Origin of the sequence: Streptomyces sp. NPDC047061 (assembly GCF_040643955.1) — a bacterium.
Taxonomy (GTDB): Bacteria; Actinomycetota; Actinomycetes; order Streptomycetales; family Streptomycetaceae; genus Streptomyces.
The window spans coordinates 226800-267894 of record NZ_JBEYVI010000007.1; the positions used below are offsets into that span (position 1 = coordinate 226800).

A 41095-nucleotide genomic window follows, 5' to 3' on the forward strand; every position below is an offset into this window, starting at 1 on the left:
ACATCTCGCTGGACTTCAACGCCCAGCCGGCCGCGGACACCACCTACACCTGGGACGACCCCGACTCCGCGCTGCAGTACACCGGTTCGTGGTCGCACGTGGCCAACACCAGCTACACCGGCGGCGACTACAAGCACACCGAGTCGTTCTCGAACAAGGCCGGTGACTCGCTCACCGTCCCCTTCGACGGGACCGCGATCCGCTGGATCGGCTCGAAGACGGGCAACCACGGCTACGCCGACGTCTACCTCGACGGCACCAAGGAAGCCACGGTCGACGACTCGGGGAGTGAGAACCAGGCGGTGCTCTTCCAGAAGACCGGCCTGGCGCCCGGGTCGCACACCCTGAAGATCGTCGTCGACGGGAGCCACGGCTCGGGGTCCACGGACAACTACGTGGCCGTCGACGCCATCGACGTACCGACGGGCGACTCCGCCACGCAGCCGACCTACCCGGTCGTGCCCCAGCAACCCGGCACCGCGATCACGCTCGACGGCCGCGACTCGCACGTGATCGTCGCCAACTACCGGCTCGGGGACGCACAGTTGCAGTACTCCACGTCGGAGATCATGACCAGCGCGACGGTCGGCGACCGGGACGTCGCGGTGCTCTACGGCGACAAGGACAGCGACGGCGAGACCGTACTCCGCTACGCCACCGAGCCCACCGTGACCGCCACCGGCGGCTCGGTCACGACCACCTGGGACGCGGCCACCGGAGACCTCCGGCTGAACTACAGCCACCAGGGCCTGATCCGCATCAGCATCAGCGGCGACGGGAAGCGCCCGCTCCTGCTGCTCGTCGGCGACAAGGCCACGGCGGAGACCTTCTGGCGCCAGGACACGGCCACCGGCCCGGTCCTCGTCCGCGGTACCCACCTGCTGCGCACGGCGACCAGCCTGGACGACGGCCACACCGTGGCACTCACCGGCGACAACGCCGACGACAAGAACATCGAGGTGTTCACCGCCGCCGACCGCGTCACCTGGAACGGCAGGACGGTGCACACCCAGGCCACCGACACGGCGAGCCGCACCGGGACGATCCCGGTGGCCGCCCCGGTCGAGCTGCCGACGCTCACCGACTGGAAGCACACCGAGGAATCCCCCGAGTCGGCCACCGGCTTCGACGACTCCAGCTGGCAGGTGGCCGACAGGACCACCACCAACAGCGTCTCCGGCGACGACGCGCAGCCCGTGCTCTACGCCGACGACTACGGCTTCCACACCGGCAACACCTGGTACCGCGGCCGCTTCCGCGCCACCGGCAAGGAGACCGGCGTCCACCTCGTCTCGGACTCCGGCGGCGACGCGCAGGCGTTCTCCGCCTGGCTCAACGGCACCTTCCTCGGCAGCTCCACCACCGGCAGCGCCGACTTCACCTTCCCCGCCGGATCGGTGAACGCCACCGGCGACAACGTCATCTCCGTGCTCACCGTGAACATGGGCCACGAGGAGGACTACAACTCGACCAACGGCAACAAGACCGCGCGCGGCCTCACCAGCGCCTCCCTCGTCGGAGCGCCGCTGACCTCCGTCACCTGGCGGGTGCAGGGCGTACGCGGCGGCGAGGACCTCCAGGACACCGTGCGCGGCCCGCTCTCCACGGGCGGCCTGTACGGCGAGCGGGCCGGCTGGTCCCTGCCGGGCTACCCGGACAGGAGCTGGAACCAGGTGTCCCTGCCGGCCACCGACACCCGCCCCGGGGTCTCCTGGTACCGCACCGACGCCGAGCTGGACCTGCCGCACGGCCAGGACACCTCGATCGGGCTGACGTTCACCGACGACCCGTCCCGCAAGTACCGTGCCACGATCTTCGTGAACGGCTGGCAGGTCGGCAACTACGTCAACTACCTCGGCCCGCAGCACACGTTCCCCATACCGAACGGCATCCTCAACCCCAACGGCCACAACAGCATCGCCATCGCCGTGTGGAACCTGGACGGCAGCACCGGCGGACTCGGCAAGGTCTCCCTCACCGACTACGGCAGCTACGCCTCGTCCCTGCGCGTCGCGCAGAACGACAGCCCCCGCTACGACGCCGTGAAGTACGCGATGCCGAAGCGTCCGGGAGCGGACGTCACGCTCGACGTGCCGGACACCGCGCAGTCCGCGCAGGCCTTCAGGGCCGAGACGACGGTACGGGTGCCGGAGGACCGGCCGTCCGCCTCCGGCCTGACGGCCTCGCTCTCCGCACCCGACGGGTGGAGCGTGACCGCCACGAGCCCGGCCGCGGTCCAGCGCGTACGGCCGGGTGAGTCGGCCACCTTCACCTGGAACGTCCAGCCGCCGGACGGGACCCTGCCGTCCGCCTCCGCACTCACCACCACAGTGGACTACGTACAGAGCGGACGGCAGGCCGGCGGCGGTGACGAGCGCATCGTCCGAGGGATCCCGCCGGCTCCGCCGGCCGGCACGAGCGCGGTGAGCGACCTGTCGTTCCTGTCCTCCACCAACGGGTGGGGTCCGGTGGAGCGCGACACCAGCGTCGGCGAACAGGCGGCCGGGGACGGCCGTCCGATCACCATCGCCGGCGTCGGCTACGCCAAGGGCCTGGGCACCAACTCGGTCAGCGACGTCCAGCTCTACCTCGCCGGAAAGTGCTCACGGCTGACGGCGCAGGTCGGCGTCGACGACGAGACCGGCGGCGCGGGAACGGTGACGTTCTCCGTGATCGCCGACGGCCGGACGCTGGTGACGACACCGACGATCCGTGGCAAGCAGGCCGCGGTGTCCGTCGACGTCGACGTCAGCGGCGCCCAGGTGGTCGACCTCAAGGTCGGCGACGCGGGCGACGGCAACGGCAACGACCACGGCGACTGGGCGGTACCGACACTGACGTGCGGCTAGCCGGCTGAGGTCTTCGAGCGTGCGGCCGGCCGGATGACGGCTTCGAGTGCAGTGTTCGCGGGCCCGAGGGGCACTTGGGCATGCCCGCTCTCCTGGCCGGGACGACCGTTTCGGAACGGAGCGGGTGGCCGGACGGTGGTGCAGGACGAAGGCGCGACCTCGACCGGGTGGTGGAGAGCGGGGCGGGCGGTGGCGCGGTGGCGGCTTCCGCACGCGCCCGTCCTGCTCCCTGAACCTCAGTGAGGACCGCTGTGACCAGCCGTTCTTTCCTGCGCGTTGCGCCCCGGGGCCGGTCAACCCCGGGGCGGCGCGGCGCGGATGGTCTCTTTCCCCCGGCCGGCCGTGACCGGCCGCGGCAGCGGTGGACGGGTTGCTCGGGGGGAGGCTGACGCGTCCGGGGACAGAAGGGGCGGGTCGTTCACGGGAGGTACTGTGATCGAGTGAATGTGTCGACTCGCGGCAGACGGCTGCGGAGCCGAGCCGCCACAGCAGCCTTCGTCTGCGCGATCACCCTGTTACCCGGCCCGAGTTACGCGACCCCGGGCGAACCCGATCCGCGGAACGACCAGTCGATCGAGGACATCCACGACGAGCTGAACGGCCTCTACCGCCAGGCGGAGGTGGCAACCGAGGCGTACGACACCGCCGATGTGAAGGCGGCCGAGCAGGAGAAGCGGCTGGCGTCGCTGCACAAGGACCTGACCCGCACCGAGGACAGGCTCGACGATCTGCGCGACCTCGCGGGTGCCGCCGCCCGCACCCAGTACCGCGGGGGCAACCTCGACTCCACAGGCATCCAGTTGCTGCTCGGCGACCACCCCGACCACGCCCTGGACGACGCGTCCCAGGCCCGCCAGGCCCTGCGCAACCTGGTCACGGTGTCCACGATCCAGAAGAACACCCGCGCGGAGCTGAGCCGGCAGACCGACGCGGCCGCCGAGAAGCTCCGGGAACTGAAGAACACCCGCGCGGACAAGGCCGAGGCGAAACGGAAGATCGAGAACAAGATCTCCGAGGCCGAGCGGATCGAGGCGGGACTCAAGAAGGAACAGACCCGCAAGCTGGCCCAGTTGGAGAAGGAGGAGGCGCAGGAGGCCAAGTCCAGGTGGACGGGCCCCGGTTCCGGTGACGGCACCTCGACCGGCAGCGGTTCGGGCGGCGGCCGGGTGAAGGCGAGCGGAGCAGCCGCCAAGGCCGTCGCCTTCGCGCTGGCCCAGATCGGCAAACCGTACGTATGGGGTGCCGTGGGCCCCTCGTCGTACGACTGCTCGGGACTGACCTCCACGGCATGGGCGGCGGCCGGGCACCCCATACCCCGCACCTCGCAGGCACAGTGGCAGGGGCTGACCCGGGTCAGCCTGGCCTCCGTGCGGCCCGGAGACCTGATCATCTACTACGACGCCACGCACGTGGGCATGTACATAGGGGACGGGGAGATCGTCCACGCCCCGCGGCCCGGACGCACGGTCACGACCGCACCGGCCGCCTCCATGCCCGTCCTCGGTGTCGTCCGACCCGGAGTCTGAGCGGATGACCTACTCACTGACCCCCCGCAACCAGGGAAACCTGCCCGCGGTGAGCGCACCGCCGCTGATCCGCCTCGACGCCTATGTCGCCGAGGACGGGTCGACGGTGGTCAACGGCCATCTGCTGGAGATGGGCGGCACGCGACCGCCCAACGAGGCGATCCTCGACGCGATCGCCATGTTCGCCCGCACCCTGCGGGCCCCGGTGGCGGCCACCGTCATCGACCGCACCGTGCTGCAGGTGGCACGCCTGCGGGTGTACCCCGACGGCTCCAGCCGGACCATCGCCGACGAGGAGGACCTGCCGCCCGGGCGCGAGCGGACCGCCGCGGAGGAGGAGGCGTTCCCTCCGCTCGCCCGCGTGGAACGCATCACCCAGCACGCGCAGCGCGGGGAACTGCACGCCGCCTCCGTCCTCGCCAGTGCGCTGCGGGAGCACCTGACCCTGCGCAGGGGCGCGGAGGACGAACTGTCCCTGGAGGCACGGGCGATCGAGGCGTACCTCGCCTATCTGCGCGGCGACTACATGCACTCCACCGTCCTCGCGCTGACCGTCGCGCGCATCCGCTGCCGCACCGACCTGAGCCGGGCGGCGCCCGAGGTGGCCCGCGCCACCGCGGCGTGGCAGCGGCTGCTGGACGACGGCCAGGTGGCCACCCGGGGACAGGAACTGCTGCACATGTGGGAGCACCTGGCCGCGGAGGGCTATCTGCGGGAACCGGACCACCAGGCGATGGCCCAGGCCGTGCGGACCCGGCTCGCACGGGGCGACCGCTCGGTTCCGGCCCCGGCCGCGGTACCCGCGCTGACGGCGGGCCAGGGGCCGGTCGCCCCCGAGGACGAGCCCCTCAGGCCGACGCGGCGGGGGCTGCGCCGTTTCACCCGGCGGCCGGGCCGGCCCGCCGGGTGATCGGATCCCCTGGGCGGGATCGGCGGCGGGTCCGGTCCCCGTCGCCTCGCTGCGGCCCTAGGACCAGCTCGGCGACGGCCCCCCGGGCTGTCCGTAGGGCACGGGCCGGCCGGTGACGGCGTCCAGGAGGACGCGGTCCCCGAGCGGCTCGTGCAGCTCCACCTTCATGTCCTGCATGAGCATCTGGGCGGTGCAGGGGCCGCTCTTGGCTCCCGTGACGGAGGCGTACAGCACGACGCTCTCGTCCGTCTCCAACGCCCTGACGACGGGGCCGTCGTCGCAGGCTCCGTGCGCGGCCTCCACGGTGACGGACCGGCCGTCCGCAGCGGTCCCGGCCAACTTCGGGATGCTCCAGAGGCCGCCGGCAGACCCCTGCGCCGTCGATCCGATCGGTGACCGGGGGAGCTTCGACGGGGTGACGGCCACCCGTTTGAGCGGCGTGTCGTAACCGTCCAGCGTGAACAGCCAGGCGGGAACGGTGGCGGTGCCCCGGCTGGTGGCGATGGTCGTCGTGCCGAGCTTCGCTCCCGTCACGGTCAGGCGGGCGCCCGTGCTGTCGTCGAGGGCGAACGACTGGTAGGCCTGTTCCGCTCCCCACAGCGGCCGGGTCAGTGTGTCCCCGCTCGGCCAGCCGACCTTCCCCTTCGCGGCGGTGGCGGCGGGCAGCTCGCCCCGCAGCGTGAAGTTCCGGTTCTCGGAGGCGCGTTCGTCCGCCTTGCTGTGCCAGCCGGACTCCGGTGCCTGTACCGCGTCGGCCATGGGGTAGTACCCCTTGCTCCATGCGGTGGCCGCGGCGGATCCCCGCCAGGCGTCGGCCACTTGACGGGCCCGCTCCCGCTGCCGCGGCGACTGGGACGTGTCGTTGTCGTCGCCTCCCGGGCCGCTGTCGCAGCCGGCGAGGAGGCAGGCGCCCAGCAAGGGCGCGAGAAGAAGGCCGACGAGGTGCTTCGCTCGTATGGTCATGACATTCCCCCGGAAGGTGTCCGACGAGGGATCTCCGCGATCCCCACCGGGGGCACGACGCGCAGAGGCTGTTCGATCCCCGGCGCCGGCCCCGTGTCCACACCTACGACGCACGGGGGCGCGCCGGCGTTCGCCCGCTGCGGTCCTCGCCCGGAGCGGGCCGGACCCGCCGCGTCAGGGCCGCTCAGTACGCGTGGTGGACCTGCCAGAACGCCCAGGCCTGGCAGGGGCTGCCATAGGTGGTGTTCATGTAGTTGAGGCCCCACTTGATCTGGGTGGCCGGGTTGGTCTGCCAGTCGGAGGCGACGGAGGCCATCTTGTTGCCGGGCAGAGCCTGGACGAGGCCGTAGGCGCCGGAGGAGGGGTTGACCGCGAGGTAGTTCCAGGTGGACTCGTGGTCCACGATGTTGCTGAAGCACTGGAACTGACTGCTGCCCACGATCTGCGCGGCCATCGCCTTGATCTGCGCCACGGTGTAGGAGCTCTGCACGGGGAAGCCGGCCGTCGGGTCGCCGGCCGCGGCCTTGGCCGCCGCGCGCTCCTTGGCCTCGGCCTGCTTCGCCTGCGCGGCCTTGGCCGCCGCCGCCCGCGCGGCCTGCTCGGCGTCCTTCCGGGCGCTCACGTCCGCCTGTACCGCCATGGCGTCGGCCTGCTGCGTCAGCGACGCGGTCTGGACCTGTGCCTGCTCGCCCGCCGGCAGGTCCGCGAGGAGGGTGGCATCGGTCGCGGTCGACTCCGCGTCGTTGTTCTGCGCGCTGCTGCCCGAGGCGACACCGACGACACTTCCGACAGCGGTGACCGCGGTGGCCGACGCCACCGCGATTCCCCGGACCGATATGCGGCTCACGCGCTTCTCTTCCTCTTCGCCCGGGCCACCGTGTGCGGCGGTCGACGGAAGCATCTCGCTCGTTGGGTACGGCGGTTGGAACACTCTTGCGTGCCGGTCCGCCCGACGCAATGCCGTAGCGCGTGCGGATCCTCACACCCGCCCGCGCCGCGCCGCCCACTCTGTGAATGAATGATCCGGGAATTCGTTGACTTTTGGTTGGGTGAGCCAGAGGATTCCCGGCGTGACCCACCATGCGTACGGCCCCGGTGACCTGTCCGAGACCCTGGACGAGGCCGCACACCGCTGTCTGGTCGCGGGATTCGACGGTACGACGGCCGTCCCCGACACCCTGAAACGGCTCGTCGACCGCGGCCTGGGCGGCGTCATCCTCTTCACCCGCAACATCCGGGACGCCGACCAGGTCCGTGAACTCACCGGCACACTCAGGGAGTTACGGCCCGATCTGCTGGTGGCCATCGACAACGAGGGCGGCGGCATCGGCCATCTGGTCGCCGCCGGCGCCCCCGAGGCGCCCGGCTCCTGGGCCCTCGGCGTCGCCGACGATCCCGCCCTCACGGCCGCCTGCGCCGACGCCCTCGCCGGCCACCTGGCCACCCTCGGCATCACCGTCTCCTACGCACCGGTCGCCGACCTCCAGCACCGCCCCGAGAACCCGATCGTCCGCACCCGCGCCTTCGGCACCGACCCCGACCTGGTCTCCCGCCATCTGCGCGCCTGGATCGCTGCCACCGAGGCGCGCTCGATCGCCTCCTGCGCCAAGCACTTCCCCGGCCACGGCGGCACGGTCACCGACAGCCACCACGAGACCGCGATCGACCCGCGACCGTACGCCGAACTCGACCTCGCCCCCTTCCGGGCCGCCATCGACGCCGGTGTGCCGATGCTCATGAGCGCCCATGTCGTCTTCGCGGCCCTCGACCCCGACCGCCCCGCCACCCTCAGCCCCCGCATCCTCGGCGACCTGCTGCGCGGCGAACTCGGCTTCGACGGCGTGCTGGTGAGCGACGCGCTGGAGATGCAGGCAATCGCCGGCCGCTACGGCGAGGCCGCCGCCGCCCGGATCGCGCTGGCCGCCGGAGCCGACCAGGTCATCGTGGCCGTACCGGACCTGGAGACCACCCTCGCCTGCCGCGACGCCGTCCTGGACGCGCTGCGCGCCGGGGAACTGGCCCCGGAGCGGGTCGAGGAGGCGGCGGCCCGGGTACGACGGCTCGCCCGCCGGTACGCCACCCCGCCCGCCCCCGCCGCGGTGACCCCATGGGACGAGGGCGCCGGGTCGACGGCCGCACGGCGGGCCGTCCACAGCCGGGGTGTGCTGCCCCCGCCCGTGCCGGGCGCGTACGTCGTCGACCTGTTCCCGCCGCCGCATCCCGCCCTGAACTGGGGCGGGGAGGACCTGCTCACCGAGGTGCGGTCCCTGGACCCGGCGGCCGTCGGGACGGCGCTGACGAGCGAACCCGGCGAGGCCGATGTGGCCGAGATGCTGCGGGCGGCACAGGGGCGGCCGCTGGTGGTGGCCGTCTGCGACGCCGGGCTCCATCCCTGGCAGCGGCGGCTGCGCGAGGCCCTGCTGGCCGCCCGCCCGGACGCGGTCGTGGTCTCGACCGGGCTGCCGGAGGGCGAGGCGCTGTGCGCGTACGGGCGGGGCCGGGCCAACCTCCGTGCTATGGCGGAGGTGCTGTCGGGCGCGGGTCCTACGGCCGGATCAGCTCCTTGATGCCCCGGGCCGCCAGACAGTGATCGTCCGCGGCCTGCTCCGCCAGGACCACCGCCGGCCTGGCGCCGTCCGCGCGCAGGCTCGTCCACGCCTCGAAGAAGGCGCCGCCCGGACCCGAGACCGCGCGGCCGGCGGGCGTGCAGTCCAGGACGAGGGCGCTCTCCCGAGGCGTCACAGGCTGCCGGACGCGCAGCTCCGCCACGGTCTCCGCGAGCGCGTGGGCGATCGGCTTCGGGCGGCCCGCCGAGTCGAACAGGCCCAGGGTGTACTCGAGTTCGGGGAAGTCGGCGAGGGCCCGGTCCACGTCGTGGGAGCACCACCAGGTGACGCCCCACAGCTGCGCGCAGTCCGCCGCGTTCAGCAGGGTCGCGCGGGCGAAGTCCGGCGCGTCGGCGGCCGGGATGTGCGGCTCGGGCGCGCCGGTCTCCTGGACCCAGACCCGGCGGGCGGGGTCGGTGGCATAGGCCTTGGCGAGTTCGGTGCCGTACTCGGCGAGGTGCCGCACCTGGGGGGAGCGCGGGCCGTAGCGGCGGGCGCAGTCGCCGGAGAACACCCAGGGGTGCACCGTGGTCAGGTCCCCCCTGCGGGCCGACGCCTCCGGGGTGAACGGGTGGTCGTCGCCGTACCAGGCCGCGTCGTACGCGGAGTGGGTGACCAGCCCGACGCCGTCGCCCAGCCCCTCCCGTGCCGCCGCGAGCAGCGTGTCCAGGTAGTGGTCGACCTCGGCGACCGCCACCGGGTTGTGCTCGACCAGGTTGTTGAGCTCGTTGCCGAGCTGCAGGCCGATGAGGTTCGGGCGGCCGGTCAGGGCGCGGCCCAGGGTGCGGAGCAGGGCGGCCTGGGCCTCGACGGCCGCCGGGTCGGTGAAGACGTTGCGGTGGTGCCAGCTGCGGGTCCACTCCGGGTAGAAGTCGAAGCTCGACAGGTGGCCCTGGATGCCGTCCACGAGGACATCGAGGCCGAACTCGGCGGCCAAGTCGACCAGTTGGACGAGCTGGTCCACGGCGGCGGGGCGGACGAGGGTGCGGTTGGGCTGGAGCAGCGGCCACAGGTGGAAGACCCGGACGTGGTCGAGACCCAGTCCGGCGATCTGTGCGAGGTCCTCGCGGGCCTGGCCCGGATCGAAGTCGTGCCATGCATGGAACCAGCCACGACGTGGGGTGTAGTTGACACCGAAGCGGAGTGCGGGGGCGTGCGGGGGCGTGCTGATGGCGTCCTCCTCGGGGCCTCGGACCCTGGCTGCTCGGATCTTGTGTGCGGCGAATGTATCAACCACCATGGACGACAATGAATAGTGATTTGAACCAAGACTCGCCCTGGGTCCTCGGAATCGACGCCGGTGGTACCCGCACCCGGGCGGTCCTCGCCGACGCGCGGGACGGACGGGTCGTGGGGGAGGGCGTGGCCGGGCCGGGCAACGCGCTGACCGTCCCGGAGCCGGAGCTCGCCGATCACCTGGCCGAGGCGGTCGCGTCGGCCGTGCCGGAGGCGGGACGCGCGCGGGTGGCCGCGGTGGTCGGCGGCTTCGCGGGGGCCGCCCGCGCTCCCGAGGAGGAGCCGGGCCGGGTGCGGGCGCGGGCCGCCCTCACCGCCGCGCTGACCCGGCTGGGCATCGGCACCGGGGCGGTCGAGGTCTACAGCGACATCGAGGCGGCCTTCGCCGGGGCGCCCGGGCAGCCGGCCGACGGACTCGCCCTGGTGGCCGGCACCGGTGCGGTCGCCGCCCGGATCGAGGGACGGGTGCTGGTGGCCACCTCCGGCGGGGACGGCTGGCTGCTGGGGGACGACGGCGGCGGGTTCTGGATCGGGCGCGAGGCGGCACGGGCCGCCCTGCGCGCCGCGGACGGCAGGGGCGGACCGACGGCACTGACGGCGGCCGTCGGGCGGACCCTGGGGATCCCGGCGAGCGCACTCCCCCCGGCCGAAGACGCGCTCTGGAGGCCGGAGTCGCGCGCGGCCTACCGGGCATGTCTCCTGCCGGCCGTGCTGGACCGCCCACCGGTACGGCTGGCCGATCTCGCGCCCCTGGTGCCGCGTGCGGCGGCCGAGAAGGACACGGTCGCCGCGGCCGTTCTCCGGGACGCGGCCGCTCATCTGGCCGCAACCGTCGCCGCGTTGGGGCCGCGTCCGGGTGAAGCCCTGGTCGTCACGGGCGGACTGGTGGCTCCGGACGGCCCGTTGCTCGCCCCCGTCACCGAACGGCTCTCCTCCCTCGACCTCACCGTCACCCCGGTGCCGGACGGCTGTGCGGGCGCCGTGGCGCTGGCGCGGCTCCTCGCCACCGGCCGCCGACCCGCGGAGGCTCCGTGACCGTCCCCACCTACCGCATCCCCACCGCCCCCCTCGACGACCGCGTCGCCGACCTCCTCGCCCGGATGACCCTGCGGGAGAAGGCCGGCCAGCTCAATCAGCGCATGTACGGCTGGCATGCCTACCGCCGCACCCCCGACGGCCGCTTCGAACTCACCGACGCCCTGCGCGCCGAGACCGACCGCCGCGCCGGACTCGGTGCCCTCTACGGCCTGATGCGCGCCGACGCCTGGTCCGGCGTCGACCACCGCACCGGACCGGGCGCCGACGACAGCGCCGAACTCGCCGACCTGGTCCAGCGGCACGTCCTGGACAGCAGCCGCCTCGGCATCCCCGCCCTGTTCGTCGAGGAGGTCCCGCACGGACACATGGCCCTCGACGGCACGGTCCTGCCGGTCAACCTCGCCGTCGGCGCCACCTGGGACCCCGGCCTGTACGAGCGGGCCGCCGCCCATGCCGCCGCCGAACTACGGGCCCGCGGCGGCCATCTGGCCCTCGTCCCGGCCCTGGACATCGCGCGCGACCCGCGCTGGGGCCGCACCGAGGAGTGCTTCGCCGAGGACCCGTACCTCGCCGCACGGCTCACGGAAGCCCTCGTCCGCGGCATGCAGGGCGACCGTGCCGAGTTCTTCGCCGCCGACAAGGCGCCCGTGGTCCTCAAGCACTTCGCCGGGCAGGGCGCCACCGTCGGCGGCCGGAACTCCGCCGAGTCCGAACTGGGTCTGCGTGAACTCCACGAGATCCACCTCCCCGCCGTCCGCGCCGGCGTGCGTGCCGGGGCCGCCGCCGTCATGGCCGCGTACAACGAGGTCGACGGGATGCCGTGTTCGGGCAACCGTGCGCTGCTCACCGGGATCCTGCGGGAGAGCTGGGGATTCGACGGGCTGGTGATGGCCGACGGCCTCGCCGTGGACCGGCTGGCCCGGATCACCGGCGACACGGTCTCCGCGGGAGCCCTCGCCCTCCACGCCGGTGTCGACCTGAGCCTCTGGGACGAGGGGTTCACGCATCTGGAGGAGGCGGTCGAGCGGGGGCTGGTCGAGGAGTGCGTCCTCGACGCCGCCGTCGCCCGGGTGCTGCGGCTGAAGTTCCGCCTCGGCCTCTTCGAGCAGCCGTACACCCGGCGCGTCCCGCTGCCGGACGGCGGCCGGGAGCTGAGCACCGACCTCGCGCGGCGCTGCGTCACCCTCCTCCACAACGACGGGGGCGTCCTGCCGGCCGGACCCGAGGTCCGCCGTATCGCCGTGCTCGGCGCCCACGCCTCGACCACCGCCCACCAGCTCGGCGACTACACCGCGCCGCAACACCCGGGCGCGGGCAGCACGGTGCTCGACGCGCTGCGCAGGCTCGCCCCGCCCGGCGTCGAGATCCACCAGGGGGAGGGCCCGGCCGACCTCGCCGTCCTGGTGCTCGGCGGCAGCAGTGCCCGTGCGCCCGGCACCGAGTTCGACGCCAACGGAGCGGCACGCGCCGCCGGTCCGCAGACGACCTGCGGTGAGGGCGTCGACCTCGCGGGACTTCGGCTTCCGGCCGACCAGCGCGCCCTGTTCGAGAAGGTCACCGCGACCGGCACACCCACCGTCGTCGTCCTGGTGCAGGGCCGCCCGCACGCCGTCCCCGAGGCGGCCGAGCGGGCCGGGGCACTGCTCACCGCCTGGTACCCGGGCCCCTGGGGCGGCGACGCGATCGCCGAGGTCCTGCTCGGCCGCACCGAACCCGCCGGCCGCCTCCCGGTCTCCGTCCCCCGCTCGGCGGCCCAACTCCCCGTCTACTACAATCACAAGGACACCGAGTACGGCGGCTACGTCGACGAGAGCACCGAGCCGCTCTACCCCTTCGGGCACGGCCTGTCGTACACGCGTTTCGCGTTCGCCGAACCCCGCCTGACCGGGCGGACCGTCGAGGTCGACGTCACCAACACCGGGCAGCGGCACGGGCGTACCGTCGTCCAGCTGTACGTCCGCAGGCTGCGCCCCGCCACCTGGCCGCGCACCCTCGAACTGCGCGCGTTCGAGGCCGTCGAGCTGGCCCCGGGGGAGTGCCGTACGGTCCTGCTGCACCCGGCGGTCGACGAAGCCGTCGAGATCAGGGTCGGCGCCTGCGCGCGCGAGGCGCTCGGCGCGACCCCGCTCGTCGTGGATCAGAGCTTCACGGCCCCGGCCGAGACCCCCTTGTAGAACCACCGCTGCGTGATCACGAACAGCACCAGCACGGGGACGACGGAGATCACCGACCCGGCCATCACCACCCGCTGGTCGTAGCCGAAGGACGAGCTCTGCAGCCGCGACAGGCCCAGCGTCAGCGTCATGTGGTTCTCGGAGCGCAGCACGATCAGCGGCCACAGGAAGTCGTCCCACGCGCTGATGAACGTGTTGACGACGACCACCATGATCGCGCCCCAGGCCGAGGGGAGATACAGGTACCGGAAGCGCTGCCACTCGTTCGCGCCGTCGAGCATCGCCGAGTCCTCGATCTCCCGCGGGACGGCGAGGAACGCGCCGCGCATCAGCAGGACGTTGATGGCGCCCACGAACCCGGGCAGCCACACGCCCGCCAGGTTGTCGACCAGGCCCAGGTCACGGATGCTCAGGAACAGCGACACCATGATCGACTCGAAGGGGAACATCATCGAGGCGACCAGCACCACCCAGACCGCCTTGCGGCCCTTCCAGCCCGGCTTGGAGAGCATGTAGCCCGCGGTGGTGGAGAACAGCAGCTGGCTGGTGACGGAGAGGGCGACCACGATCAGGCTGTTCCTGATGTAGGTGGCCACCGGTACCTGCTCGAACACCTCCCGGTAGGCGCGCAGCGTCGGGTGGTGCGGGAGCAGGCTCGCGTCCGCGCCGAAGACGTCCTCGCCCGTGCCCTTGAGGGAGGCCAGGAACTGCCAGAGCAGGGGGCCCACGGTGAGCCCGAGGACGAGCAGCAACAGCAGGTAGCGGACGGCCAGTTCGCGCGGGCGGCCGTACTCCCGCCAGCGGGGCAGCAGGCGCCGGGGCCGGTCGACGGCGGACGTCATGCCTCGTCCTCCTTGGTCAGGCGCTGCGCCAGCAGGGTCAGGCCGAGTGTCAGCGCGAACAGGGCGACGCTGACCGCCGAGCCGTACCCGGCGTTGCCGGTGAGCGGGTCCAGGCCGACGTCCCGGATGTAGAAGGGCAGGGTGCGGTCGGCGCCGCCCGGGCCGCCGGTGGAGCTGCCCAGCATGTAGATCTCGGTGAAGACCCGCAGCGAGCCGATGCCGGTGAGGGTGCCGACCAGCATCATGGCCTGCCGTACACCCGGTACGGTGATGTGCCAGAAGCGGCGGACCGCGCCGGCGCCGTCCATCGCGGCGGCCTCGTGCAGCTCTTTCGGCACGTTCCCGAGGGCGGCCAGGTAGAAGACCATGTACCAGCCGAGGCCCTTCCACAGGGTCAGGCCCATCGCGGACAGCAGGATCAGCCAGGAGTCGGACAGGAACGGGATCGCCGACCTGATCAGGTGGGCCTTCTCCAGCCAGGTGTTGACCAGTCCGTCGTCGGCCAGCAGCCACTGCCAGCTCAGACCGACGACCACGCTGGAGGCGAGCACCGGGGTGTAGAAGGCGGACCGGAAGAATCCGATGCCGGGGAGGTTCTTCTCCACCAGGACGGCCAGCATCAGCGGGAGCAGCACCATCAGCGGGACGACGATCAGCGCGTACAGGACGCTGTTGCGGGTCGCCAGCCAGAAGTCCGAATCGCCCAGCATCCGGGTGTAGTTGTCCAGGCCGACGAAGCCCGCGGCGCCGCCGAGCGGCTTGGCGTCGGTGAACGAGAGCAGCAGGGTGTTGAAGAAGGGGAACACCCCGAAGACGACGGCACAGCCGATCGCGGGCGCGGTCCACAGCCATGGCAGCCACCAACGGCGGTACAGCGCCGCCCCGTTGGCACCCGGCGCGGGGCCGGGCAGCAGTCGGCGCAGCAGGGAGGGGGCCGGGCCCGGGGCGGCGGCGGTCCGCTCCGCCGCGGGCACCGGCACCGGACGGGCGGTCTCGGTCGCCACCCTCAACCCGCCTGCTTGAGCAGCTCGTTGGCCTTCGCCTGGGCGTCCTTGACGGCCTGCGCGGCGCTCTTCTTGCCCTGCATGGCCAGCTGCACCTGCGCCACGATCGCGTTCTGCACGGCGGGAGACAGGTTGGTCTGGTAGGCGGTGGCCGTCTTGAGCTGCTCGGCGACCAGCTTGCGGGCCTCGGAGAACGGGTCGTTCCCGGTGACCTGCTGGAAGAACGGATCGTCCAGCGAAGCCGTGGTCGTCGGGAAGACGACCACGTTCGGGTCCTTGCACCAGGCCGTCTGGTTCTCGGCGTCGGTGAGGAACTCGGCGAACGCGAGTGCCACGGGTGCGTGCTTGCTGGTCGCGGCGACGGATATGTACTGCGGGGCGCCGGTGGTGTGGCCGAGCGCGTCGAAGGGCTGCTGGCCGACCGCCGTCTTCGCGTACACCGACGGGCTGTTCTGCTTCACGAACCGCACGAAGCTCGGGTTCGTCGAGCCGTACGCCACCTTGCCCTGGCTGTACAGCGTGGACGGGTCGTTGCTGGAGGACAGCGAGTCCTTCGGCATCGCGCCCTCCTTGTAGAGCTTCGCCATCCAGGCCACCCACTGCACAGTCCTCGGATCATTCGCGAAGACCGCGGACTTGCCGTCGGCGGAGAGCGTCTTGATGTTCATCTGGTCCCAGTCGGCCGGGATCCGCCACACCGGGTTCGCCATCGTCGCGTAGTACGCGCCCTTGGCCGCCTTGGCGACCTTCTCGTAGTCGGCGAACAGGCCGAAGACGCTGCTCGGTGCCTTCGAGGTGTCGACGCCCGCCTTCTTGAGCAGGTCCGTGTTGTAGGTGAGCACGATGCCGCCGGTGTACCAGGGGAGCACGGTGTGCACGGTCGCCCCCGACGAGTCCGTCATGGTGCTGGACTTCCAGAACGCGGGGACGAACGGCTTCGCCACGTCCGGGTCCTTGACGCCCAGGTTCAGCAGGTACCCGGCCCTCGTGAGCGCCGTCGCCGTCTCGGAGTTGAGGTTGATGACGTCCGGCAGGGTGCAGGCCTGGGCGTCGGCGACCGTGCGGGTGGTGAACGTGTTGTCGCCGGGGTCGTCGATCCACTTGACCGTGGCACCGGGGTGGGCCTTCTCGAAGTCCTTGATCACTCCGTTGAAGAACGACCCGAAGTCCTTCTTCAGGTTCGTGGTCTGGAAGGTGATCTGGCCCTTCACGTCCCCGGTGAGCTTCCCCGAACCGACGTTCCCCTGGTCCACCTTGCAGCCGCCGGCCGTCGCGCCCCCGCCGCCGGAACCGCCCGACAGGCCGCAGCCCGCGGCGGTCAGGGCGAGGACGAGGACGCCCGTCATGGATCCGGTCAGTCTCTTCGCACGCATGGTTGTCCTCCTGCGGCCGCTTCCGGATGGTTCAAATCACCAACTTGAAGTCTGATTGATGAAAAGGTGGACCAGAATTCATCGGAGGTCAATGCCTTGCGTGTTGCGTTTCGGTTCCGTGTGCCGACGGACCGGTTCAGTGCCGGTGCTCGTGGTCCGGATGCGCCGGGTCGCCGGGGTGCTCGTGCCCGGGCGGGTACTCGACGCCGGCCCGGGCCCGGTCCAGCCAGTCGAAGAAGGCCTGGCGACCCCGGGCCCGCCGCAACTCCCTTGCCACGTCCTCCCGTACGCGCTCGTACGGCTGGAAGGCCTCGGCCGCCGTGGTCGCGAAGGCATCGACACCGCGCCGCAGCGCGTCCTTGGTGAGGAACCGGTCCCGGTTGCGGACGTAGTAGTCCCGCACCGCCTCCTCCGGTACCCGCTGTTCGGCCTCCAGGGCGGCCAGCAGGGCACGGGCGGCGGGGGAGTGGGCGAGCGCCACCGCGACGATGCTGCCCAGGTCGGCGGCGTCGGTCCCGGACACGGCCAGGACGCGCTCGGGAGAGATCTCCCGGGGTGGTTCCAGGCCGCGCTCCACGCAGGCCCGCCGGGCGAGTTCGTCCGTGACGACGACCTGTGTCGCCCACCGCCGGCGCTGCCGCTCGGCCCGGTGGAGCGCCTCCGTGCGGGTGCCCGCCGGGTCCCGGGCGGGCACGGCCGCCAGCAGTGTCTCCACCCGCTCCACCGGCACGGATGCCCCGTCCACCACAGCCGCGTGCTCGGTCACGGCGCCACCTCCATGACGATCGCCTCGGTGTAGGCGACACACCCGTGCCAGCCGACCTTCGCCAGCAGCCAGTACGACCCCGGCGCCACCGCCGAGGCGTCCACTTCGATCCCGCACTCCAGCGACTCCCCGGCGGCCACCGTGAACCCCTGGCAGCCCGGGGCCACCCCGGCCCAGGTCCCCCACGACGACACCGCCCACAGGGTGCCGTCGACCGGCCCCCGGGTCCGGTTCCGCAGCACCACCGGGACCGTCACCCGGTCACCCCGGCCGACGCGGATCCGCTCGACTCCCAGGCGGGCCACGAGAGTCGGCCCGGTCCGCCCGTCCGGCTCGCCCTCGGCCACGGACCCCGGCACGTCGACGGCGACCACGTCCTCGTACGCCTGCCCGTCGCGGACCAGTCGTGCCCCCAGCCAGTACCGGCCGGGTGGGGTGTCCGGTGGCGGGGTGAGCGTCACCTCGGTGACGGTGAACCCGCCGGGCCCCAACGCGTAGGGCAGGCGGGCGGGTTCGGCCGTCCAGCCGGGCGGGTGTCTCAGGTCGACCGTGCCCGCGGCCGAGGCGTCCGTGAGTTCGGAGGAGATCCGCAGCGTCGCGGTGACCGGTCCGGAGGCGGTGAGCGCGGCCGGCGAGAGATGGACGGCGACCGGGAGGTTGCCGCGGGGCGCGGGCCCGGAGTTGTGCAGCCAGTAGCGGGTGGCCACCGGCTGGGCGGGCTCGTGCGCGGCGATCCCGGGACCCGGTGCGGGCGGCGCGCCCCCGGGAGTCGCCCGTACGGTGGCCACCTCGAAGCCGCCGAGGTCGAGTTCCAGCACACCCCCGTCGGGGACCAGCGGCTCCCCGGGTCTCTCCAGTACGTCCGTCCGCGCGCCCGACGTCCACGGCCGAGGGCCGGTGACCCGGGCCCGCACCGGCCGCCCGTCCACCTCGTGCAGCCGTACGACGACCCCGCTCGCCGGATCCGCGGCCGCCGCGCTGCCCCGCGCGAGAGGCGCACCGCTCGGCTTCAACGCGTCGAGCAGCACCCGGCCCTCGGGTTCGACGGAGAGGAGGGAAACCGTCCGCGGCAGGCTGCCCGGTGCCTCGACGGGTGGCCGGATCCGCGCCGTGAACGGGTGGTTGAAGGCGTGCCCCGCCTGCGGCAGCCCCAACTCCCGCCAGTCTCCCGCACCCGCGACCACGGCGTACTCGAACGTGTGCGACCAGCGCTGGAGTTGAAATCCCGACCTGTCGGGTGCGGTACGGCGGGGCGGGTCCACCCAGATGCCGGAGGGCCAGCCGGTGCAGGACCGCATCAGGGACATGTACAGGTCGCCGGAGGAGGTCACCACGCAGCCGGGCGTGCCCCGGTTGAGCACGGCGAAGCCGCGCCCGTCCCAGGCGTCGCCCGGTGGCAGCGCCTCGCCGCGCCCCGCCGCCGTGGCCCGGACGACCCCGTCGTCCAGGTCGGCGACGAGCGCGTCGACCGCCTTCGCGTCGTCCTCGGCGCCGGCCACGATCAGCAGGGGGAGCTGCTCCAGTTCGCGGAGATCGGCGCCGGGTACCCACTCCTCGCGCAACGACGCCCGCGGGGCCACCCAGACGGTCGCGAGGCCGCTCTCGGCCAGCTGCCGGTTCACCTCACGGGCCGCCGCCGGATCCCAGCTCAGCGCCTCGGCGACCACGGGGTTGCGGTCCGGGGTGCCCACGGCGATCCGCAGGTCGGGCAGGTTGGAGTCCACCTCCAGGTCGCCGTAGCGCGGACCGCCCGCGACCGTCGACGTGGCCGTGACCCCCGCCCGCACCAGAGCCGCCGCGAGCGGGGTGCCCAGCTCGCCGGCGGAGTCCCAGTCGGCATGGATGAGTTCGGCGACCCCGAACGCCCGCTGCCCCAGCAGTCGGCCGCTGTCGTCGTGCACGGCGATCCGGGCCGTGGAACCCAGCCCGAACCAGGTGTTGGCCGGATTGTCGAGGGTCCACGGGAACCGCTCGCTGTCCACCTCCACGAAGCCGAAGCCACGCCCGATCACCGCGTCCGCGACCTCGTGCACCGGCAGCCCGCCCTGCACGTCCGAGGGCCAGCGCACCCGGATCAGCCGGTCGGCCCCGTCGTAGCCGTCGACGGTGGTCGTCACGTCGAGCCGGTCGACGCCCGTCCAGAGCGTCAGCCGCTGCGTGTACCGGAAGAGCCCGAGGTCGCCGCGGACGGTGATCCGCGCCCCGGCGGGGGAGTGCTCGACCTCCACGTCCGCGGTGACGTCCCGGCTCCGGGCGGCGGTCGTGCCGGTCGGGGTGAGATGCCACGGTCCCTCGCCGAACCGCGGATGCCGCGGATACTCCTCCTGCACGACCAGCTCGTTGCCGATGTCACCGGCGCGCAGCAACTCCCGCCCGCCCTCGGCGAGCCGGCGCAGGCTGCGGACCCCGCCACCGCGCGCCGGATCGACGCAGACCTCGTAGAACTCGTTGCGGACGGTGAGCCCTTCACCCGGCGCCCACCCGGGCACCGAACCCTCCGCGAGCGAAAGGGCCTTGAGGCCCATTCCGGGTACGTCCGGTACGACGACCCGGAGCCGGTCGTCCTCGCGGACGGCGGGCAGCGGCAGGCCGGTGAGGTCCAGCGGGACCAGGCCGCCCGGGTCGTCGACCGTGAGCACGTCCCGGCGTCGCCAGGTGGCCGCGTTGAAGACCACCAGGTCCGGGGCGCCGCCGGGCAGCGGGACGACCTCGCGGGCGAGCGCGTCGGTGGCGTCGGCGTGCACCGTCCGGGCCAGGTCGGACAACTCCCGCCAGCCGGTGAGGAGATCGATGTACACCTGGTCCGACTCCGAGCCGGTGATGGCGTCGTGATGGGCGCCGTAGACCAGCTGCCGCCAGGCCTTGTCGAGGGCCGAGTCCGGGTAGGGGTGCCCGGTGACGAGGGAGGCGAGGGTCGCCCAGGCCTCGGCGTCGGCGAGCAGCGTCTCGCCGTACCGCTGGGCCTGCTTGGTGTCGATGTAGGAGACGTCCTTGCCGGTGTAGACCGGGTTCATGTCCCGGGTCTGCGGCGAGGCCGTACGGCCCTCGGCCGCCAGCTCCGCGCGCACGGCGGCGAAGAAGTCGCGGGGGACGGCGCTGACGAAGCGCGGCCAGACGTACCGCTCGTTCCAGTCGCGGTGGATGCCCGTCACCCAGCGGCACGGCGGCGCGTAGTCCCCGCCGACGGGCAGCAGCACGTTCCTGGTCAGCGCGGCCTTCTTGAGCCCCTGGAACAGCCTGAACGCGGCCGCCTCCGCCTCCGGCAGAGTGGGCGCGTTGTCGATCGCCCAGCCGGCGCCGTAGTGGTTGACCATGTAGGCGGTGAGCAGGCCGCGCCCGGACGGCGCGATCCAGTTGAACTCGGCCGGGAACTGCATCCGTCCGGGATCGCGCGGCGCCTCGCCGAAGACGGACAGCGTCGGCCCCCACTGGTGGAACGGTCCGCGCGCCCAGGAACTGGAGGTGATCCCGGCGTCCGCCATCAGCCCGGGAAACTGCGGATCGTGCCCGAACGCGTCCAGCTGCCAGGCGGTTTCGGGCGCCGCGCCCATGATCCGGCGCTGGAAGCCGTCCCCGTACAGGGCGTTGCGGACGGTGGCCTCGGCGCCGGTGAGGTTGGTGTTGGGCTCGTTGTAGGTGCCGCCCATCACCTCGACGCGTCCGGAGCGGATCAGCTGGCGCAGGAAGCCCCGCTCCTCGGGGAAGGCGTCCCAGTAGGGCTTGAGGTAGTCGACCTCCGCGAGCACGAAGGTGTACAGGGGGTCGCGCCGGGCCAGGTCGCAGTGGGCGCGCACCAGGCTCATCCCGGACTGGCCGCGCGAGTCGAAGGTGCGGGCGGGCAGCCCGCTGGAGGCCGGGTCGTCGGCGGTGTCCCAGGTCTCGGTGTAGGCGGCCTGGGTGTTCCACCAGACGGGGTCGTAGTGGAAGTGGCTGACCATGAACATGGTCCAGCCGGGCTCGGCGGCGGTGAACTCGGCCGCGTGGCGCAGGAGTCGGCCCGCGCCCGCGTCCTCGACGGTCACCGTGATGCCGCGCCGGTCGCCGGGCGCGAGCCGCTCGGCCGACACCGGGACCTCCGCGCGTACGAGTCCGTCCTCGCCGGCGGTGGCCCGGTGCTCGCCGACGCTGCGCACCCCCGGCCCCTCGACGGTCAGCAGCACCGGGCGGCCGGGGAGGTGCTCGACCCGGACGACGACCACCTGCAGCGGTTTCTCCGGGGTGCCGGTGAAGAGCTCGGTCGACTCGACAGAGGTCACACGCATGGGGCTCCTACGAGTGCTCGGCGGAGCCCCATCCTGGCATCGAGGGGTGGTTCAATCAACCACGCATGTGATTCATTGATGGTTCATCCATGCAGAACGGATGGTGGTTCAGCGTGACCGCCGGGGCTTCGCCGTGTGCTGCCCCGCGATGTGGTCGGTCAACGCCAGTGAGGCGCTGGCCCGTTGGTAGGAGAGCTGGGCGACCCGGACGTACAGGCAGTCGATGAGGACCAGCACCGAGTGGCGGGCGCCGATGATGCCGGTGGGGAAGCTGGTCTCCGAGGTGGAGGAGATGAGCCGGATGTCGGCGGCTCGGGCGAGCGGGGAACGCGGGTCGGCGGTCAGGGCGATCGTCGTCGCGCCGCGCTCCTTGGCCGTCTCGAACGGCTCGGTCGTCTCGCGGGTCGCCCCGGAGTGGGAGATGCCGATCGCGACGTCGGCAGGGGTGAGCAGGGCGGCCGAGGTGGCCGCGGCGTGCACCTCGGTCCAGCCGCGCACCGAACACCCGATCCGGAACAGCCGGGTCTCGGTCTCCTGCGCCACCGCTCCACTGCCGCCCACCCCGTAGACGTCGATGCGGCGGGCACGCGCCATGGCCTGCGCGGCCCGCTCGACCGCGTCCAGGTCGATCCGGTCCAGGGTCTGCTGGACGGCCCGCAGGTCCGCGGTGCCGACGACCTTCACGACCCGTTCCAGGCTGTCGTCCGGGGAGATGTCCGGACCGATCTCGGCCGTGCCCCAGTCGGAGACCTCGCCGCGGCCCCGCTCCTGGGCGAGTGCGATCAGCAGGTGCTGGTAGGAGTCGAGGCCCACGGCCCGGCAGAACCGGGTCACGGTCGCCTGGGAGGTGCCGGTGCGGCGGCCCAGTTCCGCGGCCGAACAGTGGGTGACGGCGGCCGGATCCTCCAGGATCAGCTCGCCGACCTTCCGCAGGGAGCCGGCCAGGCGCGGCAGCTCGGTACGGATGAGTGTGGTGACGTCCGTCGAGGGCATGAAGAGAAGGTATCAGCCACCGTCTGAGCGGTCGCTTGAATACCAGGACCGGAAGAACGCGGCATTGCACAGCGTGCGGCACGCATGATTTATTGATTCATCGATAGTGACGTAGTTGGGGTGGTTCAATCCATCCGGTTGTTCCCGGAAGCAGGGGAGTGCGCACGTGTCCGTCGAGTCCGCCAACGAGTCCGGGACCGGCCCGGTGAGCGCCGAACGCTTCGCCCGCGAAGGCCTCGACGCCCTCCACCGGCTCACCGGGTCCGCCCGCGCCGACGTCACCCGGGCCGCCGCCCTGATCGCCGACTGCGTCCGCGCCGACGGGGTCGTCCAGGCCTTCGGCACCGGCCACTCCCAGGCCATGGTGCTCGAGGTCGCCGGCCGCGCCGGCGGGCTGGTGCCCACCAACCGGATCAGCATCGCCGACCTCGTCCTCTACGGCGGCGAACACCCGAGCGTCCTCGACGACCCGCTCCTGGAACGCGAACCCGGAATCGCCGCCCGCCTCTACGAGCTCGCCGCCCCGCACCCCCAGGACCTCTTCGTCGTCATCTCCAACTCCGGGGTGAACAACGTGATCGTGGAGATGGCCCTGCACGCCAAGGAACGCGGACACCGCCTCCTCGCCCTCACCTCCCTCGCCCACACCCGGGCGGTCCCGGCCGGCCATCCCAGCGGCAGGAAACTCGCCGACCTGGCCGACGTGGTCCTCGACAACGCGGCCCCGCGCGGCGACGCCCTCCTCGAACTCCCGGGCGGCGGCGCGGTCTGCGCGCTGTCCACACTGACCGGGGTCATGCTCGTGCAGATGGCGGTGGCAGAGGCGGCCGGCCTCCTCCTCGCCTCCGGCGACCGCCCCCCGGTCTACGTCTCGGCGAACGTGCCCGGCGGCTTCGAGGGCAACCTGGAACTGGAGAAGCGGTACGCCGGCCGGATCCGGCGCACCGCGAGCTGAGCAGGCGTCAGCCGACCGGCGGGCGACGGCCGTTCCAGGGCAGCGCGACCTCCAGGGTGCGGGACACCTGGAGCAGCAGGTCCTCCCGCCAGGGTGCGGCGACGAGCTGGACACCGACCGGCAGCCCCGTGGCCTCGTCGTGGTGGACGGGGAGCGAGACCGCCGGCTGGCCGGTCACGTTGAACACCGAGGTGAACACCCCCATCGGATAGCTGTTCAGCAGAGCGGCCAGCGGATGGTCCTCGGTGCCCGCCCGCCAGGCACCGATGCGCGGCGGGAGACAGGCCATCGTCGGCGTGACCAGGAGGTCGAAGGCGCCGACGAAGCCCTCGACGATGCGCCGCGACAGGTGCTGGGCCCGCTGCACCGCCTCCACATAGGCCCACGAGTCGACCGACCGCGCCGCCTCGCGCAGCGCACGGTTGTGCGGCTCGACCCGCTCCGGCTCCGCGAGGTCGATCCCGGCGGCGCCGACGTTCCAGATGGTCGTGAACGCGGCGATCAACTCGTCCGTCGGCGGCAGCGGCAGCGCGGTGTCCACGACGTGGTGCCCCGCCGATTCGAGCGCCCGGAGCGTGACCTCGACGGCCGTCACACACGCGGGGTCCACACCGATCCCGTCGACGGGCGAGTCGGTGAGCACCCCGATCCGAAGCCCGGCCGGCGGCTCTGCCGCCATCGCCGCGGTGAACGAGCCGCGCGGGGACGGAGGCGACCACCAGGCGCCCGGATCGTGGCGGGCCAGCACGTCGAGGGCGGCCGCGGTGTCCGCCACGGTCCGGGTGACCACGCCGCTGGTACCGAGGCCCTCCACGACGACGGTCGCGTTGCCGACCAGGCCACGGGTGGGCTTGAGGCCCACAAGTCCGGTGCAGGAAGCGGGGATACGGATCGACCCGCCGCCGTCCTCGGCGTGCGCGATCGGCGCCATCCCGGCGGCGACGGCCACCCCCGCCCCGCTGGACGACCCGCCCGGCGTACGGTACGGGTCCCACGGGTTGCGCGAGATACCAAGGGCCTCGCTCTCGGTGAAGGGCAGGGCACCGAACTCGGACGTGGTGGTCTTGCCGAGCAGCACGAACCCCGCGTCCACGAACCGCCGTACGACCGGGTCCGAGACCGGGGCCGGTGCCCGCCCGGCGCCGGCGGATCCGCTGGTGGTCGGCCAACCGGCCACGTCCACAAGGTCCTTGACCGGCAGCGGGACACCGTGGAAGGGCGGCAGGTCGTCGGGCGACGCGGCCCGCACCACATGGTCGGCCGCCACGGCGGCGGCCTTGCGGACGTCGTCGTCGGCCCGGTGACAGAAGGCGTTGAGCCGGGGGTCCAGCTCGTCCATCCGCCGCAGACAGACCTCGGCCAGCTCGACGGGGCTGACCTCTTTCCGCCGTACGGCCGCGGCGAGTTCGACGGCCGGCGTGAACGAGTCGAGCGAATCGAACGAATCGCTGCGCTCGATCGGCTCGATCGGCTCGATCGGCTCGATCGGTTCAGTCGGTTCAGTCGGTTCAGTCGGCGAGCGCTTCATGAACGGTCCTTTCCGGTACGGGGCGTTGACGGGAACGCCGTCAGTCTCGGTGCGCCCGCATCGCTCCGTATTGGACGAATGTTCCGTACGCTGGCGCCATGCGATCCGCCCGAACGGCGCAGAGCGCCGCGCAGATCTGGGACATCGCCACCCCGGCGCGGCCCGGCCTCCTGCCGGGTGTCAGCATGGCCGGGTTCCGCGCCCGCACCGGGGATCCCGTCGACATGAGCGTGGTCCCGTACCCGGCCGTCACGGTGGCCTTCGACCTCGGCGAGCAGCCGTTCGGCGTGGACGCCCCCGACGGCGGACTGCACCGGGGCAGCATCGTCGCCGGGCTCGCGGCCGACGGCCTGCGCGGACACGGCCGCGCCATCGAGTGCCTCCAGATCCGGCTGTCACCGCCCGTCGCCCACGCGGTGTTCGGCGCCTCCGTGGAACTGGGCGGCGCGGTGGTCTCCCTCGACGACCTCTGGGGCCGCGACGGCACGCGCGTCCAGGAACAGGTACGGGCCGCCCGAACCTGGCCGGACCGGTTCGCGATCGCCGAGGCCGCACTCGTCCGCCGGCACGCGACCGGCCGTGCCGTCGACCCCGAAGTCGCCTTCGTCTGGCGGGAGATGGTCACACACCTGGGCGGGATCCGGGTCGAGCCGCTGGCGGCCGAGATCGGCTGGAGCCGTAAGCGACTGTGGTCCCGCTTCCGCTCCCAGACCGGACTCACCCCCAAACGCGCGGCCCAGCTGATCCGGTTCGACCACGCGGCCCACCGCCTCGCCGCCGGACACGGCGCCGCGCGGGTGGCGGCGGAGATCGGCTACGCCGACCAGTCCCACCTGCACCGGGACGTCAGGGCCTTCGCCGGGGTGACGCCGGCAGCGGTCTCCCACGCTCCGTGGCTGGCGATCGACGACGTCGCGTGGGCCGCGCCTGCCTACCTGGCGGGAACACCGCTGCGAGCCGCGGGGCGCGCCGAGCTCCGCGGATAGCCGCAGTGCCCGGCCGGTCCGCCCGGCGCCGTGTCCGGTCGGCGCCGTCCGGTGTCGCCCCGTGTCGCCCGGTGGCGTGTTCAGCCGGCGGGTGTCCTCCGCAGCCGGCGGTGGCGTTTCCTGGCCTGTGCCCTGGCCGCCTCGGACAGGGCGGGCTGGAGGCGGCGGGCGGCGTCCACGTGGTCGTCGGTCCAGATGATCCGGACCGCGACCGGGGTGGCCCGGCCCTGGCCGTCGCTGAGTTCGGTGCGGACGGACTCCACGAGCCGCGTGGCCCCCTCGGGCCGGAGCGGAACGGCGTCGGGGACGGGTGACCGGCTCCCGAGGCTCGCGGCGAAGACGTGGTACCAGTCGGTGACCAGGGCCGCCGATCCGAGGACGGCACGGTGCGCGTCGGCCCGGACGGCCTGGACACGGGCCACGTCCTCGCCCTGCCACAGCGAGACGACGGCGTCGGCGGCCAGCCGCAGCCCCACGACACCGGTGACGAGGGTGTTGGCGCAGGACAGCGACAGCGGCTTGGCCCCCCGTTCGGCGAGGTAGTTGCGGAACGCGTCGTCGAGGCGGCGGGCGGCGGCCGCCGCCACCCGGCCCTGGGGATCGGGATCGACGGGGTGGCGGTGGCCCAGGGCGTAGTGCACGGCGTCCCCGAGGTACCGGGCACTGTCGTCGTACGCCTCGGCGAGTGCCTTGTGGACGGCGCCCCGGGCGCCGCGCGGCCAGAAGAACACGGCCACGAGGACGCTGACCAGGCACCCCAGCGCGATGTCCTGGATGCGCAGCAGGACGATGTGCCAGTTGGGGTCGTGGCCGATGTTGAAGAGCACCACGAGCGTGACGGTGAACGCGGCCTGCCCGGCGGCGAAGGAGACGGCGGCCGGCGCGATCCCGGCGAACAGCACGGCCACGGGGAGCACGAACCACAGCGCGGTGCCGTGGTGCCCGATCAGATGCAGCAGCCCGCCGCCGATCACGGACCCGGCGACCGTGCCGAGGACGGCGCGGACGGCGTTCTGCCCCGTGCTGAGCGCGTTGGAACGCAGCACGGACAGGGTGCCGAGCAGCACCCAGAAGGAGTGCCCCACGCCGGTCACCCCGGCCAGGAACACGGCGATGCCGAGGCCGACCGCGCCGCGCAGGCTGTTGTGCAGCCACACCGAGTCGGGCCTGAGATGCGCGACGGCCCGTTCCCGGGCGGAGGCGAGGGGCGCGGCCAGCGCGCCCGGCTCACGGCCGAGCAACCGCTCGGGCCAGCTGCGCTGCCAGGCGGTGGCCGCCGCGTCGACGTTGTCGGCGATCTGCAGGACGGCGAAGCCGAGCTCCTGGGCACGGAAGGACACGTCCAGCGTGGCGATGAACCCGAAGACCTCCGTCGCGCTGTTCCCGCCGGGATGCTCGGCGGGCACCCGGACCGTGGAGCTGTGCTCCATCCCGGCCAGGGCCGCCCGCAGCTCCTTCGCGCGGGCCCGCAGCGGACCGGTGTCCCCGTTCAGGTCCGTGAGCAGGTCGCAGGCCCCCTCCAGGAGGTGGGCGGCGGCACGACGCACGGTGAACGCGGCCGGATCGCAGGTCGCAGGCTGGTCGGTGTACTCGGACCGGTCGACGAGGACCGCGCACAGCCAGGTCAGCTCGTCCACCAGCCGGACCAGGGCACGTGAGGTCGCGGACAGACCGGTGGGGCGGAACGTGGTGGCGTCGAACACCCCGCGCAGGTCGGCGCCGGTCCGTGCGGTCTGCTCCGCCCCCACCCGGCAGCGCTCGGCGTCCGCCACCGGCCCGTCCGGGCCCGGCAGCGACGCGCGGATCCGCAGATACCCGGCGGCGGCACGGCACACGGCCGCCGCCGGGGCGCTGAGCGGATCGGCGACGGGACGCGGCCACAGCAGGGCGACGGCCGGCAGTGCCACCGCCGCCGCCAGGCCCGCCCCGGCGAGTCGCGCGGGCAGCTGCGACAGTGCCACCGGGGCGCTGACCGGCAGGACGAAGGCCAGCAGGAGCGCCGTCGAGCTGCCGGCCAGCACCGAGCTGACCACGCCCGCGAAGAGGACCACGAACCCGATCACGACCGTGGCCGCCACGGCGAGCCGGAGGTCCCGCCCCGCCAGCGTCCCGGCACAGATCAGCACCAGCCACGCCACCCCGAGCGACGCCTGCGCCCGCAGCCGCTCCACCATCGGCCCGGAGTAGTCCACCAGCAGCAGCATCGAGAACGAGCCGAACGCGGCGTAACTCGCCATCGCCGGCGAGTGCAGCACCTCGGTGCACAGCGCGAACAGGGCGGGCATCACCAGCGCCGTACGCCCGGCCCGCCGGGTCGCCGCGAGATCCGGGTCCTTGCCGCGCAACCACGTCACCCAGCGTGGCGCCCGCCCCGACATGTCCACCTCCCGCCGGCCGTGGAGCAGCCGGCCCCGCTGCCGTGCCGCCCACACCACCCATATGCGGCCACCACCGCCCCGCCCGCAACATTTGCCGGGACGGCACGACGGCCGGAGGATCCCGCCGGCCGGCTCAGCGCACCGGGAACCGGTCCGCTCAGCGCACCGGGAAGCCGAACGAGTACCCCTGCTCCTTCAGCCACGGCAGCACCTCGCGCAGAGCGGCGACCGTCTCGGAGCGGTCGCCGCCGGCGTCGTGGAAGAGGATGGTCGGCCCGTTGGGCATCTCCTCCTCGACGGTGGCGACGATGGCGGTCGTGCCGGGGCGTTCGAAGTCCTTCGAGTCGACGTTCCAGCCCAGCGGGCGCATGCCGTGGGAGGCGGCGAGCTTGCGGCTGTACGGGGTGAAGGCGCCGCCCGGGGCACGGTAGTAGAGCGGCCGTACACCCCCGGACGCCTCGGTGATCATGCGCTCGGCGTCGAGGATCTGCTGGGACTGGTAGGCCTCGGACTTGGTGTCCATGGTCACGTCGTGGGAGACCGTGTGGTCGCACAGCCGGTGCCCGGCCGCCACCACCGCCCTGACCAGGTCCGGGTGCGCCTTCGCCTGCGGTCCGATCATGCAGAACGTGGCCTTCACGCCGTATTCCTTCAGCACCCGGAGCACCTCGGGGGTCCAGACCGGGTCCGGCCCGTCGTCGATCGTGATGTTCACGCCCCTGGCGCCCCGGTCCGAGGCGTGCGCGATCCCCATCGACACCGGGGCCGCCTTCGGCGCCGCACGGTGCGCCGAAGTCCCGGCCTCCGCATGCCTGTCGACGGGACCGGCCTGCGCGGTCCACAGCGAGGCGGCCACGGTCACGGCCGTGACCCCGAGCGCCGCCGCGGCCACCTGGCCGTACCATCCCCGTCCGCCGTGCCGCGCCATGTCCGCCCCGTTCCTTGTCGTCCGGTCCACCCCGTGCACCCGTCAGGACGGAGGACGGCGGGCACCGGATCCCTCCGTTACCGATCACGGACAATTCCGCGAGGGTTCTGCGACAGGCTCCCCACGAGACCTCTAACGCGGGGAGCGCCGATCGGTGTTGGCGCTCACGCCACTTCGTGCCGACCGCCCACGACCAGGTGGTCAGGAGTCGTACAGGGGGATGCGCGGTTCGCCAGCCGCCCGTCGGCGCCACGGCATCCGGGACGTCGGCCTCCCGGAGCCGGCTGATCCGTTCACCGCGATCACGGAAACAGGGATCCACTGGGCCGGAGTGCGGGCCGTCCCTGAAACTCTGAGGTAATTCAGAGAAAGGACCGGAAACCGGCAGGAGGCGGCCGCGAACGGTGCCGTATCGTGCGTCATGTCGGATTCGGCCGGGCGGTTTTCGCAAAGTGACGGTAAGGGTTTCCTTTAGTGAAATCGGCACCGTTCGGCCGTGGCTTAATTCCGCTGGTGGCCGACTTTCGATGCCCTGGAAATCGACATGAGAGCGCTTTCACAGACTTCTCATCCTTCTCGGTGATAGTCATCGGGCAGCCGCTGACCAGAAAACCCGAGGACTCGAGAAGTGCGAGGTGCATCCTGGTGTCCGAAACCGGCATGGGTGAAAGCACGGCACAAGAGGGAAACGCGGCGGAGGTCCGGTCGGCGGAAGCGGACCGTCGTGGCTTCACGCGCAGGGTCTTCCTGGCCGGCGGTGCCACCGCGTTCGCCGCGATGGGCGGAGCCGGCGCGGTGGCGTTCGCCACCGACGGCTCGACCGACACCCCCTCGGCCGCGGCCGACTACAGCGCGAGCCCGTCCCCCAGCGCGAGCCCCACCCGCGGGGGCGGAGGCGGCGGCGTCCTCGCCACGCAGACCATCACCGAGGACTTCTACCGCCTGACCACCGACGGCAGACAGATCGACGACCTCTTCACGCTCCACTCCGAGGGCGTCGACACCGCACCCGTCGTCGCGGCCGCCCAGGCGTTCCTGGCCGGGCTCACCGACGCCCAGAAGGCGAAGACGCAGTTCTCGCTGCGCTCCACCGAGTGGCGGACCTGGAGCAACCTCGACCCGGGGGAGTTCAAGCGGCAGGGCGTGTCGCTGGCCGACCTGACGGACGAGCAGAACGCACTGGGCTCCGCCCTGATGACGGCGGCACTGAGCGCCGACGGCCTGGAGACCACCGAGAAGATCCGCCGCCTCAACAACGCGGCCGGCGTCATGCTCGGCAAGGCCGACGTCTTCAACGACGAGCTCTTCTACTGGACCGTGATGGGCACGCCCTCGGCCACCGAGCCCTGGGGCTTCCAGTTCGACGGCCACCACCTGGTCGTCAACTACTTCGTGCTCGGCGACCAGGTCGTGATGAGCCCCTGCTTCTGGGGTTCGGAGCCGACGAGGATGGAGATCGACGGCGAGACCGTCTCGGTCTGCCAGGAGGAGGTCCAGGCGAGCCTGGCGTTCATCCAGTCGCTCACCGAGGCCCAGCAGGCGACCGCGATCATCAAGGCCACGAAGGCGAACGAGGACATGAAGGCGGGCGCCTTCGCCGACAACGCGGTCGTCGCCTACGCGGGCATCCGTGCCACCGAACTCACCCCGGCCCAGCAGCGCAAGCTCCTCGCGGTCGCCGAGGCGTTCGTGGACCGGGCCAAGGCCGACGTGGCGAAGGTGCGGATGGCCGAGATCCGCAGCCACCTCGCGGACACCTACGCGGCCTGGATGGGCGGCACCGGCGCCGACGACCCCCTTCTACCTGCGCGTCCACAGTCCGGTCGTCTGGATCGAGGTCGACTGCCAGGCGGCGGGGCCGCTCGGCGGCGCGTACGGCAAGACCCGCGGTGACGGACCCACCCAGCTGCACGTCCACTCCGTCATCCGCACCCCCAACGGCAACGACTACGGCCGGGAACTGCTCCGCCGGCACTATCTGACGTCACCGCACCACCACTGAGGCACGCGCTCGAAGGGCCCGCTCCGGTTCCGCCGTGACCCGGAGCGGGCCCGGCGGGCCCGTGGCCGGGCCCGCCGGTCCCGGGCAGCCGAACCTCAACCGGTGTGCAGGGCCTCAACTGCTGTGCAGGGCCTCCCTGATGGAGTCGACCGCGAGGTGCCGTGCGACGTTCGTGGCGTTCGTGTCGCGCAGGCTGTCGAGCATCATGAAGTCGTGCACCATGCCCTGGACCCGCACCGCGGTGACCGGGACGTCGGCCTCCCGCAGCTGGGACGCGTAGGCCTCGCCCTCGTCGCGCAGCACATCGGCCTCGTCGGTGATCACCAGGGCCGGCGGCAGCCCCCTGAGATCCTCGACGGAGGCCTGCAGCGGGGCCGCGTAGCGCTCGTGGCGCTGTGCCTCGTCGGTCGTGTACTGGTCCCAGAACCAGATCATGCCGTCCCGGGTGAGGTAGTAGCCGTCGGCGAACTGCTGGTAGGACGGCGTGTCGAAGTCGGCGTTCGTGACCGGGTAGAGCAGGATCTGCGCGGCGAGGTCGATGTCGCCGCGGTCCTTGGCCATCTGGGCGAGCACCGCCGACATGTTGCCGCCGACGGAGTCGCCGCAGACGACCATCCGGGACGGGTCGAGGCCGTACTCGGCGCCGTGCGCCACGACCCACCGGGCGACGGCGTAGTTCTGCTCGATCTGGGTCGGGTACTTGGCATCGGGCGCCCGGTCGTACACCGGGAACACGACTGCCGCCTGCGCCCCGGCGGCCAGCTCCCGGACGAGACGGTCGTGGGTGTTCTCGTCACCGAAGACCCATCCGGCGCCGTGGATGTAGAAGATCACCGGGAGCGCCCCGTTGATGCCCTCGGGCTTGATGACATGGGCGCGTACGGTGCCCCACTCGCCCGCGTCGACGTCGATCCAGCTCTCGTCGGCGGGCGGTTTGGCCACCCCCTCGCCCGTCTGCAGACCGGCGAGGATGTCCCGCCCCTGCGGGGGCGGGACCTCGTAGATCCGCGGGTGGGCTGCGGTGGCGTCGGCGAGTTCGCGGGCCGCGGGCTCCAGGTAGGGGGTGGGCGGCGGGGGCAGATTCTTCATGACGAACCTCCAGGAAGTGCCGATGCCGCGGCGGTGGGGTGCGGCCGGCCGCGCGTCTGCGCAGGTCACCACCCGATGGGCGGGGCACCGCTGGTGCGCCGGCGGCGAGGCCGGGCGGGCGACATCGCCTTCCAGCCTGGCACCGGACCGCGAAGGCGGCATCACGTGACCGGCGCCGTACCGTAGCCCCCGCGCTACGGGCCGTGGGGGCAACTGGACAAAGGGGCCGGGCGCTGGCCAGTATGGGCCACACGGATCCGGTGACTGGACCCATCGCGTGGCAGAGAGCAGCGGAAGCCGCCCCTTTCGAGCATCCCGGGGTTGACCATTGGACGAGCTGTTCGGGCGGGACGAGGAACGTGGCCGGCTGACGGCGGCGCTCGACGACGCCCGGCGCGGGATGAGCGGCGTCCTGGTCCTCAGGGGCGGGCCCGGGAGCGGCAAGAGCACCCTCCTCGACCACCTCCAGGCGGGCGCGGCCGCCGACTTCGAGATCATGCGCTTCGACGCCGTGGAGTCCGAGGCCGAACTGGGCCTCGCCGCCCTGCACCAGCTGCTCAGGCCGCACCTGTCCCAGCTGCCCAAGCTGCCCGACCCGCAACGCGCCGCCCTGGGCCAGGTCTTCGGGCTCGAGGAGCGGACCAGCCCGCCCGACCGTTTCCTGGTCGCCCTCGCGTCGCTGGGGCTGCTCGACGCCCGCGCCGACGACCGGCCCCTGCTGTGCCTGGTGGACGACGCCCACTGGCTGGACGAGGAGTCCGCCGCGGTGCTCGCTTTCGTGGCCCGGCGCCTGCACGCCGACGCGATCACCATGGTCTTCGCCGCCCGCACCCACCCCGACCGGGTCGACCATCTGGCCGGACTCCCCGAACTGGCCGTGACCGGCCTGGCCGCGGACGCGGCCGCAATGCTGCTGGAGTCGGTGGTCCCCGGGACCCTCGACCCCGGTGTTCGCGACCGGGTCATCGCCTTGACCGGCGGCAACCCCCTCGCGCTCATCGAGGCGGCCCGGGAACTGAGCGCCGACCAGCTCAGCGGCGAGACACCGCTGCCCGAACCGATCCCGCTCGGCCGCGCCCTGGAACGCGTCTACCTGCGCGAGGTGCTGGCCCTGCCCCCGCAGACCCGCCTCCTCCTGCTCACCTCGGCCGCCGACCCGACCAGCGACCCGAACGTGCTGTGGCGGGCCGGCCCGGAGCTCGGCTTCGACGCCGACGCCGCCGCGGCGGCCGAGGAGCACAACCTCCTCTCCATCCGGGAGACCGTCAGATTCCGTCACCCGCTGATCCGTTCGGCCGTCTACTACGGCGCCCCTCTCGCCCGACGGGCCAGGGTGCACGCCGTTCTCGCCGAGGTCGCGGCGGATCTCGGCGAGGTCGACCTGCGCGCCTGGCACCTCGCGGCGGCCGCCACCGATCCCGACGACGACGTCGCGGCGGAACTCGACCGCGCCGCCGCCCGCACCCGCGACCGCGGTGACTGGACCGGCAGTTCCTCGCTGCTGGCCCGCTCCGCCGCCCTGACCCCCGACCCACCCGCCCGGGCCCGTCGCCTCCTCGCGGCGGCCGAGGCGAGTGCCGTCGCCGGCTCCCCGGGCCGGGCACAGGCGCTGCTCGACGAAGCGGCCGCCTACCGCGACGACCGGCGGTACAACGGCCTGGTCCAGCGCGTCCAGGCACGGATCCACCGGCTCACCGGCGCACCGGCGGCAGCGACGTACGCCCTGCTGACCGCGGCCCGGGAACTGGGCCCGGTCGACATCCGGCTCGCCCGCGACATCCTCGTGGAGGCGCTCGTCCAGGCGCAGATCAGCGGCTCACTGGCACCCCAGGGGGCGACGCGCCGCAGCGTCGCCGAGACGGTCCGCTCGCTGCCGCTGCCCGCCGGGACGCGGACCACCACGGGCGACGCGGTGCTGGAGGCCGACACCGCCGTACACCTCGAAGGGCTGGCCGGTGCGAGCCCCCTGCTCCGGCAGGCCCTGGCGGCGGTACGGGACGAGGAGTCGACCGCTCCGGAGCTGTTCCAGCTGCTGGCCGCGGCCTGCTCGCACGCCACCCTCCTCGGCGACGACGTCACCCTGCACGCACTCGCCTGGCGGCTGCACGCCGAGGCCCGGCGGCAGGGCGCGGCCATCCCGATGGCCCTCGCCCTCAGCCACACCGCTGTCTGGGAGCTGATCGCCGGCCGTCTCGACGAGTCCGAGCGCCTCTTCGACCAGCGGGCGGCGCTGGAGGAGGCCCGCGGCTCCCAGCTGTATCTCGGCGCCCTGCTGATCGCCGCCTGGCGCGGCCGGTTCGAGGAGGCCCACACGCTGGCCGAGGCGGTGCGCGAGCACGCCGCCCGCACCGGACAGGGCTACCAGCTTGTCTTCCTCGACTACGCCCGGTGCGTGGTCGAACTGAGCCGGAGCCGGTACGAGGAGGCGTACCTGAGCCTCGCCGGCCAGATCGGGGAACTCTGCCAGGCGAAGTTCGCCCTCGTCGACATGGTCGAGGCGGCGACCCGCAGCGGCCGCCAGGACGAGGCGCTGGGCCTGCTTGAACTCCTGACCCGGCTCGCCGGGCGCACCCCCGTTCCGGGTCTGCTCGGCGACCTCGCCCGCGCCCGGGCCCTGACCACCGCAGACCCGTCGTCGGCCGAGAAGCTGTACGTCCAGGCCATCCGGCACCACGAGGAGGTCCGCGGTCCCCTGCGCCGGGCCCGCAGCCACCAGCTCTACGGCGAATGGCTGCGCCGGGAGCGCCGGACCGGGGACGCCCGGCACGAACTGCGCACCGCCCACGAGCTCTTCGACGCCATGGGCGCCCAGGGCTTCGCCGCCAGGACGGCACAGGAACTCTCCGCGGCCGGCGACTCCCTCCCCGCCGGTGCGCAGGCACCGAGCGGCGGCGGACTCACCCCGCAGGAGGCCCGGGTCGCCCGGCTCGCCGCGGGCGGCGCCACCAACGGGGAGATCGCCGCCCAGCTCTTCCTCAGCGTGCACACCGTCGACTACCACCTGCGCAAGGTGTTCCGGAAACTCGACGTCCACTCCCGCCGGGAGCTCGCCGCCCACCGCGACCGGCTCACCTCGGCGTAGTCCGGAATCCAGGCCACCGTTCGCGGTGATCATATGGAGATATGTCGAAGTCCTCGGGCGGGGCTGGCTCCGGGCCGTACCCACCTCGAAACTGTCAACTGTCCGCCGGTGGCGGCCTGTTCGAGGGAGCAGTCATGAAATCGCGCCTCCAGTGGAGCCACGGACGAGGAGCGCAGGCCGTCGTCGCCCGCAGACAGGCCTACGCGGCCGAGGTCCTCGTCAAGTTCCTTGTCCTGGTCGGCCTGCTGTACATGCCTGTTCTCCTCTTCCACTGGGGTGAGTGGATCCCGTTCGCCCTGGCCGGTGGCTACCTGTTCTGGGAACTGGGCCGCATCAACAGCGCACTCGGCGAGCTTGCCGACCTCTGGAACGAGCAGCGCGAGCAGGAGCAGGAGCCGGCTCGGACCGCCGCCCTCAAGTGACCTGGACTTATCAGCCGACATGCCCCGGACTTCTCAGCCGACCTCCCGGACCAGCTCGATCGCCCGCCCCAGCGTGGTGAGCCGGTCCTCCAGGGTGTCGCCGCCCGGGTAGAGGCGGACGGTGTCGACGCCGGCGCCGCGCCAGACCGCGAGGCGCTCGCGCACCATGGCCTCGGTGCCGATCAGCGTCGTACCGAGCACCATCTCCTCGGTGACCAGAGCGGCCGCACCGTCCCGGTCGCCGGCCTGCCAGCGTTCGCGCACCTCGGCGGCGACTTCGGCCCAGCCCTGTCGGCTGTAGGCGCCGTTGTAGAAGTTGGTGGACGCCGAGCCCATTCCGCCGAGGCTGAAGGCCAGTTCCTTCCTGCGTCCGGCGACCATCGCGCCGAGCGCCTCCTCGTCGGCGGCGAAGGCGACCTCCGCGCCCTGGCAGACGTCCAGGTCCGCACGGGTACGGCCGCTGCGGGCCAGGCCCTCGTCGAGGTGCGCGAAGTAGGCGTCGGCGGCGCCCTCGGGCACGAAGCTGGTGCCCAGCCAGCCGTCGGCGGCCTCGCCGGTCAGCCGGAGCATGGCGGGGGAGAGCGCGGCGAGGTAGACGGGGATCTCGTGCTCGGCGCGCATCGACAGCCGCATCGGGACGGCCTCGCCGCCCGGCAGCGGCAGGGTGAACTCCGCGCCGGAGTACGAGAGCCGGCCGCCGTCGACCACCCGCCGTACGATCTCCACCGTCTCGCGCATGCGCCGCAGCGGCCGGGCGAAGGAGACGCCGTGCAGCCCTTCGATCACCTGCGGGCCGGAGGCGCCGAGGCCGAGCAGGAAGCGCCCGCCGGACAGGTTGGAGAGGGTGATGGCCGTCTGGGCCACGGCCGTCGGGGTCCGGGTGCCGAGCTGCATGACGCCGGAGCCGAGCAGCATCCGGTCGGTGAGCGCCGCGTAGTAGCCGAGCGCGGAGGGCGCGTCGGAACCCCAGGCCTCGGCGACCCAGCAGACGTCCAGGCCCAGCTTCTCGGCCTCGACGACGAAGTCGCCCTGCTGGGACCAGTGTGCGCCGCCCGAGGCCTCGATCGTGGTCGCCGTCCGCATCACGCCTCCGCCCGCTTCTTGATCTGCGCGAGGGTGGCGGTGATGCCACGCTCGAACTCCCGCAGCCGTACGAACACGATCTTCTGCTCCTTGTCGGGCATCCGGTCGATGGCGAGGGACAGCCCGGAACGCCCCGGCCCCAGCTGCATCCACTGCGACAGTTCGGTCCCGCCGTCCTTCGGGCCGAGCCGGAACCGCCAGACCGCGGAGGGGTCGGCGGGATCCTGCACCGCCCAGGCGAACACCGACTCCGGCTCGCACTCGATCACATGGGAGGTGGTCTCCCACTTCCCGAGCGCCTCGTGCTCACTGCGGCCGACGAACCGGGCCCCCACCGCCGGAGCGGCGGCCCCGTCCAGCCAGGTGACGGAGACGAGCTCCTTGCTCATGTCCGGCATCAGCTCGATGTCGCTGACCAGGGCCCACACCGTGGCCGGTGGGGCGTCGATCCAGGTCCGCACCTCGATCGTGGGTTTGTCCGCGTAGCGCGCGCCCGTCCACTCCAAGACCGTCGGCCTCCTTGCCGTCCAGCGTTCCGACCTCAAGAGTTGCTAGATGAGACTCTCCATGTCAAGAGCCCTGTCGAGAGGTGGTGCGCGCGCGGCGCCCGGGTGGTGGTCAGTCGGTGCCGAACCGCCGGCGGATGTCCGGCCGCTGCCTGAGCCGCTCGGGATACCCGGGCCCCATCCGCATCGAGGTCTCTTCCGACCGCAGCGGCGTACGGCACTGGGAGCAGACGACCTCGGCGGTCGTGTCGTGGTCGCAGGCCTCGTGGTGGAAGACCACGGGCACGCCCCGCTCCCCGGCCAGCCACCGGTCGCCCCACGCGGACATCGCGGCCAGCACCGCGAAGAGGTCCCGCCCCTTCTCCGTGAGGACGTAGTCGTAGCGCGGCGGCTCGGCCTCGTACAGCCGCTTCTCCAGGATCCGCTCGTCCACCAGGTGGCGCAGCCGGTCGGTCAACGTGTTGCGGGCGATGCCCAGTTCCTGCTGGAACTCGTCGAAGCGGCGGATCCCGTAGAACGCCTCCCGCACCACCAGCGGCGTCCAGTGGTCACCCAGCAGATCGACGGTCCGTGCGATGGAGCACGGCCACTTGGCGAACGAGGTCCGTTTCATGCCTCCACGATAGCGAGTCTCATGATGAAACCCAGCAGCTTCTCCCCGGGCTCGTAGTCACCGGACCGCCCGCACCACGAACCCCACGGGATGTGCGCGGCCCGCGCAGGCCGCAGCATGAAGCGGGGGCCGCGCCGCCCGCCGGGCGGCCGTGAACCGTGGATCGAGGTGTCCGACCATGAAGATCGAGGGATCCGTCGCGCTGGTGACCGGGGCGAACCGGGGCATCGGGACGGCGTTCTGCCGTGCCCTGCTGGCCCGGGGCGCGGCCAAGGTGTACGCGGGCGTACGCAGGCCGGAGGACCTCACCGGGCCGGGTCTCGAACCGCTCCGCCTCGACGTCACCGACCCCGGGCAGGTCGAGGCCGCCGCGCGGACCGCGTCCGACGCGACCATCGTGATCAACAACGCGGGCATCCAGGCCGGGCCGCCCCTGCTGGAGGGCTCCCTGGACGGCGCCCGGCAGGAGCTGGAGGTGAACTACCTGGGCACCTGGGCCGTCTCGCGGGCCTTCGCACCGGTGCTCGCCGCCAACGGGGGCGGCGCCCTGGTGAACATGCTGTCCGTGGCGTCGTGGCGCTCGACCAAGCGGTTCCCCAGCTACGCCGCGTCGAAGGCGGCGCAGTGGTCGGTGACCAACGCGCTGCGGGTCGCCCTGCGGGAGCAGGGGACGCTGGTCGTCGGCGTGCACGTCGGCTGGGTGGACACCGACGCCACCGCGGGGCTCGACGAGCCGAAGACGGACGCTGCCGAGGTGGCCGCGCAGACCATGGACGCGATCGCCCGCGACGAGCCCGAGGTCCTGGTCGACGAGACGGCCCGCCGGGTACGCGCCGCGCTGTCCGGCCCGCTCGATCTCCTCTACCCGACCGGCTGATCACGCGACCTGATCGTGCGACCGTGGAGTCAGCAGATCGACTCGACACAACGGTGAGGTGGAGCCATGCAGACCGACTTCGACGTCGTCGTCCTGGGAGCCGGGCCGGGCGGCTACGTGGCCGCGATCCGCGCCGCCCAGCTGGGCCTGCGCACGGCCATCGTGGAAGGCCGCTTCTGGGGTGGCGTCTGTCTGAACATCGGCTGCATCCCGGCGAAGGCGCTGCTGCGCAACGCCGAGGTCGCCCAGCTGATCCTGCACGACGCGGAGAAGTTCGGCGTGAAGATCAGCGGAGAGGTGGGCCTGGACTACCGCGCCGCCTACGAGCGCAGCCGGGTGGTGGCCGACGGGCGCGTCAAGGGCGTCGGCTACCTCATGCGCAAGAACAAGATCGAGCAGTTCGAGGGGCAGGGCACCTTCCTCGACCCCCACACCCTGCAGGTGCGCCTGAAGGACGGCGAGACGACGCTCTCCTTCCGCTCCTGCATCATCGCGACCGGCTCGACCGTGAAGCTGCTGCCCGGTACCTCGCTGGGCAGGCGCGTCGTCACCTACGAGGAGCAGATCCTCTCCGACAGCCTTCCGGCGAGCATCGTCATCGCGGGTGCCGGGGCCATCGGCGTCGAGTTCGCCTATCTGCTGCGGTCGTACGGCGTCGAGGTCACGCTGGTGGAGTTCCTGGACCGGATCGCCCCGCTGGAGGACGAGGAGGTCTCCGCCGAGCTGACCAGGCGCTTCAAGCGGCAGGGCATCCGGGTCCTGACCTCCACCGCGGTGCGGTCCATCGAGGAGACGGCGGACAACGTCCGCGTGACGGTCAGGTCCGGCGACTCGGAGCAGGTCCTGGAGGCGGAGAAGGTCCTGCAGGCCACCGGCTTCCAGCCGCGCACGGCCGGCTACGGCCTGAACAGCACCGGGGTACGGCTCACCGAGCGCGGCGCGATCGACGTCGACGGGTACTGCCGCACCAGCCAGCCGCACATCTTCGCCATCGGCGACGTCACGGCGAAGCTGATGCTCGCGCACACCGCCGAGGCGATGGGCATCGTCGCCGCGGAGAGCATCGCCGGCGCGGAGACCATGGAGCTGGACTACCGCATGATCCCGCGTGCCACGTTCTGCCAGCCCCAGATCGCCAGCTTCGGCTGGACCGAGGCCGAGGCCCGCGCCCAGGCCTTCGACGTGCGGGTGGCGAAGTTCCCCTTCACGGCCAACGCCAAGGCGCACGGCCTCGGTGACACGGTCGGGTTCGTGAAACTCGTGAGCGACGCCCGGTACGGCGAACTGATCGGCGGCCACCTGATCGGACCGGACGTGACGGAGCTCCTGCCCGAGCTGACGCTCGCCCAGAAATGGGACCTCACGGTGCACGAGCTCGCCCGGAACGTGCATGCCCACCCGACGCTGAGCGAGGCGGTCCAGGACGCCCTGCACGGGCTCGCCGGACACATGATCAACCTCTGACGGGCCGCCCCGGCACCCCGGGCCTACGCGTCCCCGGTGCCCGGACTACGCACATCACGGGATCTCGCGCGCTCCCGTGCCGGACACGATCGGCGGGAAGAGTTCGACGCGAGACAAAGCGAGGATCCATCGCATGCCCATGATCGACGTGTACGCCGCCAAGGGGCTCATCAAGGACCGCAAGGCCCTCGCGCAGGATCTCGCCCAGGCGATCATGCGCTGGGAGAAGGTGCCGGCCATCCCGTTCTTCTCGGACAACACCGCCGCGTTCGTCCACGAGCTGGACGCCGACGGGTTCTCCACCGCGGGCGGCGGCAACGACCACGTGCGGGTCACCGTCACCACCAACGCGGGCGCGCTCGACCGGGAACAGCAGCTCGGCCTGGTGAAGGAGCTGTCGGAACTGGTGGCCGCCGCCGCGGGCGACCCCTCCCTCGCCGAGCGCACCTGGGTCGCCCTGACCGAGGCCGTTCCGGGCGGCTGGGGCATCGGGGGGCACGCCTACACCAACGAGGAAATCGTCCAGCACGTACGCGAGCTGCTGGGCAAGGCCTGACACTCCGGGTGGGCCCGGGCCGTCGTACGACGGCCCCGGGCCCCCCCCAGCACCAGCCGGGGGCCCCCGGGGGTGTAGGGATAA

Annotated in this window: 31 protein-coding genes (1 of these 31 running past the window's edge); 15 read left to right on the forward strand and 16 right to left on the reverse strand. The window is 72.6% G+C overall.

Annotated elements, in window-relative coordinates; all coding sequences use genetic code 11:
- The 3 genes from ABZ887_RS14435 to ABZ887_RS14445 form a co-directional block, all read left to right on the forward strand.
- Positions 1–2849, forward strand: partial view of a beta-galactosidase gene (locus ABZ887_RS14435; protein WP_361287933.1) — the 3' portion only. The gene continues 1327 nt to the left of window position 1, outside the view; only the last 2849 of its 4176 coding nucleotides appear in the window; the start codon falls outside the window, past its left edge; its stop codon occupies positions 2847–2849.
- A gap of 440 nt (positions 2850–3289) precedes the next feature.
- Positions 3290–4375, forward strand: a complete 1086-nt coding sequence (locus ABZ887_RS14440) for an NlpC/P60 family protein (protein ID WP_361287937.1) — start codon at positions 3290–3292, stop codon at positions 4373–4375.
- 4 nt (positions 4376–4379) lie between these two features.
- On the forward strand, positions 4380–5285 hold the full coding sequence (locus ABZ887_RS14445; protein WP_361287940.1) for a hypothetical protein: 906 nt from the start codon (positions 4380–4382) through the stop codon (positions 5283–5285).
- Positions 5286–5342: 57 nt separating this feature from the next.
- On the opposite strand, the gene ABZ887_RS14450 is transcribed toward ABZ887_RS14445, so the two are convergent.
- The gene (locus ABZ887_RS14450) at positions 5343–6248 is read right to left on the reverse strand and encodes a hypothetical protein (protein WP_361287943.1); all 906 of its coding nucleotides are present in this window, start codon (positions 6246–6248) and stop codon (positions 5343–5345) included.
- Between the two features lie 184 nt (positions 6249–6432).
- Positions 6433–7095 carry a transglycosylase SLT domain-containing protein gene (locus tag ABZ887_RS14455; protein ID WP_361287947.1) on the reverse strand — a complete coding sequence of 221 codons (663 nt, stop codon included), beginning with the start codon at positions 7093–7095 and terminating at the stop codon, positions 6433–6435.
- A gap of 223 nt (positions 7096–7318) precedes the next feature.
- Here ABZ887_RS14455 and ABZ887_RS14460 point away from each other — a divergent pair, with 223 nt between their 5' ends.
- A complete protein-coding gene (locus ABZ887_RS14460; RefSeq protein WP_361287950.1) occupies positions 7319–8815 on the forward strand; it encodes a glycoside hydrolase family 3 N-terminal domain-containing protein in 1497 nt (498 codons plus the stop codon).
- On the opposite strand, the gene ABZ887_RS14465 is transcribed toward ABZ887_RS14460, so the two are convergent.
- Complete coding sequence (locus ABZ887_RS14465; protein ID WP_361287953.1) at positions 8793–10094, reverse strand: glycosyl hydrolase; 1302 nt, start codon at positions 10092–10094, stop codon at positions 8793–8795. The two genes, ABZ887_RS14460 and ABZ887_RS14465, sit on opposite strands and share 23 nt — an antisense overlap.
- A gap of 20 nt (positions 10095–10114) precedes the next feature.
- Between ABZ887_RS14465 and ABZ887_RS14470 the strand changes: the two genes are divergently transcribed.
- Together ABZ887_RS14470 and ABZ887_RS14475 are read left to right on the forward strand one after the other, a co-directional pair.
- A complete protein-coding gene (locus ABZ887_RS14470) occupies positions 10115–11125 on the forward strand; it encodes a BadF/BadG/BcrA/BcrD ATPase family protein (protein ID WP_361287956.1) in 1011 nt (336 codons plus the stop codon).
- A gap of 65 nt (positions 11126–11190) precedes the next feature.
- A complete protein-coding gene (locus tag ABZ887_RS14475) occupies positions 11191–13302 on the forward strand; it encodes a glycoside hydrolase family 3 N-terminal domain-containing protein (RefSeq protein ID WP_361288051.1) in 2112 nt (703 codons plus the stop codon).
- Here the strand turns inward: ABZ887_RS14475 and ABZ887_RS14480 are convergent.
- The 6 genes from ABZ887_RS14480 to ABZ887_RS14505 form a co-directional block, all read right to left on the reverse strand.
- Positions 13266–14144 (reverse strand): carbohydrate ABC transporter permease, encoded by an 879-nt coding sequence (locus ABZ887_RS14480; RefSeq protein WP_361287959.1) that lies wholly within the window; start codon positions 14142–14144, stop codon positions 13266–13268. The two genes, ABZ887_RS14475 and ABZ887_RS14480, sit on opposite strands and share 37 nt — an antisense overlap.
- Complete coding sequence (locus ABZ887_RS14485) at positions 14141–15124, reverse strand: sugar ABC transporter permease (RefSeq protein ID WP_361288054.1); 984 nt, start codon at positions 15122–15124, stop codon at positions 14141–14143. The genes ABZ887_RS14480 and ABZ887_RS14485 overlap by 4 nt, the downstream gene beginning before the upstream one ends.
- 26 nt (positions 15125–15150) lie before the next feature.
- Positions 15151–16521 carry an extracellular solute-binding protein gene (locus ABZ887_RS14490; protein WP_361287962.1) on the reverse strand — a complete coding sequence of 457 codons (1371 nt, stop codon included), beginning with the start codon at positions 16519–16521 and terminating at the stop codon, positions 15151–15153.
- A gap of 136 nt (positions 16522–16657) precedes the next feature.
- Entirely contained in the window at positions 16658–17287 is a 630-nt protein-coding gene (locus ABZ887_RS14495; protein ID WP_361287965.1) for a peptidyl-prolyl cis-trans isomerase, read from the reverse strand.
- Positions 17284–21549 carry an NEW3 domain-containing protein gene (locus ABZ887_RS14500; RefSeq protein ID WP_361287968.1) on the reverse strand — a complete coding sequence of 1422 codons (4266 nt, stop codon included), beginning with the start codon at positions 21547–21549 and terminating at the stop codon, positions 17284–17286. The genes ABZ887_RS14495 and ABZ887_RS14500 overlap by 4 nt, the downstream gene beginning before the upstream one ends.
- Before the next feature lie 108 nt (positions 21550–21657).
- Positions 21658–22542, reverse strand: coding sequence for a MurR/RpiR family transcriptional regulator (locus tag ABZ887_RS14505; RefSeq protein WP_361287971.1), 885 nt, complete (start codon positions 22540–22542; stop codon positions 21658–21660).
- A 166-nt stretch (positions 22543–22708) separates the two neighbouring features.
- Here ABZ887_RS14505 and ABZ887_RS14510 point away from each other — a divergent pair, with 166 nt between their 5' ends.
- Positions 22709–23497: an SIS domain-containing protein gene (locus ABZ887_RS14510; protein ID WP_361287974.1), complete on the forward strand. Its 789-nt coding sequence runs from the start codon at positions 22709–22711 to the stop codon at positions 23495–23497.
- A 7-nt stretch (positions 23498–23504) separates the two neighbouring features.
- Here ABZ887_RS14510 and ABZ887_RS14515 read toward each other — a convergent pair whose 3' ends face one another.
- Positions 23505–25025 (reverse strand): amidase, encoded by a 1521-nt coding sequence (locus ABZ887_RS14515; protein WP_361287977.1) that lies wholly within the window; start codon positions 25023–25025, stop codon positions 23505–23507.
- Positions 25026–25123: 98 nt separating this feature from the next.
- Here ABZ887_RS14515 and ABZ887_RS14520 point away from each other — a divergent pair, with 98 nt between their 5' ends.
- Positions 25124–26011, forward strand: coding sequence for a helix-turn-helix domain-containing protein (locus ABZ887_RS14520; protein WP_361287980.1), 888 nt, complete (start codon positions 25124–25126; stop codon positions 26009–26011).
- Positions 26012–26091: 80 nt separating this feature from the next.
- Here the strand turns inward: ABZ887_RS14520 and ABZ887_RS14525 are convergent, their stop codons facing one another.
- Positions 26092–28389, reverse strand: a complete 2298-nt coding sequence (locus ABZ887_RS14525; RefSeq protein WP_361287983.1) for an FUSC family protein — start codon at positions 28387–28389, stop codon at positions 26092–26094.
- Between the two features lie 157 nt (positions 28390–28546).
- Positions 28547–29317, reverse strand: coding sequence for a polysaccharide deacetylase family protein (locus ABZ887_RS14530; RefSeq protein WP_361287986.1), 771 nt, complete (start codon positions 29315–29317; stop codon positions 28547–28549).
- 660 nt (positions 29318–29977) lie between these two features.
- Here ABZ887_RS14530 and ABZ887_RS14535 point away from each other — a divergent pair.
- A complete protein-coding gene (locus ABZ887_RS14535) occupies positions 29978–31210 on the forward strand; it encodes a DUF3500 domain-containing protein (protein ID WP_361287989.1) in 1233 nt (410 codons plus the stop codon).
- Positions 31149–31319 (forward strand): hypothetical protein, encoded by a 171-nt coding sequence (locus tag ABZ887_RS14540; RefSeq protein ID WP_361288057.1) that lies wholly within the window; start codon positions 31149–31151, stop codon positions 31317–31319. Before ABZ887_RS14535 ends, ABZ887_RS14540 begins: the two co-directional genes overlap by 62 nt.
- Before the next feature lie 114 nt (positions 31320–31433).
- Here ABZ887_RS14540 and ABZ887_RS14545 read toward each other — a convergent pair whose 3' ends face one another.
- Positions 31434–32408, reverse strand: a complete 975-nt coding sequence (locus tag ABZ887_RS14545; RefSeq protein WP_361287991.1) for an alpha/beta hydrolase — start codon at positions 32406–32408, stop codon at positions 31434–31436.
- Positions 32409–32736: 328 nt separating this feature from the next.
- On the opposite strand from ABZ887_RS14545, the gene ABZ887_RS14550 reads away from it, so the two are divergent.
- A complete protein-coding gene (locus ABZ887_RS14550; RefSeq protein ID WP_361287994.1) occupies positions 32737–35490 on the forward strand; it encodes an AAA family ATPase in 2754 nt (917 codons plus the stop codon).
- A gap of 134 nt (positions 35491–35624) precedes the next feature.
- Positions 35625–35912 (forward strand): hypothetical protein, encoded by a 288-nt coding sequence (locus ABZ887_RS14555; RefSeq protein ID WP_361287997.1) that lies wholly within the window; start codon positions 35625–35627, stop codon positions 35910–35912.
- 33 nt (positions 35913–35945) lie between these two features.
- Here ABZ887_RS14555 and ABZ887_RS14560 read toward each other — a convergent pair whose 3' ends face one another.
- The 3 genes from ABZ887_RS14560 to ABZ887_RS14570 all read right to left on the reverse strand — a co-directional run bounded on the left by ABZ887_RS14560 (position 35946) and on the right by ABZ887_RS14570 (position 38114).
- Positions 35946–36995, reverse strand: coding sequence for an LLM class flavin-dependent oxidoreductase (locus ABZ887_RS14560; protein ID WP_361288000.1), 1050 nt, complete (start codon positions 36993–36995; stop codon positions 35946–35948).
- Positions 36995–37501 carry an SRPBCC family protein gene (locus tag ABZ887_RS14565; RefSeq protein WP_361288003.1) on the reverse strand — a complete coding sequence of 169 codons (507 nt, stop codon included), beginning with the start codon at positions 37499–37501 and terminating at the stop codon, positions 36995–36997. The genes ABZ887_RS14560 and ABZ887_RS14565 overlap by 1 nt, the downstream gene beginning before the upstream one ends.
- 112 nt (positions 37502–37613) lie before the next feature.
- Positions 37614–38114, reverse strand: a complete 501-nt coding sequence (locus ABZ887_RS14570) for a helix-turn-helix domain-containing protein (RefSeq protein ID WP_089104936.1) — start codon at positions 38112–38114, stop codon at positions 37614–37616.
- Positions 38115–38292: 178 nt separating this feature from the next.
- Between ABZ887_RS14570 and ABZ887_RS14575 the strand changes: the two genes are divergently transcribed.
- The 3 genes from ABZ887_RS14575 (at position 38293) to ABZ887_RS14585 (ending at position 41011) form a co-directional block, all read left to right on the forward strand.
- Positions 38293–38991, forward strand: a complete 699-nt coding sequence (locus tag ABZ887_RS14575) for an SDR family oxidoreductase (protein WP_361288007.1) — start codon at positions 38293–38295, stop codon at positions 38989–38991.
- 66 nt (positions 38992–39057) lie between these two features.
- The gene (lpdA, locus tag ABZ887_RS14580) at positions 39058–40455 is read left to right on the forward strand and encodes a dihydrolipoyl dehydrogenase (RefSeq protein WP_361288010.1); all 1398 of its coding nucleotides are present in this window, start codon (positions 39058–39060) and stop codon (positions 40453–40455) included.
- A gap of 133 nt (positions 40456–40588) precedes the next feature.
- Complete coding sequence (locus tag ABZ887_RS14585; protein WP_361288013.1) at positions 40589–41011, forward strand: hypothetical protein; 423 nt, start codon at positions 40589–40591, stop codon at positions 41009–41011.
- Positions 41012–41095: the final 84 nt, after the last annotated feature.

Excerpts from the sequence above, each read along its gene's own strand:
- ABZ887_RS14445 (WP_361287940.1), top strand. The coding sequence starts at position 4,380 with ATGACCTACTCACTGACCCCCCGCAACCAGGGAAACCTGCCCGCGGTG.
- ABZ887_RS14450 (WP_361287943.1), bottom strand. The coding sequence starts at position 6,248 with ATGACCATACGAGCGAAGCACCTCGTCGGCCTTCTTCTCGCGCCCTTG.
- ABZ887_RS14465 (WP_361287953.1), bottom strand. The coding sequence starts at position 10,094 with ATGGTGGTTGATACATTCGCCGCACACAAGATCCGAGCAGCCAGGGTC.
- ABZ887_RS14475 (WP_361288051.1), top strand. The coding sequence starts at position 11,191 with ATGACCCTGCGGGAGAAGGCCGGCCAGCTCAATCAGCGCATGTACGGC.
- ABZ887_RS14480 (WP_361287959.1), bottom strand. The coding sequence starts at position 14,144 with ATGACGTCCGCCGTCGACCGGCCCCGGCGCCTGCTGCCCCGCTGGCGG.
- ABZ887_RS14490 (WP_361287962.1), bottom strand. The coding sequence starts at position 16,521 with ATGCGTGCGAAGAGACTGACCGGATCCATGACGGGCGTCCTCGTCCTC.
- ABZ887_RS14500 (WP_361287968.1), bottom strand. The coding sequence starts at position 21,549 with ATGCGTGTGACCTCTGTCGAGTCGACCGAGCTCTTCACCGGCACCCCG.
- ABZ887_RS14505 (WP_361287971.1), bottom strand. The coding sequence starts at position 22,542 with ATGCCCTCGACGGACGTCACCACACTCATCCGTACCGAGCTGCCGCGC.
- ABZ887_RS14515 (WP_361287977.1), bottom strand. The coding sequence starts at position 25,025 with ATGAAGCGCTCGCCGACTGAACCGACTGAACCGACTGAACCGATCGAG.
- ABZ887_RS14520 (WP_361287980.1), top strand. The coding sequence starts at position 25,124 with ATGCGATCCGCCCGAACGGCGCAGAGCGCCGCGCAGATCTGGGACATC.
- ABZ887_RS14525 (WP_361287983.1), bottom strand. The coding sequence starts at position 28,389 with ATGTCGGGGCGGGCGCCACGCTGGGTGACGTGGTTGCGCGGCAAGGAC.
- ABZ887_RS14530 (WP_361287986.1), bottom strand. The coding sequence starts at position 29,317 with ATGGCGCGGCACGGCGGACGGGGATGGTACGGCCAGGTGGCCGCGGCG.
- ABZ887_RS14535 (WP_361287989.1), top strand. The coding sequence starts at position 29,978 with ATGGGTGAAAGCACGGCACAAGAGGGAAACGCGGCGGAGGTCCGGTCG.
- ABZ887_RS14545 (WP_361287991.1), bottom strand. The coding sequence starts at position 32,408 with ATGAAGAATCTGCCCCCGCCGCCCACCCCCTACCTGGAGCCCGCGGCC.
- ABZ887_RS14555 (WP_361287997.1), top strand. The coding sequence starts at position 35,625 with ATGAAATCGCGCCTCCAGTGGAGCCACGGACGAGGAGCGCAGGCCGTC.
- ABZ887_RS14560 (WP_361288000.1), bottom strand. The coding sequence starts at position 36,995 with ATGCGGACGGCGACCACGATCGAGGCCTCGGGCGGCGCACACTGGTCC.
- ABZ887_RS14570 (WP_089104936.1), bottom strand. The coding sequence starts at position 38,114 with ATGAAACGGACCTCGTTCGCCAAGTGGCCGTGCTCCATCGCACGGACC.
- ABZ887_RS14575 (WP_361288007.1), top strand. The coding sequence starts at position 38,293 with ATGAAGATCGAGGGATCCGTCGCGCTGGTGACCGGGGCGAACCGGGGC.
- lpdA (WP_361288010.1), top strand. The coding sequence starts at position 39,058 with ATGCAGACCGACTTCGACGTCGTCGTCCTGGGAGCCGGGCCGGGCGGC.
- ABZ887_RS14585 (WP_361288013.1), top strand. The coding sequence starts at position 40,589 with ATGCCCATGATCGACGTGTACGCCGCCAAGGGGCTCATCAAGGACCGC.